Genomic DNA, 57,671 nt, shown 5'->3' with positions numbered 1-57,671 from the left:
GTGCTCAGACCAGACCCAGGCGCTGGGAGGGTTGAGCATGCTGCGGTTCGTGCCTCGGCGGCTGGTGGTTGCCTTCCGATTCCACACCATGTAACCGGTGTACTTCGGGTTGAGCAGGATCTCCCGGATCCCGGACCGAGACCAAGAATTACGTCCCCGGAAGTTCGGGTTCAGCGACTCAGGCGGTGGATAGCGCTCATGGTCCGCGTTGAGCCGGTCGGCGATGTCGCCATACCCCAGCCGTTCCATCACCCGCCATACGAAGATCTGCGTGACGGCAGGGCCACGCAGCGGGTCGGGCACCAACCTGGTCTTGCTCTTGCCGTCCGCCGCCTTGGCCGGGACCGGATGTGGGACCTTCTCCGCCTGGTAGCCGTACGGAGGGCGCCCGATGTTCCAGCCCTGTTGTGTATGGGTGCGGAGGCCGTCCCAGGACGCCTCCATCATCTGGACGGCGTACCACTCGGCGATGCCCTGCTTGACCCGGCGGGTGAGGATGGCCGTGGCGCGTTTGCCGTTGAGCGTGATCGGCTCGTCGGCCGCGAAGAGAGCGACCCCGAGTTGTTCGAGCTCATGCTCGATCTTCGTCCCATAGAACGTACGGCGAGAGATCCGGTCGATGGACTCGCAAATGACCGCGTCGAACCGGCGGTTCGGCCGGGCGGCTTCGGCCAGCAGGTCCTGAATCCCGCCATCCCGAGGAATGGGAATTGTGAAGCGCTCGTGGGCGGTGCTGTGGCCGCGGTCTTCCAGGTTCTTGCGGCCCGACTCGATGTCGTAGAAGTGAGCGACGATCAGGGCGCCGGGCGGCAGTGCCGCCCGGCTGTTGCTGAGCTGACGAGGCAGAGAGAGCGTCGGGTCCTGTAGATCCTCGGTCGAGGTTCGTCCGCACCAAGCGACACGTAGCCCGTCGAAGGGGTCCTCGCGTGCCTTGCTCTCCCATCCGCCCACCAGCCTTACCCCCTTGCATCCTCAGCGGTCATCCAGAGCAGGATCTTGTAGATGGCACGCGCCTGGGTGGCCCGCAGTCCTCTGCCCTGCTCCCCGGAAAGCGTGACGACCTGGTATTCGATCGTCAGCGGCTGCGGCTCTGCCGTCCCTGACCGTGCAGATGAACCCTCGGCTGCCGGACGAGGCTCTTCATCCACAGTAATCAGAGGACCGGCTGCCCGACTCGCCCTTCCGGGCCCTGCAGAGTACGCCGCTGAGGCTGGTTCGGGAGGCTCTGAGCAGGCCCTTTGTGGCTGCCCGGTCACCCTCTCCTCCTGCCGGGAGTGCCTTCGTCTTGAGTGACGAGGAGCCGGGTTCGGGCGAGTTCGCAGTAGTCGGCATTGAGCTCGATGCCGACGAACCTCCGCCCGATCTGCCGCGCGGCGATGCCGGTGGTGCCGCTGCCGGTGAACGGGTCCAGGACGGTGCCGCCGGGGCGGCAGCCGGCGGCAATCGCCGTCAGCGGGATGTCGATCGGGAATGCCGCGAAGTGCGCCGCCCGTAGCGGCCGGGTGGGGATCGACCAGACGTCCCCGGGGTTCCTGCCGTTGGGGTGCGCGGCGGCATGCCGCTCACCCGTGGGCCGCATCGCCGTCCCGTGCCGCGGGCCGGCCGAGTCCTCCCCGTACTTGCCGCTCGGAGGCCAGGCCGTCGTGATGCTGTTCGGCTTGTTGCCCCGGGCTCGTGCCCGCCTGGAAATCGGACGGTCGCCGGTGTAGGGCTGACGGACCGGGTCGAGGTCGAACCAGTACCGCTGCTGTTTGACGAGCAGGAAGATCAGTTCGTACCGGTTGGACATCCGGTCGCGGACGGACTGCGGCATCGCGTTCGGCTTGCTCCACACGATGGCGTTGCGAAGAATCCAGCCGTCCTCCTGGAGGGCGAAGGCGACCCGCCACGGCATGCCGAGCAGGTTCTTCGGCGGTACGGCCAGCCGCGCCTTGGGCCGCACCTCCGGCTGGCGCGGGTTGTAGTCCCTGCCCCGCGCCCAGCCGTCGGAGTTGGCCGCATAGCAGTCCCCGAGGTTCAGCCAGCAGGTGCCGTCGTCGGCGAGCACCCGGCGGGCCTCGGCGAAGGTGGCCCGTAGGTTCTCCACGTACGCCTCCGGCGTGGGCTCCTGCCCGTACTGGCCCTCGCAGTAGTTCCGGAGGCCCCAGTACGGCGGACTGGTGACGATGCAGTCCACCGAGCCCTCATCCATCTCGGCCAGCACCGCACGCGCGTCCCCGTGGTAGATCGCCGCGTGCTCGTCGCTCCAATACGGCTCACGCAGTTTCCTCATGCGCGACCTCCGGCGACCCGGATCTCCCACAGGACGCGGGCGCCCTCGTCGGTACGGCTGGTGTCCCATCCGACTGGGCTGGGGACCAGCCGGAAGCCGGCCGCGCACAGGCTGGTGCCGGGCTCGCCGATACGGGTGTAGGCGATCAGGCGCCGGTAGCCCTCAGTCTGGGCGGCCCGCCAGGCGGCACCCAGCAGGGCCGAGCAGGCGTTGGGCGTGCCGTCAGTGGACAGGCAGACGACCTCGGCCGTGCTGCCGTCGTCGAAGGCCCGGAAGGCGAGCGTGTCGACAAAAGCGACGCCGACCAGGGTTGTGTCGCTGGTCTGGACACCGATGACGAACTCCGCCGCGGCCGGTGGGGCGAGGTAGCGGTGCGTCCAGGCGGTGAATGCCCTTGCAGTTTGAATCGCGACCGGCGAAATCAGCAGGCGCGGCTTTTCCGTTGTGGCTAGGCCGCCGCTGCCGGCGTTCTTCTGGATGCCATTCCTTCTCTCCATTGATTTGTCGGGACACGTTTTCCGGATGCGGGCCGCCGAGGCCGCGAGCACGGCTCCGTGGCGTGTGACCAGGCAATCAGCAGGCTCAGAGTCTGCTCAGAAGCCGGGTGGCCGAGCTCAGAAGGTCGCGCTCAGAAGCCGCTGAGCTACTCAGAATGCCGAGGCTCTGAGAAATTCCTGAGCGACTACCCAGCTTTTCTCTGAGCCGTTTCTGAGGCGGTGCGTACACCGGTTGCGAGACCACGAACTCCTTCTCGACCCGGAGCACGACATGAGCGCGCATCGCCTCACCGAATCACCATTGGACACCGCGGAGACCTCGTTCCGGTTGCTGACGACCGGCCCGGGCGCCTTGTCTCTGGACTGCACGGCACTCGCCCCCGGTCTGCCCCGGGGAGCGGTCTGTCTTCGGGAGCTGCGCGTACTGCTCACCAGCCGGACCGTCACTGACGAAGCGCGGGATGCCGTCTGGCGGGAGTTGGTCGCACGCGCCCAACAGGCCAGCTCGACCTGGACGGTCGCGGCCGTCGGCATGGCCATGCCGGCCCTGCACACGATCGCGATAGCGCTGACCCGCGACCTGGTCCGCGGGGACCCCGTGGACGTCGACATCGCGATCATGGCGGGCTTCCTGCGGGCCCTGCACCGTGTGGACACCGGCCTGCCCCACATCCGTGCTCGGCTGTGCGAGGCGGCCCGCTTCGCGGGTGAGCGCACCCGCCGTCACATCGAGGCCACGGCCGAGCGCCGCTGTGCGGCCGGCGAGCCGATGCCTCCCCCGCGACCCTGGTACCACCCCGATCTGGTGCTGATCGACGCAGTGGCCCAAGGCGTACTCAGCGAGCTCGACGCCGAGTTGATCAGCCTGACGCGACTTGAGGACGTGCCGCTGCGGGACCGCGGCCAGGTGAGCGGGCAGCAGAACCGCCGGGAGCTGCCACTGATCAACGTCGTGCGGCGGGAGGAATCCGAACCCGCCACCTTTCCCCTGGCCGCTTCTCCGATCCCGGGAGAAGCGCACTCGGCTTCCGCGCGGAGCCAGGGAACTCCGGATGCGCAAACAGCAACCGACCCGAAGGGAGGCAGGGACACAACCCCTGGCTCCGCGCGGTTCTCTCCCAACCACCCCTCTGTCGTGGCCCGCTGTCACCGCGCCGCCCGGCAGCGGCATCCGGTACGGCATGCCAGCGGCAGCCGTCCCTGCCGCAGGAGACCGTCCTCGCGGGGAATCGCCGTCTGGGGCCTGGCCACTGCGGCAATCGCCATCCTCGTTATTGCCGCAGTGGCAACCTCCGCCTTCGCTGCTTCCCCGGTGGCCGCGGCTCCGTCGGATCTCAACGCGGTCTTCACGAACCTGCGGAACTGGCTGATCGGCTTGCTGGCGACGCTGGCCACGCTGATGCTGACCATCGGCGGGCTTCGCTACCTCGTCGCCGGCGGCGATCCCGGCGAGGTCCAGAAGGCCAAGGCGGCGTTGAAGGCGGCAGCCTTCGGCTACGCGCTGGCCGTGCTGGCTCCGCTCTTCGTGAGCATCCTCAAGCGCGTCGTCGGGTGAGAGCGATGGCCTCCTCGCCCCGGCCTCGGGTCACCGGCTCAGCCAACGTCAGTCGGCTCGACGCCTCGTTCCGCGGTGCCGCGATTTCCCGGCCCGCTGCCGGTGCGGCAGTCGTTCGCCTCTCATTGCCACGTACGGCCGTGCTACTGGTGATCACGGTGGCCGTCGTCACGGTGTCGATTGCCGCCATGACGGCAACCGCGAGCGCCACTCCAGTGCCGGCTCCTTCGCCCTCACCGTCACTGCCCGGACCAGTCGACATCCCGGTGGACAGTCCCGGGTTCGGGTTCGGCATCGGCGACTGGATCAACGGCCAGATCAATTCCTGGTTCGCCAACCTGGTCGCGCTGGCGACTAAACCGCTGCTGGACGTGCTGGCCGCGACACTGCTGGCGACCCCGGACGTGTCCGGCAACGGCAGAGTCTTCGATCTGTGGAAAGCGACCGCGGCCATCGCGAACACCGGATTCGTCCTGCTGGCCACGATCGGTGCGATCACCGCGATGGGTCATGAGACGGTCCAGACCCGATACGCGGTCAAAGAGGTCCTGCCGCGCCTGTTCGTCGCGGTCCTGGCCGTCAACGTCAGCTTCGGCATCTGCGGCAAGGCCATCGAACTCGCCAACGCCCTGTCACACGCGCTGCTCGGCCAGGACTTCGATGAGAGGCGCGCGGCGGCGACCCTGCGCCTCCTGGTTGTCGTCCCCGGCCAGCAGGAGATCTTCTACATTATGCTCGCGCTGGTCGCGGTCATCTTGCTGATCCTGTTGCTGATCGCGTTCGTCATGCGGGCCGCGCTGATAGTGCTGCTGGTGGTCGCCGCGCCGCTCGCGCTGGCCTGCCTGGCGCTGCCGTACACCGACGGGCTGGCCCGGTTCTGGTGGCGGGCCTTCACCGGGCTGTTGATCGTGCAGGTCGCCCAGTCACTCACGCTGGTCATGGCGGTACGGATCTTCTTCAACCAGGACGGCCGTCTCCTGCTCGGGCTCATGCCGACCGGGCAGCTCGTCAACCTCGTCCTCGTCCTGTGCCTGCTGATCATCCTGGTACGCATCCCGGGCTGGGTGTCTCGCCGCGTGTTCGCCCAGACCGCCGGCCGTGGCTCAACGGTCACGCGGATCGTCAAGTACGCCTTGGCCTACAAGCTCACCTCTCCGGTCATGAACGCTCTACACCTCGGCAGAGGTGCACGCGGCGGCAGGGGTTCAGGCAGGGCCAAGGGCGCGACCTTCGCCATGACGAGCAGGGCGCTGCCCGCGCTCGCCGCAGGTCCCGCCGGTACGGCTGCCGCCACCACAGCGACCGCCACCTCCGCGGCCAGGGGCGGCACCGGCCAGGCCCACCACGCGCCAGGGGCAGCGCGCCGTCCCGGCAATCCTGGCAACTTGCAGCCCGGTCCGGTCAAGCATGCCTCGTCCGGTCCGCCTGGTCAGGGCAAGTACCGGACGCCGCTGCGGCCATCGGTCCCGACTCCCCCCACCACGCCGGTGTACGGCTACCCGCGCGACGCCTACTACGCCAACGGCCCGGCAGGGCTGGTGCAGATGTACTGGCTCCGCGCCCAATCCACTCCTTCGACCTCTGGACGGCCAGTCCAGGCGCCCGGTGCGTCGGCTCCCGGCGGATTCGACCGCCCCCAGAACCCTGGCCGTCGTGGGCCGCAGCGGCATGGCCGCCCGTCCGGCGGTGGTGACAACCGATGAGCTGGGTGCAGCCGGTACGCATCCCCGCCGATGTGGACCAGGAGGACCGCATCGTCGGCGGCTTCACCGCCCGTCAGGTGGCCATCCTCGGCGGCACCCCGGGCCTGCTGTACGCCGCCTACATGCTCGTTGGAGAGCACGTGCCGCTGGTGGCGTATGGCGTCGGGGCCCTGCCGATCGCGCTGACCGGCATCCTGCTGGCGATCGGACGGCGTGATGGTGTGAGTCTCGACCGGTACGTACTGTCCGCGCTCCGCCACCAGCGTTCCGCGAGGGCTTTGGTCTCCGAATCAGCGAGCATTCCTCCGGCTCCCGCCTGGATAGCCGCCAAGTCTGTTCCCCGACCGGCGCCGCTGCGCCTTCCCGCGCGAGGAGTGGCCGATGACGGGCTCATCGATCTCGGGCCGGACGGGGTCGCTGCCGTGGCGGAGGTGTCAACGGTCAGTTTCGCCCTTCGGACGCCGGACGAGCAGGACGCCCTCGCCTCGGGTTTCGGCCGCTGGCTCAACTCACTGTCCGGCCCGGTCCAGATCCTCATCCGTGCCGCGCCGGTGGACCTCAGCGAGACGATCAACAACTTGATGGACAACGCTCGTGCGCTTCCTCACCCCGCGCTGTCGGCCGCCGCGCACGAGCACGCGGCCTTCCTCACCGGCCTTTCGGTCAGGCACGACCTGCTGCGCCGTCAAGTCCTGCTGGTCGTCCGGGAGCCCTGCGCCGAGGCGGGTGGCCGGGACGCGGCATCGGCCCGGGCGCTGCGCCGCCTGGAGGAGGCCGCCCGATTGCTGTCGGGCTACGGACTCACCGTCCGCCCGCTGGACGCACCGGCCATACGGGCGCTGCTCGCCTCCTGCTTCGACCCCGCCTGCCCGCCGCTACCCGCCGACCAACTCGCGACCTCAGGCGAGGTCATCACAACAGGAGAACACCGGTGAAGCTCTTCCCACGCAGGCGCACGGCCCTCGCCACCGGGTTCGGTCCAGACGCGATCCAGGTCCGGCCGCGGGACCTTCGAGTGAGTGGCAGCCTGTGCGCCACCCTGGCCATCAGCGGATACCCGCGCGAGGTCACACCTGGCTGGCTGGAGCCGCTGCTGACTTATCCCGGCCGCCTGGACGTGTCGCTTCATGTCGATCCGGTCCCGTCCCAGGTCGCCGCCGATCGGCTGCGCAAGCAGCTCGCGCGTCTGGAATCCGGGCTGCGCAGCGACCAGCAGCACGGCCGGCTTCTGGATCCCGGAGCGGAGGTCGCGGCAGAAGACGCCCAGGATCTCGCCTCCCGCATCGCGCGCGGTCAGGCCAAGTTGTTCCGCGTCTCGATCTACCTCACCGTCCACGCCGCCACCCAGGATGAGTTGGACGAGGGGTGCGCCCAGGTGCGAGCACTGGCCGCGTCGCTGTTGCTGGATGCCCGGCAGATCGCCTTCCGACAGCTTCAGGGCTGGGTGTCCTCGCTGCCGCTGGCCTTCGACAACCTGGCCATCAGCCGTACGTTCGACACCCCGGCGCTCGCGGCGGCGTTCCCGTTCACCAGCCCGGATCTGACCACCGAACTGGGGCCGACCGCGGTCTTGTACGGCGCCAACGCCGCCAGCCCGTCCCTGGTTGCCTGGGACCGATTCGCTCAGCCCAACCACAACTCGGCCATCATCGCCAGCAGCGGGGCCGGGAAGTCCTACCTGGCCAAGCTGGAAGCCCTGCGATCCCTTTACGCCGGGGTCGAGGTCGCGGTCATCGACCCCGAAGACGAATACGCCCGCCTGTGCACGGCCCTCGGTGGCGCCTACCTCCACTTGGGCGCGCCGAACGTCCGGCTCAACCCGTTCGACCTGCCCCTTGAGGGGCGACGGGACGGGGACCCGCTGACCCGGCGGTCGCTTTTCCTGCACACGCTGGTCGCGGTCATGCTCGGCGGGCCGCTGGACCACGCCGGTAAGGCGGCACTCGATCGGGCGATCCTCGCCACCTACAAGCAGGCCGGGATCACCTTCGACCAGCGCACATGGAAGAAGCGCCCGCCCCTCATGAGCGATCTGGCAAACGCGCTTACCAGAGACGACGACCCCAAGGCCGCCGAGATAGCGGCAGGTCTCGCGCCGTACGTGACCGGCAGCCACCGCCAGCTCTTCGACGGACACACCACCACCCAGCCCGACTCCCACCTGGTCGTCTTCTCCCTCCGGGACCTGCCCGAGGAGCTCAAGGCCGTCGGCACCCTGCTCACCTTGGACGCCGTTTGGCGAAGGGTCTCCGACCCGCGCAACCGTCGCCCGCGCCTCGTCGTGGTCGACGAGGCATGGCTGCTCATGAAGGACCCCGAGGGCGCCAAGTTCCTGCTTCGGATGGCGAAGGCGGCCCGCAAACACTGGGCCGGGCTGTCGGTGGTCACCCAGGACGCTGCCGACCTGCTCGGCTCCGACATCGGACAGGCGATCATCGCCAACTCCGCCACCCAGATTCTGCTTCGGCAGGCTCCCCAGGCCATCGACGCGGTCAGCGACGCCTTCGGCCTGTCCGACGGCGAACGCCACCTCCTGCTCTCCGCCGAGCGCGGCTTCGGCCTGCTGGCAGCGAACTCCGGCGCGTCCCGCGTGGCCTTCCAGGTCCTGGCCAGCGAGCAGGAACACCGCCTGGTCACCTCCTCCCCTCAGGAACTCGCCGAGTACGCGGAGGACGACCTGTGAAGACGATGATTCAGGGTCCGCTGTACGATCCCGAAGCCTTCATCGACTGGCTGCTGGCCTGGGTAAACGGCCGCGTCTGGCAGCTCGCTCTCGCGCTCTCGGTCGCCGCGATCACCCTCGAACTGTCCCACGTCCTGGTCGTACGGCTCCGCCACCGCGCCGCGACGAACGGGGCACGATGCGTGGAGGTCTTCGCCCCGCCTACGGCAGACATGGCGGGTGCCGAGGCACTGTGGGGCAACCTACTCGGACTCCTGTGCCCGGCCTGGAAGCGCATCCTGTTCGGCCAGCCGCATCTGGCATTCGAGTACGTCTTCGGCACCGGCGGAGTCCAGATCCGCATGTGGGTCCCCGGCACAGTCCCTCAGCACCTGGTGGACCACGCCATCGAAGCCGCGTGGCCGTCCGCCCGGACCACCGTCGTGGAGGCCGCTCCGCCGATACCGCTCAGCGGGCAGGCCACCGGCGGACACTTGGTGATCGCACGCAGTGAGCGGCTGCCGCTCCGGCACGACCATGACCACGACCCTCTCCGCGCCCTCCTCGGAGCCGCGGTGGGCATGCCTGGCTGGCAGCACGCCGCCGTACAGATCCTCGCCAGGCCCGCCACCGGTCGCCGTCTTTCCGGCGGTGCCGGCGGCACCCCCGTCTTTCTACTGCGAGCCGGACTCGACCTCTTTGTGCCGGGCCCAGCTCGCGCTCACCACCAGCCGAACCATAGGTTGCAGGATCACGCTGCCCGTCTGGAGCAGTACGCCGAGGCCCGCGCCATGAGGGACAAGTCCCTACAACCTCGATACGAGGTCACCGTCCGCTACGCCGTCCAAGGCGACGAAGGCAAGGACCGGGCAGCGTGCAAGGCGCGCCGCAAGATCATCCGAGGTCGCGCGCATGCGATCGCTTCGGCGTTCGCCCTGTTCTCCGGGCACAACTACCTGGAGCGGCGCCGTCTGCCGCTCCCCGCTCGCCACCTCGCCTTCCGCCGATTCGGGCGCGGCTACCTCCTGTCGGTCTCCGAGTTGGCCGCACTCGCGCATCTACCGATGGACCCCGCCGTACCCGGGCTTCAACGAGCCGGAGCGAACACGGTGGCTCCCTCGCCGCAGGTCGCCCAGAACGGGAAGGTGCTCGGCCTGGCCGACGCCGGTCACGAGCGGCCGGTCGCGCTGCGTGTGATCGATTCCTGCCACCACGTGCACGTCCTCGGCCCGAACGGCACCGGCAAGAGCACGCTGCTGGCTCAGATGATCCTCTCCGACATCCAGGCCGGGCGCGGCGTCGCCGTCGTGGACGCCAAGGGCGACCTGGTCGCCGACCTGCTCGGTCTCGTTCCCGAAGAAGCAGGCGAGCGCATCGCTCTGATCGACCCGGACGACCGCCATCCCCCGCCGGCGCTCAACGTGCTGAGCGGCCCGGACCTGGAAACCCTCGTAGACAACCTCGTGGGCATCTTCCACAAGATTTACGCCGACTCCTGGGGCCCACGCAGCGACGACATCCTGCGCGGCTGCGCCCTCACCCTCTCCCGCAACGGCGGAACTCTCGCCGATATCCCGGCGCTGCTCAGCGATCCCCTCTACCGCAAGCAGCTCACCGAACGCCTCAACGATCCCTTCCTGCTGGGATTCTGGAACTGGTACGAGCACCTGTCCGAGCAGGCCCAGGCACACGTCACCGCGCCCATCATGAACAAGCTGCGGGCGTTCCTGCTTCGCCCGTTCGTCCGGGACATCCTCGGCTCGGCCCGGTCCACCTTCGACGTCGGCGACGTCCTGGACGGCAAGATCCTGCTCGCGCGGCTGCCCAAAGGCGTGCTCGGCGACGACACCGCCCGCCTGCTCGGCTCGCTTCTGTTGGCCCAGGTCTGGCAGGCCGCCTCCCACCGCGCCCGGCTCGGCCGCAGCCGCGCGCCGTCCGCGCTGTACGTGGACGAGACGCAGAACTTCCTGAACCTCCCGCACGCCCTGTCGGACATGCTCGCCGAGGCTCGCGCCTACCGGCTGTCCATGGTGCTCGCCCACCAGCACTTGGCGCAGCTTCCTCGCGATCTGTGCCAGGCGGTCAGCTCCGACGCGCGCAACAAGATCTACTTTTCGCTCTCGCCAGAGGACGCCCGTGAGGTTGAGCACCACTTCAGCCCGTACCTGACCCGGCATGACCTCGCCAATCTCGGCGCCTTCCAGGCTGCCGCCCGCCTGGTCGTCCGCTCTGCCGAGACCCCGCCCTTCACCTTGCGCACGCGGCCACTGCCCGCCCCCGACCCCGACCTGGCGCGACGCGTCCGCGCCGCCGCCGCCAAAGCCCACGGCCGGACCCCCGCCCAGCCCGAAGTCCTACCGCGCGACGACCCACGACAGCAGCCCAGAAACGGAGAAAACACATGAACGAGCACTACACGCCCGGCGTCCTGGCCTCGCTCGCCACCCAGCTGACCAGCCGCGACCGCCACCTGCTGCGCCTGGTCTGGACCCACAAGGTCCTGACCGGCCACCAGATCACCCACATCGCCTTCGACAACCCGATTACTGCACGGCACCGCCTGGTCAGGCTGCATCGCATCGGCGTCCTGGACCGCTTTCGGCCCAAGCCACCCGTCGGTTCAGCGCCCTGGCACTACGTGCTCGGCGAATCCGGCGCCGCCGTACTCGCCGCTGAGGACGGCGTCGACCTGAGCGAGTTCGGCTACCGCCGCGACCGCGCCCTTGCCGTGGCCTACAGCCAGCGTCTCGCCCACAGCGTCGGCGTCAACGACGTCTTCGCCCGCCTGTACGGCACCGCTCGTCAGGCGAACGGGTGCCGCCTGGACATCTGGTGGCCAGAGGCGCGCTGTGCCGCCCAGTGGGGCAAGCACGTCCGCCCCGACGCCTACGGCAGGTGGACCGAGAACGGCCGCACCGTCGATTTCTTCCTCGAGTACGACACCGGCACCGAGACCCTCGACCGGGTGCCGGCCAAGCTGCACGGTTACGCCGCACTGACGGCGGCCACCGGAATCACCACCCCTGTCCTGATCCTCACCGCCTCCAGACGAAGGGAGAGCAGCCTTCACGGCCGGCTCCAGCTCCGTGCGGCTCAAACCGGGGTGCCGTGCGCAACGGCCGTCGCCGGAGCTGACCCTCAGGGCCCCGTCTGGCTGCCCCATAACCGCCGAGAAGCACGCCTGCGCCTGGCCGAACTCGCCGCTCACTGGCCTCAGCCCGCAGCGGAGCGCCTTTGATCGAAGAAGCCACGTTGGCGAAGATCCTCGCCGCAGGCGCGGGCCTCGTGGCAGGAGTCGTCCTCCTCATAGGACTGGCAGGAGGCGCGAGGTACGCGGCCATCTCGGCCAGCGCGGTCTGTGACTACCCCAGCCCCTCAGCGCCCGAGCTGAGATCGACGCAGCCCCGAGAAACACCGCCCACGGCCGCCGCCGGACTGTGCGCGGAACTATCGCCCGGAGAGATCCCGGCAGAGGCACTGGCTGGAGCGGAGCGTGGGATGATCGCCGTTCAGGCGGCGTTGCGCATGCGCGGCACCCCGTACTCGTGGGGAGGCGGCGGGCCGGCCGGACCGAGCTTCGGCATCGGTCGCGGCGCCGGAACGCGAGGATTCGACTGCTCCGGCCTGGCCGAATACGCCTGGGCCAGGGCCGGGGCGCGGGTCGGTGGCGACACCTCCGCGCAGTGGAATGCGGGGATCCACGTGCCCAGAAGTCAGATCCGACCAGGAGATCTGATCTTCTTCGCCTCCAACCCGGCTGACCCCGCGACGATCCACCATGTCGGCATCGCGATCGACGCCACTCGCATGGTCCACGCGCCCTTCACCGGGAGCATGGTACGCATCGACACCTGGGCAGGCGTACCAAGCCGGGAGCGAGAATTCGCTGGAGCTGTCAGGCCCGCGTGACCTGAGTTTTCGCAGGTATGACCGCTTCTTCCGACTCGGGCAGTATGCCGCTTTGCAACAGCAGACTTCCGTTCAGCTGCAGTATGAATGGCATCAGCGGTTGTCTCTGAAACAGTGTGCGTGCGCACTGGCTCCTCCGGAGGTGTCAATCGTGGCGTCCGCCTGGGCGCTTTCGTCTACCCTGTCGCAAGAGCGTGTCTGTGAGGAGGAATTGGGCTGGTGAAGACGTTCGAAAGTGGCGACATTCCGCTGGCGGACCTACTCAAGCAAGCACACCAGGGTGTACTACAGTTACCTGATTTCCAGCGTGGGTGGGTCTGGGACGACGACCACATCGTGAGTCTGCTGGCCTCGGTCTCTCGCTCGTTCCCGATCGGCGCCGTGATGACGCTGGAGACCGGGAACGCTGACGTGCGATTCCAGCCCCGGCTACTCGAGGGAGTCCCGAGTTCGGCGTCGACCAGGGTCCCGCAATATCTGCTGCTCGACGGGCAGCAGCGTACGACCTCGCTCTACCTGGCGCTCCGTTCCGGGGCGCCGGTCCCGACCCAGGATGCCCGGAAGAACGACATCGAGCGTTGGTACTTCGCCGACATCGACGCGTGCATCGACCCGGATGCAGACCGGAATGACGCCATTCTGTCACTACCGGTAGACAAGCGACGGGTGAATGCCCGCGGTGACGTCGTGCTCGACGCCTCCACGACCGAGGCGCAGGTGCGGGCCGGCAAGGCCGGCCTTTTTCCGCTCAGCATCGTGCTCAACCCGGCTGCCACCTCCGATTGGCAGCTTGCCTACCTGGAGGCGGGACCACCGCGGGAGCAGATGAGAATCTGGAAGAGGTTCCAAGAGACGCTGACCCTGCCGTTCCTCCAGTACAGCATTCCGCGGATCGCGCTCAATCGGGAGACGACCAAGGAGGCCGTCTGCCAGGTCTTCGAGAAGGTGAACACCGGCGGCGTCGAACTGACGGTCTTTGAGCTGCTGACGGCGACGTACGCCGCGGAAAACTTCCGGTTGCGCGACGACTGGAAGAGTCGGCAGGCGACCTGGGCGGACGAGCCGCTGCTCGCGGACCTGGACGCCACGACCTTCTTGCAGATCGTCACGCTGCTCTGGACTCGTGGTCGCTGGGAGGAGCGCACCCGGCAACGTGCTCGTGGTGACCGCGTCCCGGCGGTGTCGGCCAAGCGCCGCGACATGCTGGCGCTTCCGCTGAACGAGTACCGGCGCTGGGCCGGTGCCGTCACCGAGGCGCTGCAGGGGGCGGTGCGATTCCTCCACGGTGAGCGCATCTTCCACGCCCGTGATCTCCCGTACAGCACTCAGCTCGTTCCCTTGACGGCGATCCTCACGTTGCTTGGCGAGGCCGCGTTCACACCGAAGCCGACCGCGAAGTTACGTCAATGGTACTGGTGTGGGGTGTTCGGTGAGCTGTACGGCGGCACCACTGACACCCGCTTCGCTAACGACCTGCAGGACGTGCTCGCGTGGATTCGAGAAGACGGCGAGGAACCGCGCACGGTACGCGAGTCGCAGTTCCAGGCTGAGCGACTGCTGAGGTTGCGCACCCGCAACAGTGCCGCCTACAAGGGGCTCTACGCACTCGTGATGAAGCGGGGCGGTCGCGACTTCCGTACCGGCGAGACGATCGACGCGAAGGCGTACGCAGCCGACTCGATCGACATCCGCCACATCTTCCCGCAGAAGTGGTGCGCAGCGAACGGCGTTGAAAGCGCGTATGCCAACTGCATCGTCAACAAGACCGCCATCGACGGGAAGACCTGGGGATACATGGGTGCGAGCGCGCCGAGCAAGTATCTGGCCGCGATCGAGACCGGTGTGCCGGTGGACCCGCAGGACCTGGATGCGATCCTCACCAGCCACGACATCGACCCGCTCGCACTTCGTCAGGACGACTTCGGCGCCGTCTTCGACGCGCGCTACGAACGGCTGATCCGCCAGATCGAGGATGCGACCGGCCGGCCGGTGAACCGTAGCGACGGTCAGGGCAGCCCGTTCGCCGGGCAACGCGGCGGGGCCGCGCTGGCACACGGGATCCAGTCGCTGATCAAGGCGGGCGAGAGCAAGGTCGTCGAGTTCAAGTCGACCGGCCGCAAGAACCTGGAGACCGGGCAGAAGGACTGGGCGATGGAGTGGGCGGTGATCAAGACGATCGCCGGCTTCATGAACGGTCACGGGGGGACTCTGCTCGTCGGTGTTCAGGACGACGGGTCGGTGCTGGGTCTAGAAGAGGATTTAACCGTCTTCTCCAAGAAAAACACCGACGGCTGGGAGCAGTGGCTGACCCAGCTGCTGATTCAGACCTTCGGGAAGGCCGTGACGGCCAACGTGACTGTCGCGTTCGGCACCATCGACGAACGCACGGTTGCCCGGATCGACGTCGCGCCTGCCTCAGGGCCGGTGTATACAACCAGGACGAAGACCGGGGTGAAAGGAGCAGCGTTCCTTGTCCGGCTCAACAATACGACGCACGAGCTCGACGGGCCCGAGGCATCCAAGTATCAGCATGACCGGTGGTTCAAATAGTTGTGAACCAGGTCATCCCGGACATGAAGCACGAGAACCATACGTGACTTCCACGGCGACCGCGGGGTATCGAGCTAATCCCAGTGATGACACGCGGTAGGCCGTAGGATCGCGATGACCGATCTCAATCTGCCTTTGATCACAGAGTTGAAGTTGGTCGGAGGGCCGGTTCTTCGCGAGCCGGCCCTCACTCCTCTCCCAGACATCGCTGCAACAGCAGGAAGCCAGGCATCTCGTTCCTCGGCCGGATCCCGACTTCGAAGATCTCTGGCTCCTCGAAAACGGGCTCTCCGCTGGGGCGACGCGCGTAGGCGACTCGCCCGTAGTCGACGCCGTCACCCCGGTCGAAGCTCATCCATGTGATGGCTTCTTGCTCACCTTCCCGCAGAGGGTGATTGGAGACAGCTCGCACTGCGATGGTGCTCGGCGGCTTGAACACCCACACTTGCGGAACCGCCAGCACCCATCGAGCCGCGTCGATCTCAGCCACCTTCTCAGCTGCCCTGGCCTCGAACGCCACCGCAGTCGAGCTGTCGCGCAGGTAGTCGTAATCGCTCAGAATCAGCTTCCGCCCACCCTCGAGCGCGATGATCGCCGGGCACTCGCGAGCCACGATGTTCTTCTCCAGACGCTCCACCACGTCGAACAGTAGATGCGCGGTCGCCTCGTTCATGTCGCCTCTGGCCCCCTCGCTCGCGGCGTTTACAGTGCACCAGGGTTTCAGAAACGGTCGTACGAGGGGCAGATCCCGGAGAAGCTCTATCGTCGCGGCGGCACCTCAGACGGCTGGTGGCCCCCAGTGCGACGAAGACACGGGCGCCAATCTGTCCCGCCGTGATGGCAGATCTGCGAGACGGCTCGAACCACGTGCCCTGCGGGTGCGAAGTGCTCGCTGCTCCGTCTCCCGTAGCCGCTTGTCACGCGAGCGTGGAATGCGGCGCACGCTTCGGCCGACGCTCCGACGATCTTTGCTGAGTGCGGGCAGCCATTGCGTACGGGACCGCTTGGAGAACACGTAACCTCCTTCCGTTGGGTACGGCTCCCCGCCCGTTGCGAGACAGGGAGCCGTGCGGGCGTGGTGTCAGACAGCCATGGCGAGCGGCTTATCGAGCACGGCGGCCAGTGCGCGCAGGGTGCCGCGGTCGAGCTCGTCGATGCCGCCCGTCACCGCACGGAGCATGTTTCGCTCAGCTCGCTCGGCGCCGCGTACGTTCTGCTCGTGGTGCGTGAAAGTATTCACCGCCTGGACCACGCCCCAGGCCGTACCACGCCACGGAGCCACTCGGAGGTCGTGGTTCCAGAGCTTGGCCAGGGCGTCTCGCTTACTTTCCGCCATGGTGCGGCTGCGGCCTCGCTCTCGCGGCATCGGTGCGTGGGCGTCCAGGAACGCCTGCCACTGCCGCTCGGTGACCTCAACGCTGCACAGTTCGCGTACCGCCGTTGAGAATTCGTCGGCCAGTGCGTACACGATGTGCAGCGCCTCGCGGGCCTCGGCGAGCCGGAACTTCGAATGCCGGGAGTGCTTGATCTTCACCTGCTGCCCACGCTCGGCAAGGCCGGCGGCCATCGTGTTGTCACAGACGATGTTGGTCACCGCTCGCTTGAACGTCGTGGCCAGCGAGCCGTCAAAGGACGTCGCCCCGAACAGGTGGGGCCGGAACTCGACGCCTTCCGGCGTGATGACGTTCTCGGGCACCTCGACCGACACCCAGGCGACCGCTCCGCCCTTGAGCAGCCCGGCGGAGCCGATCGACAGGTCGGCGTCGAGGAGCCGGGAAATAGTGTTGATGAGCCACTCCACGTAGGGGTGCGGTTCGTAGCCGTCGGAGAAGATGCCCATCACGTGGCCGTTGTCGCTGCGCAGGATGGCCTGCCTTCCGGGCACCTGGGCGAGCCCGCCTCGCGGGTCCTCCACGTAGACCGGGCTGCTCAGCGCCTCCCAGCCGAACAGCCGCCGCTTAACGTCGTCCACAGGGATCGGGCCTGGATAGTGGTTCGGCTCCTCGCCCTGCATGCTCGCCCGGTAGTGCCAGGCCGTACCACGCTTCTCGGTGAAGCCGATCAAGGTGTTGGCGTTCAACCACTCCAGAGACTCCTTGGACATGTTCCTTCTCCCCCTCGATGGAAATGAGAAAGGCACCGGCCGTAGCCGGTGCCCTCAATACTGTCGATACTTTTGGTAAGTCGACTTTCCTGATTCGCCCGCCTCTCCAGCGTGAGCGCCGAAGCTCGGGCGAGGTCACGTGGAGCGGTGCTGTACGGCGTAGGCGATGCGTTCGGTCAGTTCACGATCGGCCGCGCGAATCTCAATCGCGCTCGTGGTGTCGCCGTACACGGTGAACGAGCCGGAAGCGCCGTCCAGCCGCCACCGGACGACGGTCTCTCGCTCGTTCTCGGTGAGCGAGGCTTCCGGCAGCAGCTCGACCAGGGTTTCGGCGATCTCGGCCCGCGTGCCGTTCTCGGCCGCCCTCTTTGCCATCCGCTCGCGGCAGGCCAGCAGGTCTCGCCGGTAGTCGGGCAGTAGGCGGCGCTCGATCCTCTTCGCGACGAAGTTCGCCCCTCGCGCCGCCGTCACCGTGATCTCATGCCGCCGCAGGCCGGGAAGCGTTCCTCTGCTGCCGCCGGGGTAGACACCGAGCACCCTGATCCGCCCCCGCTGATTCCAGATCGGATGCACGACGAGCCGGGCGCCGGCTGGTCCCGTCAGGTAGGCCGGATGACCGGGCCGCACCAGAGGGCTGAAGCCGTCCAGATGCTCAGCGACCTCGATCACCAGTTCCTCGAGCTCCCATTCGTTCACTCACGGACTCCTTTCGCATTATTGATTGACGGGTTCAAAGCAGGCCCGCCCAGAGCGCAGACTGAGTCAATCTAGCGTCATCACTTCGACCGAATAGACGCTCATTGCTGGCATATAAATACGGGGGCCGTTGCGGCCCGAACGTCCGCCCCCAAGGCCCTGACGCGCTGCAACCTGATTTGGTGCAGGCCTAAGAGGTTTAGCGGATTTCCCGAATCGGGACAGTGCCCGCCGATCGGCAAGCGGCTTTATGGCTGCTCTTCGTTGCGCATGTGTTCTTGGTCGGCGCGGAATCGGTAGATGTCCCGGCCGGGCTTGGCGCACTCCTGGCAGCGACAGCCGTATCTGTGGATGTCGCTGATGTGGAAGAGCTGGATGCGGTCCTGCCACGGTGTGGGATAAAGCGACTCGTCCAGTTCCACGTAGGCGCGTCCCCGCTGCTCGTTGACCTTGGTCACTGTGCTCGGGTAGTAAAAGGGAGACTGGTAGGACTCCGTCCACCATGGCCGCACCGGGATGTGGAAGAAGGGGCGGACCAGGACGCGGTCACCGGGCTCCATCGCCGTCTGCCCCCTTCCACAATTCAAGGGCGCTCGCCGCGTCGTCGAGCTGTGGGCGGTCGGCGCCGCGTAGGTCTGCCAGTGTCCAGGCCACGCGCAGCAGCCGGGCAAGCCCGTCGGCCGTCACGAGCCCGGTGTTGGCCTCCGATCGGAGTAGCTCGGCGGCCTCCAGGGCCACGGGAAAGCGCGTGCGCAGGTCTGACGCGGGTACCTCGGCGTTGGTCCGCCATGGTGTGTCGGCCAGCCGGTGAGCCGCCCGCACCCTTGCTGCCAGCACCCGCGCGGCCACCATCGCACTCGGCTCACCCGTCCGCGCCCCACGATCCCCCCACTCGACAGGTGCACGTACGGCGACACGCGACAGGAGCAGCGCCAGGCGTGCCCGGTAGCGGCGCCGGGCCTCCGGTGTGCAGGCACACTCCTCCCAACTTTCCGGACACGAGCATGGGCGGGCGTCGAGAACCAGGGTGAACCGCGCCGGGTAGCGGACGCTCCGGCCCAGGCCCGCAAGGTGGACCTGTCCGCTGTCCAGTGGCCGGCACTGGCCGTCCAGGACCGGACGGGCGAACTCCGGCGCGTCGGCCAGGTGCAGCACGCCGCGGTGGGCGAGTGAGACCGCACCGGGGCGGTTGCCCGCCACGCTGCCGAAGATGGCCGCAGGAGTCTCCGAACGGTGCGGCGCGGACAGCGGAGGCGTGATCCTCGGTGCCCTGTTGGATTGTCCGGCCAGCGAGTAGATCTCGGCGACCTGGCGGGCGGCCTCGTCGGTCAGCGGCGGCAGGATGCCCGGTAGGCGTTCGGCGAGCATCGTGGCCGGGCCGTCGCCGGACAGGAACAGGTGGTGCCCGCCCGCCGCGCAGACCTCCAGCGCGCGGCGGGCAGCCGGGTTGCCGGGCACGTCGGCCAGGTCTACGGCGAGTGACGATGACGGCGCAGGCTCCGGCTCCTGGCCGTGATGATCGCGGAGGGTCCCGTGGCGGAGTTGGTCGACCACGTCGGCCAGCCGGGTTACGGGCATCACCACGGCGCCGGGCACCTGCGCCGCCTCCCGCGCGCATTCGGCGGGGACGACGACTCTGCTGATTCCGGCCCGGACAGCGGCAGCCACCATCGGCAGGACGCCCCTGACGGGGCGTATCCCGCCGTCCAGCGCCAGTTCGCCAAGGAACACCCGCCCGGCGATCCGTTCCGGCGGGATGACACCGGCGGCGGCCAGCAGCGCCACGGCCAGCGCGAGATCAGCCGCCGCGTCGTAGACCGGCGGGATCACCGGTGTCACGCTCACCGTGATCCGCGCGTCCGGCCAGGCTGTTCCGCTGTTGAGGATCGCGGCCCGGATCCTGGCGCGGGCAGGCCAGACCGACGTCTCCGGCAGGCCGACCAGATGCAACTCCGCGTCACCTGGTGCGGCATCGGCCTCGACGCCCACCACATGAGCGGTGATGCCGATCAGGGCGACGGATCGAGTGGAGGCGTAGCCCATGCCTCACCACCCCACCGGCAGCACCGGGCGGGTCCCGTCCGGGAACTGCGCGGCCTTATCCGCGATCTCGTCGGCCATGCCCGCACAGTCCATCCCGGCGGCCGCCTCCGGGGGCAGCCCGCAGTCCAGAGCCGTGCGGATCAGGCCCGCCAGGCTGTAGCGGGGATCGACCGACAGCGCCCGCTCCAGGGCGACGCGCGCCAAGGGTCCGTCTCCGGTGCGCAGTGCGAGGAACGCCAGCAGCGTGGCCGGAGGGGCGGCGAAGTCGGGTTCGACTCGCCGGGTGAGTTGGGTCCACAGCCTGATGTGCGTGTCGTCGTCGTATCGGCCAATGAAGGTCATCGCCGCGTCGCGTACAAAGATCGCGGTGAGCCGCACGCCGAGCCAGGCGACCTCGTCGGCGGACAGGTCCTGCCCGGCCTGGGTGCGGTCCATTGCGGCGGCGATCCGGTCGAGGCCCTCGTAGTACCAGTCGTGATCACCCCCAGCGGCCAGCAGGCTGCGCGCCTGAGCGCAGGCCTCCCGCGTCGCGGCCTGCACCTGTTCCCGGTCCTGCCCGTCCACTGGGGTGAGCGTGTCCGCGAACGCCGCGCGGTCAGGCTGGGCGACGTACCCGGCGAACACCGCCGCCGCGGCGGCCGGGTTGGTCCCCGCGTCGTACCGCACGCCATTCGGTGAACAGCAGTCGGGATCGGGGCACATGTACGACCAATAACGGCCATCCTCAACCCGCAGCGCGTCGATCGTGTCGATCCCCGAATCCGACAGACAGCCGCGTACGGCGTCCATCACGGGTGTGACGTGCCACCCGGGCCCGTACCCGATCAGCGCCACCCGCTCGGCGCCGTTGCGGGTGAGCAACCCGGCGAAGCGCCGGGCCAGGTCGGGCGTGTCCTCCGAGCGGTCCGGCAGGTCAAACCGCATGCTGAACCGCAGCCCCCGGGCCGTGCTGTCAGGGGCGGTGCTGGGTTCGAACGCCATCGCGACGATACTGCGCTCCGGGTGGAATCCCAGCATGTAGGGCACGATCGCGATGAGGTCCGCCGGACGGCTCAGTCGTACCGTGTGATCCAGGCGAGAGGTCATGAGTGTTCTCCTGAGCATGAAGAAGCCCCCGGCGCGATCAGCCGAGGGCGATGGAATGAAGAGAGACAGAATCAGCAGCGTTCGACGCGTACGCCGCCGCGCGGTCCAAGGAAGATCCGCTGATCGGGGTAGTCGAGCCCGTCGGCGGAGCCGTACAGCGTGATCTCGCAGTCGTCACCCACGCACGGGGTGAGGACGTCGGCGGCCTCGCGGTGCGTGAACGCGAAGTGCGAGCGCTGCCAATAGCCGTACCGGTGCCGATCGGCCAGCTTGCGCCGGGCATCGGCCAGGGAAGAGAACTCCTCCAGGTCATCCGGCTGTGGTGGGCCGTAGCCGCTGCCGCCGGACCAGAGTCCGAACCAACGTCCCACGCTCATCCCCCACAGCGGGATGGGCAGCCGGGCGAGGCGTGGTCTCCGCCGCAGTAGCCGCACCACTCGTCCATCGCGTAGATCGACAGCTCTTCGGCGTACCGGTCGCGCCACTCCAGCTGAGCCCCGGTGTAGGAGTCGAAATAGTCGGCGTCGGTGTCGCCCGGCCGCAGAGTGAGGTAGTGCAGGACCGTCCGGGCCGCGCTGATCAGCTCATCGGGCGTCAGAACCGCTCCGACACCCGAGCAGATGTCGGACGCGGAGAAGATCGTGCGGCGGCGCCGAGACAGCCGGTATCGCCAGCGGATCCGGCCCTCATCGGTCCGCCCGGCGGCCTCCACTTCCAACAGGTGATCGGTGTCGATCTGCCACGCGGGCACCAGCCGGGAGCTGATGATCCATCCGGGTGGCAGGGTCAGGGCATGCGTCATCGCCATGGCGACTCCATAGGTTCAGGTAGGTGGAATGGCGGCCGTCAGTACCGGCGACGGCGGGCCAGGTGATGCGGTCGTACGGTCGAGCTGACCGCGTGGATCTCGCAGTCCCGGAAATCCAGGGCATCGACGAAGCAGCGTGAGCAGCGGATCAATCGCACACGCGCCCCCGATGCCCGGTTGGTGTGCGTGGCGTCGATCCACAGATGGGTCTTGGCCAGGCAGCCGTAACAGGTGATCACCTTGACCGAATTGGGCATCGGCGTGAGCGCCACCGTCACCACGTACTCACGCGCGCCGCCGGGATCAGCGGCGGAAACCAGAGTCGCAGTGTCCGGGCGAACCTCACCCAACGCGGCCACGCGCATCACGCGGCCCCCGCCGCAGACCGTCAGGTCTCCCACAGCCCAGCCTGGCGGGCCGGCAGACCTCACCTCCATACGATTGCCCCCCTTGTCGACGCCTGTCCGGCGGCCCTTCGTACGGTCCGGCGCATGCGGGAATCAGGACGCGCTTTCACGTATGGCGGATTCCGGCGTGTCCGGCGCTCTCGCGTCGCGAATTGCGCTCACTTAAATACGGTGGCCGGAACGGCCCGACCGTCCGCACGCGGCAACATTTCCGCAGCATTGCCGCGCACGCCGCACCGACGGCCGACCGTTCCGGCCTCCTTGCCGTCCTGTGGCACGGCTACGTGAACCACAGAACAACATGTGAGAACGAACATCGCATCGAACACGTCAGACGCGCACCGGCGGATTCCGTTCTCACTTAAATACGGTGACCGGAAGGGCCCGACCGTCCGCACCCGGTGACGTTTTACCAACGTCAACGCGCACTATACGAACGGTCAGGAGTTCCAGTCTGTTGCCGCTCTTCCAGCTCAGCAACCAAGCCGCAGAACAGCACCGTAAGAGCGAACACCGCACCGGACGCGGCAGACGCGCACAGGCGGATTTCGCTCTCACTTGAATACGGGACGTACAACAGCCCAAGCGTCCGTACTTGCCCGGCTACTTTGTGGCTCTGAAACGGGGTGCGGCGCATCCTGAGGGCATGAGAAAGGGCCTCAGAACGCTCTCTGAGGCCCTCTCAACGGGTTGCGTCAGTCCTCTACGCCATTGGTTCCGCCGTGCACCATCGCGCTCCTGACGTCGTCAAGACGCTCCGACAGTTCCCGCCACTCCGCCCGTGCGGCATCACGCACCCGGATCACGTTCCGGCGAGAGCCGTACGCGCCCCCGTAGCGCTTCTGAGCTACCTTGTTCAGGACCCCCGCACGGCCCAGGTCATTGGCCTGACCCGCTACCTCCATCACATCCGTGATGGTTGGGAAGTCCTGACCGTCTCCGAACGCCTGACGGAAGATGACGGCACTGTTCTGCGCAGTGCAGAAAGCTACGGCCGCCCGTGAGACGTTCTCGGCGTGTGGCAATCCACGCATGAGCTGAGCGCCGGGCGTGGCGTCGACATCGCTCGGAGGAACATCGATGCGGTATCCGTTCCGCGCGGCGGCATCGCGAACCGCCCACCTCTGCAGCGTGGTCCGCGTGATTGTCATCTCGCCGCCATCGCGCCGGACGTAGACCCACGCGGGGGACTCTGCCGTGCCTTCAGGAGCGGTACGGCAGGAAGCAATTATGTCTCGGATGCGCTGGGCGAAGAGAAGAACGGCATCCTGTGTGACGTCATCCGACACATCATCGGTACCGTACGGCGCGTGTCCCTGCTTGACTATTGTGGCGCTTCCGTCCATGCGCTTACGGGATCGCGTCGCGTCGACCGTTCGGCAATAGCCGCGTGCCAGCCGCCGGATTTCCGCCCAGTCTTCCGGCATCACCCTTGCCATGTCTTCCGGTGTAAGCGTCTCCCCGGGGACGTTGGCGGGAACGCACTTTCCGGGAGCCCCCTTGGACATCTTCCGTCTCCGATCTCTTCGTGAGGAGCACGCTTTTCGCACTCCTACTGCCTTTGATCGGTTCAATTCAACCCCAGAATGGCGCTCAGCTCAACGACATTCGGCGTTTCTTTACTGTATTTGGTTAATGACGGGCCGACCGAACGAAGAATGTCCAGTTGGCGAGGAGTTTCCATTCCAGAGGAGAAGTCCGGGAATCGGCGACAGAACCGGCCGCAGATAAGATTCTAGCCAAATCAAGGCGGGATTAGATTGAGTCCCAGAAACAGAAGAAATTGAAGGATGTACACTTCGGCAATCCTGGGATTCAACAGGAAAAACATAATTCATCTATCGACTCGCCGGCCCTCTGATAGCTGACGGTTGCCAGTCAGTCGGGTCGCCGAATGGCTAGGGGTTTACCTCCCTGACCTGGGATTTCGTCACCCTGCCGTCAGCCACTCTCAATCGGCTGCCCATTGGCCTGTCATCGGTCATCTGAACGGTCACGACTTGAGTCGGCGCAGAGCGCTGTCGGTTTAGAATGGCAAGCGCCTCACGAAAAGCATCGGCCCTGACCTCGCGAGGAACAGGAAACTGATGCATGAGCCACGCCACATCCGCATCCGTCATAGCCAGCACACAGGCCCTGCGGGTCATACAGGCCGCAGACCTCAGGTCCAGGCCATGACCAGTTGGGTGTGCCGCTTGGGGAAGATTCGGCCTACCTCCGGTTTCGGCACTGCGGTCTCGGCAGGATAGAGGCTGAAAGTCGGCTCGTGGTGGTGGCGCCACTCGCGATCCCAGACCTTGATTTGCTCACGGAGCTGCTGGGCGAGTTCGGCGCCGCGGCAGCCATGTCCGTATACCCCAAGCTCATAGCCCGCGGCCACGGTCTCATCGGGGCGATGAACGTTGCGAATGGTGAGGTAGGCGAAGCTATCGCGAGTAATGAGAGCTGGGCAGTACCAGCGTACGGCGGTCTGGACGAGATCGCGGTCACGTTCTGGGTCCTGCCAGATCATGCCGAACCTGTCCTCGACCGTGGCCAGCCACAAGTTGAGAGTGTCGAACGGCTCCCCTCTGCCGACCTCGACACCGGTCCACAACTCGGTGCGAGGTTCGACCAGCGCCCAGCCGAGCGCGTCGACGTCGAGGCCGGGGCCGCCTTCGATCGTCAGCTTGACGGCTCCATCGGCGAGGACGGCTTCTTGGTCCTTGTACGCCCCGGCCCCTTGCATGGGGATGAACCCGCACACGGTGGGGTCCAGGCCTCGGAGCCGGTCGCCGTCGTGGACGAAGGTGATGGACCTTGTGATGGTGGCGAAGCGTAGGGGGACCACCATTCGGCCTTCCGGGGCGAGGAGCCGCCCCCAGGGGCAGTCCCAGGCGCCGGCGGTCACGAGGATGGCGTCGAACGGGCCGTACTCGTTGGCAGCGTGCTCGGCGTCGCCGAGAACGACCTTGACCTGTGGATATCCGGTGTCGGCCAGGAAGCGGGCCGCCCGCTCGGTGACCCAGGGATCGATGTCCACAGTGACCACGAAGCCGTCGGGGCCAACAATTTCGGCGATGAGCGCGGCGTTGTAGCCGCCGGAGCCGATCTCCAGGACTCGCGTGCCGCGGGTCAGCCGGGCGGCTTCCAGCATCTCGGCTTGCAGCCAGGGCGCGCTGATGGAACTGGTCGCCTTGCCGTCAGGGTCGCGTTTGGTGACGACGACATCCCAGACGGAGTAGGCGGCGTCGAGCGGTGCTTCCGGCGCGAACCTTTCCCGCGGGACCTTCTCAAAGGCCGCGGCGACCTCGAGGGAGCGGATCGATCCGTGCTCCCTGAGTGCGGTGACCAGGTCGGCACGCAGGCGATCGGCGGACTTCGGTGAACGAGCGTCGGCGGACACTCGCCCGACGTTAGCGAAAGACCCCTGTATCCAGCTTGTCTCCCAGAGATGGCCACGAAATGGCGACGGTTCGGCGTATCGCTGCCATGCACGGCGCGTCACGGTAGAGCCCGGGCCGACATCGGTCCAGACGAAGGGCGTCTCGACCGCGAGGAGACGAGGGTGTCCCCGACGACCGCCGCGTTGGTCCACGACTACGTTCTGGGAGAACTGGTTGACCATTTCGACTTCGACCTCAGTGGCATCGCCGCTCCCCAGTCAGTCGCCCGACAGCAGGCACGGACTGCACTGTCTGGCCGTGCCAGTAGGGAGCAGATCGACGACGCGGTGCTCGTGGCCGACGAATTGGTCGGCAACGCCCTACAGCACGGTTACGGAGTCGTCTCCATGACCTTGGACGTCTACGAGAAAGGCGTCACGGTAGGCGTCCTCGACCGCGGAACTGACATCAGTGCAATCCCGACGGCTCCATCGGTGGACCAAGTTGGCAATGTCGAAAACGAGGGCGGTCGCGGCCTGTTCCTGGTCGCGCAGTTCGCGACTGCCTGGATGGTCCAGGCGGTTCAAGGGGGAAAAGCCGTCGTGGCCGTTTTCGACCTGACCGGCAGTGCCCTGTGACGCAGGCGTCCTACCGGCCGCCGCGATACCTGCCGCGGCGTGACCACACGTCCCTTGTGTGTCCGCCGCGCAGCCGCCGAGCAGCGCTTGGCGCGACAGCCGTCCGCAACTGCGGAAACGATCACGCTTTCGTGACGGACTACGCCGCGCGGTGGAGCGTCCCGAACATCTCAGGCCTTACATCACGTGGCTTGATGCGAGCAGGAGAACCATGAGCGAGCAAAGCACCGCTGCCATCTCGATACGGGAAACCGGCCTGATCGTCGCGGAACTGTTCGGCCCCACCTTCCAGGGCGAAGGGCCCAGCCTCGGCACGCGGGCGGCCTTCCTCCGCCTTTCTCGGTGCAACCTGACCTGTAGCGGGCGGATGCCGTGCGACACCCCCTACACCTGGGACAACGTCCGATACGACCTGCGCAACGAGTCGTCGCGGCGCAGCGTCATGGAGGTGGGAGACGAACTGCTGCTTCTGGATACGCCACTCGTGGTGATCACCGGCGGGGAACCACTGATCCAGCAGAGGAAGCTCGTCCCGTTGGTGCGCCGCCTGGTCGACGCCGGCCGCCGAGTGGAGTTCGAGACGAATGGCACATTCGCGCCGCTCTCCGGACTCCTCATCGACGGTGTCCGCTTCAATGTCTCGCCCAAGCTGTCCAACGCCGGCGTGCCACAGAGAATGCGCATCGTCCCCGAGGCGTTGACCGCCCTGGCCGAAAGCGGTCGCTCGACGTTCAAGTTCGTCGCTACCGACAGGTCGAACCTGGACGAGATCGAGGATCTGGTGCAGCGCTACGGGCTGACTCCGGTGTACGTGATGCCGGAAGGCACGACTCCCGACGCGGTCATCTCTCGGGCCCGCGAGCTGGCCGACGACGTAATCGCCCGCGGCTGGTCGATGACCCAACGCCTTCACGTACTGCTGTGGGGTGACAAGCGAGGCCGCTGACCTTGTGGATGAACCTTCTTCGACAGAATCGCAGGTCAGGTGCGCTCTCACGTCATTTCCCGAGAACCCACAACCAGCAGTCACCTGGCTTGCGGTCCCCAGCCGCTCATATCGCCGAAACTCACGTTCAGGGGGAGTCCATGGACTTCAGCTCGGTATCGCTCCCGCCGGGCAAGCACACCATCGGCAAGTTGTTCGACTTCGAGGCCGGGCACCGGCTCCCCAGCCTCGCGCCGGAGCACAAGTGCTCGCGGCAGCACGGGCACAGTTACGAGGTCGAGTTGATCCTCACTGCGGCGGCCCTGGAAGGCCCAGGCTTCGTCACCGACTTCGGGGACCTCGCGCCGTTCAGAAGGTTCCTGGATACCGAGCTTGACCACCACAACCTGCACGAGATCATGCCCGTCGAGCCGACTTCTGAGCGTCTGGCTCAGTTCTTGGCCGGCTGGTTCATCCAGAACGTCGAGCCGGGCATCCCCGGCCGACTTGTCGCCGTCCAGGTCCGGGAGACGGAGCACAGCTGGGCTCGCTTCGACGTGGAGGAGCGATGAGCGCCCACCCCATGTTCAATTCCCCCACCATTGCAACCGAGGCGACGTCCATGACGAACGCCGTCTACGGTTCCACGCCCGGTCAGAGTGCGGCCGTGCCAGCACAGCCTGGCCCTGCAGCGCCGAGACCGGTCGATACCAAGCGCGTCACCGAGCTGATCGGCCAACTGCTGGCCGCGCTCGGCGAGGACCCCGAGCGGGAGGGCCTGGTCGACACGCCGGCCCGGGTCGCGTCCTGGTGGAGCTCATTCTTGACGCCCGAGCCCTGTGCCATGGTCACGTCCTTCACGGAGACCCGCCTCAGCGCTCAGCTCGTCGTGGTTGGCGGCATGAGCGTGTGGTCCCTGTGCGAGCATCACCTACTGCCCATGAACCTGGAAGTCGCAATCGGTTACCTGCCGGACGGTGAGGTGATCGGGCTGTCGAAGTTCGGGCGGATCGCTCAGCGGTACGCCGGACGGCTTCAGGTGCAGGAGCGGTTCACCCGGCAGGTCGCCGAGGAGATCGCCGGCGTGGTCGGCGGCAAGGATGTGGCGGTCGCCGTCCGCGGCACCCACTTGTGCATGAGTATGCGGGGGGTGCGGATGGAAGCCGCCCGCACCACCACCCTGCAGGTCGGCGGCCTCTTCAAGCACGATCCGGTCCTCTCCCAGCAATTCCTCACCATCGCCGCGGGGCAGCGGGGAGCGGTGTGATGGCCAAGACCATCGACTTTTCGGTGATCGCGCCGCCCGAATACTTGGAGATGTTCGTCGCCCAGGAGCCGGCCCGCGTGCACCACGTGGCCGCCCAGCGCCTCTTGTCCGACTCCACCTATCGGGCGTTCTTCCGTCGGGAGGCCGAACGTGGCGCGGAGATCACCGTCGACAATGGCGTCTTCGATCTCGGCCACGCTCTGCCGGCCGCCGATCTGGTTGCGGCTGCTTGCGCGGTCGGCGCCCGCGAGATCATCCTTCCGGACGTCATGCGGGACGGAGCCGCGACTATCAAGGCCAGTGACGAGGCCGCTCGTGAGATCCACGATATGAGCGATGAGTTCCGCCTGTGCGCAGTACTGCACGCGGCGGACGACGAAGAGTGGCTGCGCTGCTACGACCACTTCGTCTCCAGCGACTACGTTGGCGCGATCGCACTGCCCGCTTCCCGGCATCCCGCTCCCGAGGAGCAGTTGTGCCGTACGCGGTGGACAGCCACCCGCTACCTGGAGGACCGTGGCATGCTCGACGAGCGGATCGTCTACCGGCTGCTGGGCCTCGGCCGAACCGGACATCTGGAGCTGGTCGAACAGCGCGAGCATGAGTGGATTGCCTCCGTCGACGGCGCCGCCCCAGTCGTGCTCGGCGCGCTGGGCATCGCGATGCTCCTCGACGGGCCGTATGAGAAGCCCAAGACTCCGCGCATCGAACACCTCGGTCCGATCCCGGAGGAGCGGTTCGACCTGATCCGGCGGAACATCGCCGTCGTCCGATCGGCAGCGGGCAGCAGTGTGCGGATCCCGGAGGCTCGCTCATGAGCCTCGCGCCCGACCAGATGCTCGCCGGCAGCACCAGTGCGGTTCTGCCCGCGGCGCCGATCGATGTGGACGGGCACACGATGAGCCCGGGCCGCCTGCTGCGCTACCTGCAGATCAAGGTCCACCACCTCGTTCAGGAACAGTCCTGGGACAACATCCGGGTCATTGGCGGATATGACCGCCGAGCGGAGATCTCCCGGTACGAGAAGGACGGCAAGCTCTTCAACTGGGAGCGCCCCACGGCAGAGGCCCACGGCCGAGACCTGCTGGTCAAGGCGTTCCCCGGCACCGACTACGTCCACCACTACGGGCTGATCATTGCGACGTACCTCGCGATGACCGGTCGTCCCACTGACAACGTCACATACCAACTGCCCGACCCAGCTCTGTGCCGTGCGGCCGTCGAGCAGCTCAACCTCGGGCTCGACGGCGACCTGGTCATCGTCGGTTGGGCGCTGGAGCATCTGGCACCTGCCGACGCGGTATGGACGCACGGGCCGGGCTATGCCTGGCACCGGGCCACGATGCACGGCCGTCGTGTGGTCTACCTCGGCTTCCGGCACAGTATCTGGGGCGACGTTGCCGGCCGCGTGGTCCACCGACTGGCCGAGCTCGGGGCCAGCGACCTTGTCTACGTGGGCAAGGTCGGCGCTCTGGCACCCCAGATCGAGCCCAACACGATGCTCGCGACCGGCAATGCCAGCCTCGTCGACGGTGAGCTCGTCACGTGGAACGACTTCTTCGGCGACTTCGCCGTCGCCCAGCCCGGTGTGCACACGGGCCTCCACGTGACTTCCCCATCGATCCTGCTGGAGAACCGCGACTGGCTGGCCAGGCACGCCGAGCACGCCTTCGTGGATCCCGAGATCGGCTCGATGGGGGCGGCTGCGCGCAACGCGGGGATTGGCTTCGGCTACCTCCACGTCATCTCCAACAACCTCGCCCGCCACTACCCCGCGGACCTGTCGAATGAGCGTCACGGTGACGTCGTCCGGCGGCGCGCCCTCTTGGTCGGCCGCATCCGCGACATCCTCACGAACCGGCTGGCAGCCCGCCTCATCTGAAACGGAGGGATACGACCATGACGGTCGCAGCATACTCCGCCGCCCGCGGGCGGCAGATCACGGTTACCGGCATCGACGGGGCGGGCAAGTCCACTCTCGCCGCTCGCCTGCACCTTGCCCTGCTCGACACCGGCCACCCGGCCATCCTCGTCGGCAAGCACACCACCGACGTCCTCATGGACCCTGATCTGTCCGCCTATCTGGACCGGCTCAACGAACTCGTCTACCGCCGCGACGTGCGGGTCGCCCAAGCCTGCGGCGACCACTACTGGCTGCTGGCGCTGGCTGCCTGGTATTCCCTCCAGGACAAGCTGGTTATCCAGCCCGCGCTGGCCGCCGGTACCCACGTCATTCTCGACAACGCGCACCACAAGATCCTCGCCCGCTACGCGGTCAACCCGGCCGTCTCCACGCACCTCGCCGAGCAGGTCTTCGCCCACCTCACCGAACCCGACCTTGTGATCTTTCTGCGCCTCGGCGCCCGCGAAGCTCTGCGGCGCAAGGGCGAGTTCACCTCTCTGGAGACCGGCCACTCCGGCAGCGGCGACGGGGACTTCATCCGCTACCAGGACACCGTCCTGGCCCAACTGAACGAACAGGAACAACGCGGCAACTGGCTGTCCCTGGACGTCACCGACATGGACCGCGACGCCGTGTTCAAGACCGTAGCCGACGCCCTTGCCGGCCGCCTCGAGCTCACCATCTGAACCACCCTCACCCCACGACGAGGAAACACATCGTGCCAGTGCCTCTGTTCGAAGCCGCCGAGTATGTGTGCCACGGCGTCACCTGGGCGACCGGCGGTCCCCGGCTGCTGCTCGCTCCGCTCCCCGGTGGGCCGCTGCCGTACGCCGAGTTCATGGGCCAGCGCCTCGGCTTCCGGGTGACCGACGCCGGCCGTTGGTGCACGGGTCGGTACCAGTTCGCTGACTCCGTCCGTGTGGAGGCCCTTGCCTGCCCCGACCGCGCGCCCGCGGAGCAGAGCGGGCAGTGCGCCCGGTGCGCTCGGCAGGACGATTTCCGCTTCGCCCACCAGTTCCATCAGGGCGGCCACGCCCCCCAGGCGCTCGTCCGCTACATGGCCCAGCCGCATTGGCTGTACCTGGCGACCTTCGCCGACGGAGCGACCAAGGTCGGCACCGCCGCCCAGCCACGCAAGCGCTCCCGCCTCGACGAACAGGGCGCACTTTTCGCTACCTACGTGACCAAGAGCCCCGACGGCCGCGCCGTTCGCTATCTCGAAGACGCGCTCGCCCGCCGCCTGCAACTGCCGCAGACCGTACGGGCCGCGGCCAAGCTCCAGGCCCTGACCGGCCTGGTCGACCTGGCTGCCGCCCGCACTGCCCATGAGGAGCATGTCGCGCGCGCCGCCGACGCGCTCACTGATATGAACGCTCCGCTGGTGCTGGAGGCATGGACCCCGTCAGCCGAAGGGGACCTCCTTCGCACGGGCAGGAGTAAGCGGGCGCTCTATCCGTACGACCTACGGAAAGGTGAGCACGGCTTCGCCACCGTCTCCTGCATCGGTTCACAGATCCTCGCCGTCCTCGACCGAGACGAGGAGATGCACTACGTCCTCGACCTCGGCGCGCTCACCGGCCGCCGCATCGTCCTCGGCCCGTTCTCCTCCCCGAGTGCCGCGGTCCAGGCTTTCCTGTTCTGAACCTCAGCCCTGCGACCGAGCGCGACTCTTCTCCCCAAAGCGAGGTACAGCATGGCACCCCAGGACGCCCTTCTCGGCTGGGACGAAGACACCACCGCGGAGGCGTACGCCGCCTTCACCCGCGACTTCCCCATGTACGGCGCTACCAGCCGCGACCTGGCCCGGCGCGCAGGCCTCTCCGTCAGCCGCCTGGTGGTCGACCTGTGCGGCGGAGCCGGCGCCACTGCCGAGGCGGTCCTCGCCCTGGTCCCAGCCGAGGCCCGGGTCATCTCCCTGGACAACGCCGCCGCCATGCAGCGAGTTGGTCGACGTACCGTGACCGACCCGCGCCTGTCATGGGCCACCGCCCAGGCCGAGGAGCTTGCTGAGCACGTCCCCCGCATGGTCGACGCCGTGGTGTGTAACTCGGCGATCTGGAAGACCGACGTCCCGGCCGTGTTCACCGCGGTTCGGAGCGTTCTGCGGCCCGGCGGCCGGTTCGTGTTCAACGTCGGCGGTGGCTTCGCGGGAGTCGCCCACCCGGACGAGAAGACCGCGCACACTGGCCCCTCGCTCACCACACTGATCCACCAGATCGCCGTCCGCGAGTACGGCCACACGCCGCCCCCAGCCATGGAGGCACAACCCAAGCTGTCACTGGAGGCCGCCACCGAGCACCTAGCCGCCGCAGGGCTGACCGTCCTGGACACCGAGGTCACCGCTCAGCACAGCACCATGGCGGAGAAGAAGGCATGGCTCTCGATCCCGATCTTCGCCCGGCCCGTCGGCGACTTCACCCACGAGCAGCGCCTGGAGATCCTGGACAAGGCGTATGCCCTGACCACCTCCGAAGCTCCGATCGTGACGAGTTGGCTCGTCGTCGTCGCCCAACGGCCTGGGGAGAAGCCATGACCGCACTGGCTTTCCCCGACACACTTTGCGACCGCACAAGCGTCGGGGTGCTCATCTCCTCGCCGGCCGGACTCCTGATGTTCGAACGGGGGACGCCACCCCCCGGTATCGCCCCCGTTGCCGGTCACATCGACCAGCACGGCAGCCCCGAGCAGGCCGCGATCGCGGAGGTCGCCGAAGAAGTAGGCATGGCAGTCACCCACCTCGACCTGCTGCTGACCGCATGGCGGCTCAACCGGTGCCGTCGCTCGATCAGCGGCGAAGTCGGCCACCGCTGGTGGATCTACCAGGCTCAGACAACCGGTCCACTCCGCCCGTCCCCTCGAGAGGTACGCGCTCCCCGATGGATACACCCTGATCAGCTCCAGCGGCACGCGCAACGCACCGCTGCCTACGCCACTGGGCATATCAGCGAACCGGAGTTCAGGGAGCAACCTGGGCTGACTCCGGTATGGGCCCGCTTCCTGCACGACCTTCGGCTTCTGACGCTGCCATACGACGTCCTCGCCCAGATCGACAAGATCATCTGATGGGTGGTCCGCGACGGGGCTCAGCCCACCTCGCCCAGGTGCTCGGCCGCCAGGCTGCGCACGTGCGTCTGGATACGGTCGCGATCCTCGGGGAAGACGCTCTCCCACTCGTCGCCGAGTTGGAACCACTTCGGCGGCTGGCCGCTCTGTCCGTGGAGCGGGACATCACGGTCGATGATCGCGGCATACGACAGGCCCAGCGTCGGCGACCAGTCCGCACGGTAGGAACGTACGGATACCGCCGCCGGAACTGGCAGCAGCTCAGCCCGCAGACCGGTCTCCTCAGCGAGCTCGCGGGACGCGGCGGCTCGTGGTGTCTCACCTGGCTCGACCTTGCCTCCGGGCGGCACCCAACCGCGCCAGCGATGCCTCACAAGCAGGACGTGCTTGCAGGTGGGGTCGGTCACCCAGACCTCCGCCGCCAGCGGCTCCATTGGCCTTTGACGGGCCCGATCCAGCCAGGCCCGAGCGTCGTCGAACTCCAGTACAGCGAGACGAGCATCAGCGATCGCCGCGTCCAAGGTCACTTGTCCAGGCACACCGTGAGTCACCCGCCACACCCTATGCCGCCACCCGGCTCGGTCCGTGGATGCGGCCGGATGACCCTCCGGGCGCGCACCGTGTAGGCGGCGAGCGGAAACCAGAGCGACGACATGGAGAGGCACGCTGACGTGCCCGCTCCTGGAGGAGGTACCAGCCATGGACAATGACGCGCAGCCGCGAGGCACCTGGGTCGTCCTGGGAGGAGTCCATCTGCTGAATGGGATCGCGCCCCGCCGCCCGGACGAACCGATCGTCCTGGTCCGGGTGCCTTCGCAGGAGGTCTGCGTCCCGAGCATCACGGTAGTCGTGAGGTGGGACGCGCTCGGTATGTGCCAGGTCACCGCCCTGACCGCAGAAAGCACCCCGCTCGGAGGCGGCCTGATCGAGGGCAGTGCCCTGCTGCCCGACGCCATGGCCGGCGCGGCCCTGCGCGAGATGATCGGCGAGGCCTCCGCTCCTGGTCTGGTACCGCTGTGCTACCTGGCCGAACACCCTGACGGATACCACGCGTACGCGCAGATCCGGTTCCACCCCGAGGACGCCTGCTTCGTCCGCGTCACTCCCGAGCCGGTTGGCGGAGGCTCGGTGGAAGCGCTGCGCTGGCTGGACCCGATGCTGGCCGCACACAGGACGTCGGCGCTCCGGCTCAACAACCACCTGAGGTACTTCCACACCCACTTCGCGGGCACAGAACTGGAGTACAAGTACAACCTGGCGCCGGGCACGGACATCTGGGCGGCCTCGATGGAGCTGCTCAAGGCCCTCCGTTACGGCGAGCTGCCCAACTGCCGGCCGGAGTACCGCGACGAATTCCAGATCTACTCCTTCGAGAACCATCTTTTCGAGGTCACAGCCCCCGACGCGGAACGCGGCTACGCGTCTTTCATCCCCACCGTCGACGGGAAGCACGTGCTGAAGCGCAAGTGGTATGCGGAGGACGCCTTCGCACGCCGCGAGCAGCTCTACACCGACATCGAGGTCGCTCCAGACGGCTTCGGAAAGTACCTACGCTCAGGGCTGGGCCTCCAGGTGCGGGCCATGCCGCCCTTCCGGCGCGTCCGCTACGACGCCCAGTGCGAGTCGATGCGCACCGGCCACGTCTATGGCAGCTTCTTCGATCACTGCTCCCTTATGGCGGCACCCGAGGTGGTCCTGTCGCAGTGTGAGCTGGAGTACCGGCGCTCGCGGAGCCTTCTGGAGCATGACGAAGATGAGGTACTGCGGGAGATGGAACGCATCGACTACTGGCTCTCGGACCACCTTGCGACAAGCGGCTTGGCAGAGCAGCGCACCTTCTACTCCAAGCTCAGCTTCTTACGCGACACCGTCGCCGCCCGACCTGCGCTGGCCCCTAAATCGACAACGACCCGCTGAGCCGCCTGCAAATTGCCCCGTTGAGGGAAGTGCGAGTACACGGGCGACGGGCACCACGGCTGACTGCCGCGCCACAAACGCATCCACCCCCGTGCACACTGGCCAGCTCAGGAAATCGCGCCTTGAATCAGCTACAAAGTGACGTAGGTGCGATTGAGTCGGAGCTCTACGTAGCGCTCTTTCAGGAGAGGTGCGAAGTCACTAGGCTTGCGTAGATTGGATAGGTCATTGCCGGTCACGACCAGGATTCTAATGCCATTGTTCAGCCAGCTATGAATCGCGTTATGTGCACTTTCGAGGCCTTCCCCAGATAGGCCCTTGCGGGCCACGAGGAGGCCGTCCGCCCCGCCCGTTGCCTGGATCTTTCCGGCAAAATCTCGGATCTGACTGGCCGAAGCCCTACCTTCTTCATTCTTGCACTCGATCGGGACGAGTGGATCGATGAAAGGTATGGTGGGTCGCCTGTCATGGGATATCCACAAATCGACTTCCGCACTCTTAGGCATGTCCAGTTTGTTGCGGTCAACGACCGTAAATCCAGGCGCCGCATTGATCACTAGCTCCATGACCTGCTGCAGACGCATGCCCTTGCCGGTAGTGTGGGACGCTTGATCCAGCTGGCTAAGGGCAAGCTGTAGACGCGCCGCAAAGGTCATGCTCATGGCTGGCTGAGCACCAGCCTGTCGCGGGTCTCCACCATAAGTTTGCGGAATTGACGCTTGCTATAGTGAGCCAGTTGATGGATCCCGATACTGACGACGATGGCATCGTTGCCGATCTCCCATTCCGGCCCGCCATCATCGTGGATAAAGATGCCGAAAAGCAGGTGCAGGTCGAACATGCTTTCCTGCAGATCAGCTATCTGTCTTTCATCGCGGCCGTACTTCACAAGGACGGGGTTGAAGTTCGGGGAGCCGAGCGCGTCAACCCAGATAGCCGCGTCCCAGGGCCTGTCCGGCGGAGCCAGTACTGCCCTGCTGGAGGAATCGCCGGGAGCCTCTAGGGCCCGATTCCCGAGATCCTGAACAAGCCAGACTCCGAATTTCTGCTCTAGAAATGAACCGGAATCCTCCCTTGCTTGGACTACGAGTTGGCGGTGGCTCGTGCCGGAGTAGCCGACGAGCGCATCCGCGGGCTCCAATCTCTCTAGGGCATTTCCAGGGTGGATTCGAGTGGGCTTTAACTGTCTTATATCTGAGCCGTAGACGGATTCTTTGGCTCGTTCGGCCCGAACTTGGGCTGCGACCGCCCTCTCGAAGTCTCTCTCATAGTCGCTGACCAGGAGTTGAACCGTCACACGAAGTCGCTTACCTATGACCCCAGGGTCACCGTCAGTGAAGACCACGGGAAGGTTATGTAGAGCTGCGGGCCATTCTGCCGTGGTCGCTCGATCGGCGGCCAGAAGAAGCACCGGCCTCGGACTGAGGGATACCTCCACGATTGCCGATATGACCTCGGGAGGAGGTCGCTGGCCCATGATTGAGACAATGATCAACTTGTGGTCAGCGAGCAGCTCCAGTAAGGGGCGTGTGCGTGCTGTTTCACTACCGACGTACTCGACCGTGAACGGTATGTCGACATATGCAAGCAAGTGGCGCAGAAGCTGCACATCCTCGGGCCCCTCTACTAGCAGGCACGCACCAGGCGACTTAGGGTGATCGACCTCTCCCACGCCGCCATTATGCCCGCTATGCGGAGGATGTTGGGCATTCGCGACCTCAACCTAGGAAGGGGGAGCACCGGCAAAATAGGGCCGTAGACATGAATAGCCCGCTACCTGGGTCTTTGCGGCTGCTGTCCGAAAGTGAGCAGCGGGACGTCGAACAGGCTCGGTTGCCGAGGCCGGGTCAGGCAGGGATCCGTGATCTCCACGATGACGAGCTCGATGATGAACTGCACCTGAGCAGCGAGCAAGTGGCTGGTTCGTCCGTCGGCGGACTCGGCTTTCAGCCCGGCGGAGACATGGATGTGCGGCGCCAGGCAGTCCCTGTCGGTATCCCAGGCCAGCGTTCCGCCACCGAGCACCTCGAGCGTCTTCACTTCGACGTGATCCCACAGTGGGGCATCGGGACGCTCCAAAGGGCCGCAGGTGCCGACCAGCTTGGCGGAGCTGAACCCCCCGATGAAGGTGGGGATGTAGCCGGCGCGGATCTCGTGGTCGGCGCAGAGCTTCTCCAGTGAGGCGAAGAAGTTTTCTCCGTGGTCGATGGCAAAGATGAACTCCCGGCCCCGGCTGAACTGGGCGGCGTGCATGCGGATCTCCTGCTCGTAAGTGTGATCAGCAGCGTTCGGCGAACGCGGTCTCGACCGTCGCGCGGTCGGCTCCTGCCCGCAACTGGGCCAGGAGCAGCAGCCGCGCCTTGTACGGATCCAGCTGGCCGGCGCTGATCAGCCCCCGGGCCAGCAGGTCGCTCTCGGAGCCGGGGAAGGCGTAGGTGGTGGAGAGGACGCTGCCTGCACCGGTCCGGGAGGCGAGCACCACCGGAATGCGATCGGCCAGCCGCTGGAGGGGCCCGATCCAGTTCTGCGGCACGTGCCCGGCACCGAATGCCGCGATGACCGCACCATCCGCGCGGCCCGCGAGGCCGTCGAGCACCGAGCTGTCGCCCCCCAGGGTCGTGTGTACGACCTCGACGGTGGCAGGCCGTACCGGCGGTGGCACTGCGCGGTGACGTTCGGGTGTGAAGTGCAGCCGCGGAACCCCTTCGATCACGTGTCCTATGGGACCGGCGCCCGGTGAGGCGAAGGCGGCGATGCTGGTGGAGTGGACCTTCCGTACGTGGCGTGCCGCGTGAATCTCATCGGCGAACACTACGAGCGCTCCCGTGCCGCGGGCATCGGTGCTGGCGGCGGTGCGCACCGCCGCCAACAGGTTCGCCGGCCCATCGGCTCCCGGCATGGCGGCGTTGCGCATTGCCCCGGTCAGTACGAGGGGCGCGTCGGCGTCGTAAAGAAGGTCCAGCAGGAAGGCGGTCTCTTCCAGGGTGTCGGTTCCCTGTGTGACGACGAAGCCGTCCGAGCCGGTGGCCGCAGCTTTTCGAAGTCGCTCGGCAAGCTCGGCGATGTCGTCCACTGTGAGTGACGCACCCGGGACCCGGCGGAAGTCCTCGACGCTGATCGCGGCCCCTTCACCCAGACCGGGCACCGCGGCGACGAGGTCGGCTCCGGTCAGGCGTGGTGTCACCCCGCCGGTCTCACCGGAGGTTTTGGTCATCGCGATGGTGCCGCCGAGGGTGACCACCAGGATGCGGCTCTTGTCTGGCACAGGGTGCCTTTCTGTGGGAGGGGCCGACTGCTGGACAGGGTCAGCCTTGCGGGCCTAACGATCGGGGGCAAGGCTTCCAAGAAAGCGCAGCACCTCATCAAGGGCGTCGATGCTGATCAGTCTGCTGCGCGGCCTCACCACGTTGGCAAAGCCGCAATCACCCAGGTCATTGCACCGATTGGTGACCCATTTCCAGTCCAGGTCGAGATAACCGGCCAGGGCGCGCAACCTCGTCTCGGGGTCGGGGCCCTGCAGGATGGTCTGCTCGGCGGCGTCCCTGGCGGCCTCGTGGTAGCTACGCAGGTCAGCCCGTGCAGTGGTGATGTCCGCCACCCAAAGTGCTTCGGTTCGCACCCAGTTCGCCACGATCGCGCGCTCGCCGGGCACCAGCGCGAACCCGTCAACGGCGGAGTACTCGGGGTGCGTCGTGACCTGGACGCAGATGCCGTACATCTCCATCAGCGCGATAGCCAGAAACAGCAGCACGCGCTCGTAGCGGTCGGTGCGGGCGATTTCGTTCTCCGGGATGCAGAACGTCCGCGCCAGTGGGCTGGCCGCGCCACCGAACCGGTGCCGAAGGCCTTGCAGGTACGCGATCTTATGCCGAAAGAACAGCCAGGCAGCCGCCTCCTCACCCGTCTGCTCTCTGGTCCAGAACATCGGCGGTTCCGGCGCTTCATCGAGATGACGTTGGATGTGCTGCGCGCAGAACGAGGAGCCGAGCCATCTCGCCCCGACCGACGTGAGTAAAGGCAGGGTCATTCGGCTGGGCGCCGAGCGTGGAAGCTGCAGATAGGTCTTGAGCACCTGCTGCTCTTCATCCAGAACCTGGTCGTCTGCAAGGAGCCCGTCGTCGAGCTGCACCAAGGACCACAGAATGCCGTACGTCAGGTCGTCCAGCTCGTGGGCAGCGGGGACCGCAAGTCCTTCGTCCTGTGGGGTGAAGGCGGCCAGGTTCTTGCGGGCGTTCACGGAGTCGATCACGTAGAGACGCAGGTCGTCGTCTTGCTCCTCCACCCCGACGACCAGGCCACGCCGAGCCTGCCGGAGGAACCTCGCAAGGGCTCCAGGGTCCGGAGGATAAAGAGTGACCTCGTCATCGCGCCGTGCCGCCGGAAGGAAGTGGACAGCGGAGGTGGTGCCGTCCAGGACCTTACGGCCCGCCAGTTCCCAAGAGTCCGCGACATCATCTGCTGCGGACAGGAACAGCCGCGACGTGGGCCATCGCTGGCCGATTTCGATGGACGCCCGTAGGCCGCCGCGGTCGTGGACCGTTTTTCGGGCTTCGAGGACATCAGGCGCCGGCGCGAACAGCTCCGTCCGGGGAAAACCCAGGAGACGCTCCAGCACCCGCGCCGCGTCCTTCTGCGGGCGCCCGTACCAGTCGCCGGTGAACCAACGGTCGAAGGTGCGCCGAGCCACCGTGACGCTTGCAAGCCGAGGATCACGAGTCTCCTTGGCGAGCGCCCGTGCCGCCTCCTCGAAGTGGTCGCAGAACACCACCCAGTTGTCCCAGTGGCGCTCCTGGACCAGGAGGCGGAACAACGTGGGGCGGGGCATCGCGTCAGTCCTCCCGAGTCGAACGTCGGACAGGTGTCCAGCGGCGCAAGAGCGGCAGGTGCCAGATGAAGCAACGGGCTCCCCGCCCGCTGTGCCCCCGGGCCAGGATCCTCCCTCCATCCGGGGTTAGCAACATGGTCGAGCAAATTGCTCGATAGATGGTTGTATCGACTCATGGAGAGCCGTCACACTGGCCCCCGTGCCGGAAATGAAGCAACCGCCATGGTCGCTGCTCGTCAGTGAGGTCGGGCTTCGCTTCGAAGAATTGCGCGAGCGCCGCAACATGACGCAAGGCGATGTCGCCGAGCACCCAGTGCTACGCGAACGCGGCATAAGGATCGACAAGAGCGGACTGAGCAGGCTGGAGCGAGGTCGACGACGCCGGGTCTCGCGCGAGCTGGCCGAGGCCCTGTTGGACTGCTATCAGGCCGACGCCACCGAACGCTCCGAGATCCTGCAGCTTGTAAACGCGGATACGATGCCGACCGGCCGACCACGGCCTGCGCTGTGGCGGCGCAACGAGGCGCTGCTTGGCCCCATGCAGTTCGAAGGTTTTCTGAAGATGGAGCGTCGGGCCGCCGCACTCTTCAACTACGAGAGGACTCTCATTCCGGGGCTCCTCCAGACTCCGGACTACGCCCGGATGGTGATCGCTGGTATGCGTCCCGAACTGAGGCCCGCGGAGGTCAGAGCCCTCGTAGACGTTCGCATGGACCGGCAGCAGCAGATGTCGGACGGCGCACTCAAGGACTTCCGCGCTCTCATCGACGAGGGCGCGCTCCGCCCCATCGTCGGAGATCAGGCGGTGACTCAGACACAGCTGGAGCGACTGCTCGCCGAATCCGAGCGACCCCGAAACGCAATCCGGGTCCTGCCGGACTCGACCGGATGCCACCCCGGGATGGCGGGCCCCTTCGTGCTCATGCACTTCCCCGAAGCCGCCCGTGCCGTCAGGTGGGTGGAGACCATGGCCAGTTCGGTGTACTTCGACGACGAGGCGGACGTCGGGCGCTATACCCAGGTCTTCACCGATTTGTGGGAGCGGGCGCTCAGCCCCGACGATACACGTGCACTTCTCAAGGAAAAGATCAAGGAGCTACAGCAGTGACACCGCGCAAGCCGCACCCGTCTTCGTTCGACCTAACCAACGTCGAGTGGACGGTCTCCCGGCACAGCGGAGGTGGCGGAAACTGCGTGCGCGTTGCCGTCGTAGACCGCTACGTCCTGCTCGGCGACTCCCAGAATCCCGATCGTCAGCCCCATGTGTTCACGCCCGCCGAAGCCAAGGCGTGGCTGTTGGGGGCGAAAGAGGGAAACTTCGACTTCCTTCTCGATCTCTAGAGAGTCGTGCCGACGAGGTCGGTCATCGCGCACGGCATCCGGTGCATAAGTAACGATCACGCCGGAACCCCTTTCCGGCCCTCATCCAGAATTGGCCTCGCAGTCATAACCGGTGCTCCCGCCGTGATATCTGAATCTCAAGGACGCCGCAGGCTCGCACGAGCGTACGTGATGTTGTCACCTTCCCATCACTGTTCCGTCTGTCGAGAAGGTGACATGGTCGGATTTGCCGATCTTGGCATGACGAGCACGACGTTCATCGCGGCAGCGACTGATCATCGGAGGCGGCGTGCACAACCTCGAGGCACTTGGCAGGCACAAGACCGTCCTCGGAATGATTCATCTGCAGCCTCTGCCGGGGACACCGTTTCATCGCGGGGGCAGCTTCGAGCAGATACTCGACGACGCTGTCGCTTCGGCTCGTGCGCTGGACGAGGGCGGTGCGGACGGGTGTCTGATCCAGACTGTGGACCGTGTCTACAGCACCGGCGAGCAGTCCGATCCGGCGCGGATCGCGGCGATGAGCGTCATCACTCGCGCCGTCGCGCAGGTCACCCGTCCTGAGTTCCATGTCGGGGTGCAGCTCATGCGCAACGCGGTGCAGGCGTCGCTGGCTGTGGCGAAGGTAGCCGGCGGCTCCTTCGTACGCGCGGGCGCCTTGGTGGGCGCAACTTTAACGACGCACGGCATGGTCGAGGCCGATCCCCTGTCGGTGATGGAGTACCGCAAGAAGATTGACGCCTGGAACGTCGACATCATCGCCGAGGTGGAGTCGATGCACTACAGCTGGTTCGGCGGCGGCAAGACCGTCGGGCAGGTGGCGAAAGCTGCCCGGCAGGTCGGCGCGGACGCCGTCTCCCTGTGTCATGAGGATGAGGCGACCGCGCTGGAGATGATCGCCGCGGTCCGCGCCGCGACACCGGATCTGCCGATCATCCTGGCCGGCCACACCAACCATGACAACGCCGCTCGGCTGCTGAGCGCGGCGGACGGCGCCTTCGTCGGGACCTGCCTGGAGCGCGGCGGCTGGGGCGGGCTCATCGATGTCGGGAAGGTCAAAGCGTACGTAGAGATCGTGCGCGGGCTGCAGCCGTGAGGGCGGTGGCGCAGGCTGTGCCCCGCGATTGACGAGACGGAAGGCGGACCACCGTGCATCACCCCTATGCGCTGGAGGAGATGCTGGCTCAAGGCGACGCTCTGGCCGCAGACCTCCGCACTCTGATCGGCCCCACCGCCGAGCAGGTGGAGATGCTGCTGGCCGACCCCCGTTGGGTGACGGTGTCCCGCATCTACCTCACAGGGGACGGCGACTCCTTCCACGCCTCGCTCGCCTCGGAGTTGGCCTTCGAGTCGCTGACCGATGTCCCCTGTGACCCGTTGAGCGCGCTTCGGCTGCTTCGGTACGGCGCGGCTTGGGACCGTCCTCCTGCCCTTCCCAGAGGGACGGTCGTGATCGCCACATCGGCCTCGGGCCGTACTGAACGGGTCCTGCAAACACTGGAGCGGGTCCGCGAGCACGGAGCACTGACCCTGGCTATCACCACCACCCCCGGCAGCGCGATTACTCGTGCCGCCGATCATGCGCTCGTGCTGCCGCTGACCGGCGCCGAGCCGTCACCAGGGATTCGGACCTACCAGGCGAGCCTGCTGGGGATGGCCCTGACCGCGATCGGCCTGGGCCACCGTCGGGACCGGCACTCGGCGGCGAAAGCCGAGCAGTTGCGCAACGAGTTGCTCGCCGCAGCCGGCTCCATTGAAGCCACTGCGGCGGTGGCAAGGGAGCGATGCGAACAGCTCGCAGTGCGGATCGCCCACGCTCCTGTCATGATCATGCTCGGCAGCGGTCCTGGGTACGGCACCGCACAGTACGCCGCGGCGAAGGTCGTCGAGGCGGCCGGAGCGTTCGCCGCCGGTCAGGATCTGGAGGAATGGGAACACGTCGAGGCCCTGGCCCGCCCACGGGACATGCCCACCTTCGTGATCGCGCCTCCGGGCCGCAGCCACGACCGCGCACACGTGGTTCTCGACAGAGCCCGCTCCTTTGGCAGGACCGTCATCGCCGTAGCCGACACCGCCGATGACGAGCTGGCCAAGGCGGCTGACGAGGTACTGCCGGTACACGGCGAGGTACGCGAGGAATTCTCCCCGCTGCTGTACCACGTCTTCGCGGGATACCTTGCCTGCTTCGTGGCCAGGCGGCTGGGACGACTGCCCTTCGAGACCAATCGCCAGGCGTGATTTCGCGAGTTCGCCAACTGTGGCGGTTAGCCTCGGGCTTTCACGGCGAATTTGAGCGGGCTTGATCGTTTACATGAGAAAAGTGCCTTGAACGCGGAGGATCGGGCTTGTCGAAGGTCCTGTCCGCACCAGTTCAGAAGGCACTTTCCGAGTGAAGACTACCGCGCCCCGGCGCAAGATTATGGTGTCCGCTGACGGCTCAGGACTCGTCTCGCGGGCCGATGGGCTGTTACTGAAGGAGACGTTGCGGATCACCGGGCTGGATGCGGCGCTGTTAGCGCAGTTGGAGCGGTGGCGTCCGTCCCGGGCCGTGCACGATCCCGGCAAGATCATCACCGATCTGGCCCTCACCCTGGCACTGGGCGTAAACTGCCTGGCCGACATCGCGATGCTCCGCGCCCAGCCGGAGCTGTTTGGCCCGACAGCCTCCGATCCGACCGTGTCCCGGCTGATCGACCGCCTGGCCGCCGACCCCGGCCGCGCGCTGAAGGCGATCCGCGTGGCCTCGTGCCGCCGCCCGGCAGCGGGCCTGGAAGCTGGCCGGCACCCACGCCCCCGGCGCCGACGGGGAGCTGATTGCCATCGACATCGACGCGACCATCGTCATCGCCCACTCCGACAAGCAACAGGCCGCGCCGACCTGGAAGAAGACTTTCGGGTTCCACCCGATGACGGTCTTCGCCGACCACAGCCTCGCAGGGGGCGGGGAACCGCTGGCCCTGCTGCTGCGGCCCGGCAACGCCGGGTCCAACACCGCCACCGACCACATCACCGCAACCCGCATGGCCTTGGCTCAGCTGCCTTTGCACCGCCGGCGTCAGGTGCTGATCCGCACTGACTCCGGCGGCGGCACCCGCGAGTTCCTGTCCTGGCTGTCCCGGCCCGGGCGGCGGCTGTCGTACTCGATCGGATTCACCCTCACCGAGGAGATCCAGGCCGCGATCGGAGCTCTGCCCGCCCAGGCGTGGACGCCCGCCTACGACGCCGAGGGCCAGGTACGCCCGGGTGCGTGGGTCGCCGAGCTGACCGGCATGGTGAAGCTGGACGGCTGGCCGAAGGGGATGCGCCTGCTCGTACGCAAAGAGCGCCCGCACCCGGGTGCGCAGTTGCGCTTCACTGACATCGACGGGCACCGCTTCACGTGCTTCGTCACCGACACCAAGCGGGGTCAGCTCGCCGACCTGGAGCTACGCCACCGCCGCCGCGCCCGCTGCGAAGACCGCATCCGCGCCGCCAAGGACACCGGATTGCGCAACCTGCCGCTGCACGACTTCACCCAGAACCAGATCTGGACGGAGATCGTCGCCCTGGCCTGCGAACTCATCGCCTGGATGCAGATGCTCGCCCTCGACGGACCGGCCCGCCGGTATGAGCCCAAACGGCTGCGGCTGCGGCTGCGCCTGTTCGCCGTCGCCGCCCGCCTGGTCCGCGGCGGACGACGACTACGGCTGCGCCTGGCCGCGTCCTGGCCCTGGGCCGGCTAGCTGGTCACCGCCATCACCCGGCTGCAAGCGCTCCCGACACCGACCTGACTAGCACCAACCCGCTCCGACAACCAGGAAGAACACCCCGCGGGCCCGTGGAACCCCGCCCCACCCGGCGCGACAGCCGGGCCACCAGGCTGACCACGGCCGCGATTTCACACTCCAGCCGAACCACTCAGCCACCGGATGGGCGCGAAAGATCGAGGCTAGATTTCCAGCCCCTCCTTTCCCTCATAGCGGAGGAGTGGGTTCAGGAACTCTGCGGACCTCTAGATACAGTCAATTCACGACTAAGACTCGAACCGAGGTGATCGACTATCCCAGCACCGGGCTCTCCCGGATATGGAAGAGATGAAAGAAACGAGGCAGATATCACACCTTGAGTATATTCATCGAGGATACCAAAGGAGTCCTCTAGAAATTCTAGCGCCGCTCGCCAGTCTAGACGAGTCGAGCGCTCTCCTTGATAAGCCGAGACGATAGCCTGCATAAAATCCCAGAACAGAATATGCGGAAGCATCTCTCCATTGTCCCGAAGATGCTCGGCGCGCACTTCACCCAACTCGGGGACTCTTGAGACTAGCTCGTCGACGAGCCATTCCGCTGAGCGAGTCATCCCGTACCGTCCATATATCGACCCCTGAGAGCGTCCTGCAACGAAGCCCGCAACGTTCTAGCAACAAGCATGTCATGCTCACTGGCCCCCGGGTTCCTGTCCATCCAGTTTTCCAAGGCCCGGATCGCTTCCCTTGCCTTCTGAATGTGGCCACGCCCCTGGACCAAGGCCCCACCTCGAAGCTCATGTTGCGCAGCGCTCATAGTAGTTCCGTCGCCAATTAGATTGGGATTTCCAGTTCCCTTGTAGAGGTAGTTGACAAGGTTCTGGAGTTTTCTATCCGACACCTTGGGTGTCGGCAGGACACCACACGCCCCATTTGAATTATGCACCAAGATGGGAGTGACACCTGCGAGCACATAGTACGTGTGGAGGTCAACGACAGTCAGGTCGTATACAACGGGATGTCCTCGACCTGGGCTTACGCTGATGACGCGCAGGGTTCGCCCGTCCGGCAATCGGAGGCGGTCGGCGCTGGTCAGTTCGTCGGCGCGGACCCAGGCGTGGTGGGCCGAGTCCCAGAACAGATGATGTTCGGTGGCGGTGATGGTGCTGGCGGCGCGTCCGTGATTGCCGTCGGTGTCGACGGTTATCTGGACCAAATTGACGTAGTTGTTGCCGGAGAAAGCGGCGGCGACCGTCTTAGCCGTGGTCTTCCCGGTAGCGGGGTCTGTCGCGAGAACACTATCTCCGGCCTTGATGCTCTCGATGGGTCTACTGCTGCCGTCAGCGAGCATGACCTCGGTCCCAGCGACGAAGCTGTTAAGCTTACACGTCTTCTTCACTAACTGGTAGGCGTCTTCGGCCTTCTTCAGCGCAGATTTTGCGTTCAGCCAGCTCTTGACAGCCTCAATGCCTCGCTTTACAAGACCCGCAAGTCTTTCACCCAGCTCATAGGCTTTCTTCCATTTCCAGGGAAGGCCGTACTTGGTGGCAATTTTTCCTGCTATGCCGCCAGCCAGACTGGACAGGATGTTGAGGGCGGTGTTGGAGCATGCGGAGATGTCGCCCTTTAGGACGCAATTAATTCCGTCTGTGATCCCGAGTTCATCGGCGGCAATCTTAGCCAGTTCCTTGATGATGCCGACGATGCTATCCCAGGCGTCGCCTTCCGCTTTCGCTGCTTTGTTTTTCTCCAGCTCTGCACATTTGACGGCGCCGTACTGCTTGATGCATTTTTGTGCATCGCACTGGGCTGCTGTCGTGCAGCTGTCGAAGGAGGCTCCTCCAGCGCCAATGCTCAGTCCGGTGGGATCCGACAGGCCGATCGGGTTATTGCCCGCGTAACTATAGGGGTTGGCCCATTGTGCCTTGCGGAAATCGAGGAGAGGGTCGGTGGACGTGAACTTAGCGATAGTGGGGTCGTAGTAGCGGGCAGATAGGTAGTCCAATCCAGTGGATTCGTCTTCGACCTTGCCGAGGAAGCCGTGGTCGGTGAAGGGCAGGTCGTCGGCGCCGCGGCGCTGCCCGAAGGGCAGGTAGCGCTCGCGGGACACCTTGCCGGTGGTGTCGTTCACGGCGAGCTGGGTGGAGCCGTGCAGGCCGGACATGAGCCAGGTGACGCCGTCGCCACCGGTGCGCATGGCGACGGTGGCGCCGTCGGGGGTGGTGTAGTAGCGCTTGCCGGTGATGGCGCTGCCGTTGATCTCGATCTCCATGGAGCCGAGGTACAAGGTGGCCTTACCGCCGGGGTCACGGCGGATGAGGCGCTCCCCGTCGGCGTCGTACACCATGGTGGTGTCCTGGCCGTCGATGGTGGCCTTCTCCAACTGACCGAGCTCGTTCCAGGAGAAGGCGCCGGCCTTACCGCCGACGGTGCGGGAGGTGAGCTGGCCCGCGTTGTCGTAGGCGTAGGTGTCGGTGCCGCCGGGCCTGGCGATGGAGGTGACCGCGTTCGGCCGGACCGCATCGGTCCCGGACTGGGGATAGTCGTAGATTGCGGCCTGACCGTTGGAGGTCAGGCTGGTGAGGTTACCCACACCGTCGTAGGCGAAGGACTGGGCGTAGGGGTCGATGCCCTGGTTGTCGGCGGCGGCCGTACTGGTGCCGCAGGCGGACGCGGTCGTGGTCCACGCCTGGGACAGGCGGTGAAGGCCGTCGTAGGTGAAGCACTCGTACTGGCCGGCGCTGCCGCCGCTGGCCGCAGCAGCGTCGAGGATCTTGGTGATCTCACCGGAGAGGTCGTAGTCGTACCGGTCGTCCTGCGCCGTCACGGGACCGCTGGTGTCGGCCTTGGTCGTCGTGGTGACGTTCTTGACCCACCCGGTGGCCGGGTCCCACTCCAGGTGCCGCTTGATCTTCCCGCCCGTCCCGTAAGCGCGATCGGTCAAGCGTGCGGTGCCGGAGTAGGTGGTGGAGTCGACGTAGGTGAACCCACCGCCCAAGCCGCTGGTCATCCGGGAGAAGAGGTCCAGGTCGGTATAGGTGGAGGTGAGAGTCTCAGCAGGGAGGCCGCCGCCGGCGGGCATGGTGTAGGTGGCCACCTCCCCGGTGGTGGTGTAGGTGGTGGCGAAGGTGTAGGTGCCGGCCAGCAGCCCTTCGGAGGAGGGGATGGTCAGCGTGGAGCCGGTGGGGCGGCCCATCTCGTCGTAGCCGGTGATCGTGTCCACGTAGGCGTTGCCGCCGGCGTACCGGGTCGCCGACGTCAGCTTCCCCTTACCGTTAGTGGCCGTGTCATAGACCCATTCGGCCAGCTTGGCCCCGCTGTCGCGCTCCCCTGCCCATTGGGCAGTCTGCCGGCCGATGTCGTCGTAGGAGTAGGAGACCTTCTGGCCCTTGCCATTGGTCGACCACAGCAGGTTGCCGGCATCGTCGTAGGCCTGCTGGGAATCACCCGCGTCGGGGTCGTGCACCCCGATGCGACGGCCGAGCAGGTTATAGGTGAAGGTGCGGACGTTGCCGTTGGCGTCGGTCTGCCTGACCATCTGTCCTTCGCGGTCGTACTCGAAGGTGGTGTCGTAGTGGTTCGGCACGCTGACAGTGACCGACTGCCAGGCCGTCCAGTCCGAGGCGATGCCGTTCTTAACGGCGCGAGCGTGCCAGCGAACCTTCCATCCATTACTGAGAGTGCCGGCAGGGACGGTGACGGTGGCGTCGTTGCCGGAGGTCACCCCGTTGACCGAAGTGGTCCAGATCTGGCCGGTGCCATGAGCGGTGTCGGCGGGGTCGTGTTCGACTTCGAACTCGGCGCCGAGCTGCCCGCCCTGCGCCGAGCTGACGGTGGCCAGCAGGGCGGGAGTCAACGTGGTCGTCGTGCCGTTACTGCCGGGGCGGGTACGGGGGTTGTCGACGACCGGGATGAGCGAGCCGTCGGTCACGGTCAGCTGCTGCCAGTCCGACCAGGCAGAGGTACCGCCGCTGGTGACGACGCGGGCGCGCCAGCGCACCACCCACCCGTCGGACAGCTTGCCGTCGGGGACGGTCACGGACGCCTGCGTGCCGGAGATTACGTCGTCGACCGCGGTGGTCCAGATCTGGCCCGTGCCCTGGTCCTCGGGGGCGGCGGGGTCGTGCTCCAGCTCGAACTCGGCCCGTACCTTCCCGCCTGCGGGGTCGGTGACCTGGGCGAGCAGTTGCGGGGTCAGCGACGAGCTGATCGTCTTGCCGTCCACGACCTCGGACGGGGTGACCTGCAGGGTGCCCAGCACGGGGTCGGGCTGGTCGACGCGGACGGTCTGCCAGTCCGACCACGTGGAGGCGGCCTCGCCGGCGACGGCGCGGGCGCGCCAGCGCACCAGCCACCCCTCACTCAGCGTGTCAGCGGGGACGGTGACCGTCGCCTGGGTGCCGGCGGGAACGTCGTCAACGCCGGTGGTCCAGATCTGGCCGGTGCCGTGCTCGGTGTCGGCGGGGTCGTGCTCCAGCTCGAACTCCGCCCGCATCGTGCCGCCGGCGGGGTTGGTGACCTGGGCGAGCAGTTGTGGAGTCAGCGACGAGGTCACGGTGGTGCCGTCGATGACCTGGGAGGGAGCGACCTGTAGCGCCGTCACCGCCGGCTCAGATGGGACATTGCCGATGTCGACGGTGGCGGTCTGCCAGTCTGACCAGGCGGAGGTCACCTGGGTGGCGGTGTTGAGCGCGCGGACACGCCAGCGGATTCCCCACGCGTTGTTCAGTTTCCCGGCGGGGACGGTAACCGACGCCTGGGTGCCGGAGGCGATGTTGTCGACCGCGGTGGCCCAGATCTGGCCGGTGCCGTGCTGGGTGTCGGCGGGGTCGTGTTCGAGTTCGAACTCCGCGCGCAGCGGCTGCCCGTAGGCGTCGGTGACGGTGGCCAGCAGCTGCGGCGTTAGCGACGACACCACTGTGTGCCCGTCGGTCGTCTGGGCGGGGGTGATCTGCAGCTGGGAGATGGCGGCGGCGGGGACCTTCACCGTCAGCGCCTGCCAGCCCGACCATGCGGAGGTGTTGGAGCCGGCGGCGACCGCGCGGGCGCGCCAGCGGACCTTCCACCCGTCGCCAAGCTTGCCTGCGGGGACGCTGAGGGTGGCCTGGGTGCCGGAGGCGACATTGTCGACCACCGGGTCCTGCGCCGCGCTGATGGTGGCAGCCTGCCAGGCCGACCAGGCCGAGGAGGTAGAGGTGCCGGTGTTGGTGGCGCGGGCCCGCCAGCGGATGTGCCACCCGGCGGTCAGCTTCCCGGCCGGGACCACTGCGGGGGCGTCATTGCCGGAGGTGACGCCTGCGGAGCTGCCCGCCCAGATCTGACCGGTACCTTCGCCGGTGTAGGCCGGGTCGTGTTCGATCTCGTAGTCGGCCCGCAGATTCCCCCCGGCGGAGTCGGAGACGGTGGCGTGCAGGGTCGGCGTCAGCGACGACACCGCGCCCCCGGCCGACGGGGTGATCGACAGGTTGCCGACCGTGGGGGAAGACGGCAGCGTGTAGGTGACGGTCAGCTCCGGTGCCTGAGCCTCGCCAGGGTAAGTGATGGCACCTTCGGAGGAGTCGTAGACGCGCCAGTCCTCATCCGCGCTCTCGTCCGCAGCTCGCATCTGCAGGCCGTATCGGAGCTGACCGGCGGCCCAGTCCTGGGCGATGCCGGTGACATCCCACGCCACGGTGATGCCGCCCATGCCGTTGTCGGGACAATTTCTATAGTCGTACGCGTCCTGGCGGGCTACCGCGTCCTCGCTGGTTGCATACGGCTGGCTGTTCCAGGTGACGGTGTAGGGGTCCCAGGCGGAGGTCACCCTCCTGACCTGAATGCCAGAGCCGAACGGCACGCACTGAGGGGCGCCATAGTTGTTCAGCGACAGTTGTGCCTGCGCCACCGTCGCGCCGGTGAGGAATGAGGTGTCAAAGTTGAGGTAGCCGCGGGTGACGTCGCCGCCGTCAACGCCGATATCGAGGTAAGTGTCATCCGCGTGGGTGTCGCCGACGCTGTCCCAGTTAGCGACGTAGGTGTCGGCCTGCGGTGAGAAATCCACTGTCGGGTCGACGGTCACCGGGTAGGTGAGCGTGGGGTCGGCCAGGAACGCCGCGTCCGGGGTCAGCTCCAGCACCTGGTGATCACCTTCACCGGTGAGGCGGGTGGCGATACGGCCCATACGACGGTGCCGGCCCGTGGCCCCCTTGGTTCTGGCGTCCGCCTTCGCATTCGCGTTGGTCCCGGCCTGGGCGCCCCCCGCCTTCCTCTCTCCACGGTCGGACACGGGGTACATGACCGGCTGGGCCACCGGGGCGACCAGCTTGCCCGCGCTGTCGGTCAGCGTGAGCCGGCCCTGGCCGTCCTGCTGCAGCTTCCATCCGGTGGTCTTCACGTTGATGCGGTAGTTGAGCTGGGCCGTGGGGCGCTCACGCAACTCGATGTCGTGGCGGACACCGCCGGGTAGCACCGTCACCACCAGATCGGCGCCCGGACCGGCCGCATCGGCATAACGGGCCTTGTTCCGCTCGACCGTCGGCTTGGGCAACGGGGTCGGCCAGCTCAGCTCAATGGAGTTGCCCGCCTGGTCGGCCACAGTGGCGAACGGCCCGTCACCACCATTCGACACCTTCACCACGGGTCCGGCCTTCGGCACCAGGACGCCGTCCTTATCCACCAAGCTGGTGTCGATCGGCACCCACGCACCGTCCCGCTTGACCCTGGCCGGACGGGTGCTGACCGTCGTGGTGAACGTCTTGCCATCCGGGTTGGCCACCGTCGAACTCGTCGCCGAGGTCAACCCCGCCACCTCGACCGGCTTACCCGACCGCTTCGCCTCAACCGACGCGCTACCACGCGCGTCCTGCACCTGCGATGCCGGCGCATCCGCGGTCGGTGCTTTCGAGGCTGGTGCGTTCGCGGCGGGGGCGGCACCAGCCGCCGCGGACTTGGCCGTCCCTGTCTGCGTGTTGCCGATGGTCCAGATGCTGCCGGTGCCGTGGGCGGTGTCGGCCGGGTCGTGCTCCAGCTCGAACTCCACTCGCGACGCCCCCGCGTCGGGTGTGGTTACCCGGGCGGCCAGCGCGGGAGTGAGGGTGGAGGTAACAGTCTCCCCCGACAGCACCTGCGACGGAGTGACCTGGAACTGGTCCACCAGCGGGTCCGGCACGTTCACGGTCGTGGTTTGCCAGGCCGACCAGGCCGAAGAGACGGAGGCGCCGGTGTTGGTGGCCCGGGCCCGCCACCGGATGTGCCACCCGTCGGTGAGTTTCCCGGCCGGGACGGTGGCGGGGGCATCGTTGCCGGAGGTGACGGTGGCCGAGCTGCCCGCCCAGATCTGACCGGTGCCTTCCGCGGTGTAGGCGGGGTCGTGCTCGATTTCGTAGTCGGCCCGCAGGTTTCCCCCGGCGGGGTCGGAGACGGTTGCGTGCAGGGTCGGTGTCAGCGACGACACCGCGGACCCGGTGACCGGGGTGATCGACAGCTTGGAGGCCGCGGGGGCCGAGGGCAGGGTGTAGGTGACACTCAACGTGGGAGGGTCGCCGTAGCCGGCCTCGGACGATGCGAACCCGACCTCATAGTCGGCGGCGTTGCTCTCATCAGTTCCGCGCAGTTCGATGCCGTAGTTCGCGGTCCCCGACGCCCACGCCTGCGCCATCGAGGTGACCTTCCATGACATGGACCGGTCGCCGGAACAGCCACCGGTCTCCGACGCCGTGGCCTGGCCGCTGGTGGTCGTGGTGGGCTTGTTCGTCCACAGGACGGTGCTGGGGTTCCAGCTGGAGGTCACCCGCGCCGCGACGATGCCACCGGTGGGGCATTCGAAGGAATCGACCCACATCTGATAGGCGCTGAGCGTGGCGCTTGACACGGTCGCGCCCGCCAAGGAGCTGGTGTCGAACTTCAGATAGGAACGCGCGACTTCGACACCGACGAAGTTGAAGACCGCACCGGCGGCGAGCTCGGAGTCTCCCGCGTGAGTACTGCTCTCGCCCTTGATGACGTAGGTGTCGCTGCTCAGCGGAAGCGTGGTCGTGGGATCGATCGTCACCGGATAGGTGGTGGCCGGGTCAGCCAGGAAACCGGGGTCGGGCTGAAGCACCAGCACTTGGTGGCCCTGCTCCTGCACGACACTGGTGGTGATCTTCCCACGCTTTCGCGGGCGCCGCTTACCCTTCGCGTCCGCGCCGGCATCGGGCGTGGATGACGCCCACATGACCGGCGTGGGGGCCGCCGCGACGACCGTGCCACCCTTGTCGCTCAGGGTCAGGCCACCAGTCTCAGCGGTCTTCAGGGTCAAGCCGGATGTCTCGACAGGCAGCCGGTATTCCACCGGACCGGACGGCCTGCGCCGCAGCACGACATCGTGCCGGAACCCAGTCGCCAGCGCGGTCACCACGAGATCGGCCCCCGGCCCTGCCGCATCGGCGTAGGTCGCCGTGTTCCCCTTCACCTGGGGGCGGGGCAGCGCGCTCGGCCACGACAAGGCGAAGACCGTGCCGTCCTGCCGTGTCATCTTGGCGAACACGCCCGTCCCTCCGGTGGAGAACTCCACCTGAGCGGCCGCGGCCTTCGGCCGCAGGAGCCCGTCCTCGACGAGCGAGGTGTCGATCGGCACCCAGGACTGCCCCTGCTTCACCCGGGAGGGGCCGGCGGTGAACTCGGCGGTAAAGGTCTTTCCATCCGGGTTGGCATACACCACCGAGGAATCGGTCGTCGCCGCCTCGACCTGCACCCGCTTGCCCTGCTTGACCGCGGCCTTGAGCGCCGCATCGGCAGCCGCCCCGACCTCAGGCTGCGCGACACCCGCCCCGGAAGAGGCAGCGGACGAAGACGGCTGTGCGGGCGCGGCCTGCGACGTGGCCGAGGCAGTCGCGGCAGAGGAGTTGGACGAAGAACCCGGCGGCACCGGCCCTGCCACAGCTGCCGCCTGCTGACCGCTGCCCCCGCCGCTCAGCCATTCTTCGATCTTGGTGACCTGGTCGGCGGCGTCGGTGTAGTACACGGTCTTGCCGCCCACCGGCGGAATCACCTCGTACTTGTCCGCGCCCAGGTAGTTGGTGGTCGTACGGCGGAACTCTTTCTCGCCGCTCGTGTCGGCCGTCATGTCCACCTGGGCGGTGATTCGGCCGAGCCGGTCGTACTCCTGCTTGGACCATTGCGGAACCTTGCTCCATGCGGGGTTCAGCAGGCCCGATCCGGGTGCGTTCACGTTGTACACCGGAGCGGAGGTCCGCTCGGTCAGGCCGCGCTCGTTGTAGGTGGTGACCTGAACGATGCGGCCGCCTGTCGGCGAGGCGGTTTGCACCTCACGCTCGCGGCCGAAGCCGTCGCTGTAGGTGTAGGTGGAGGTGTACGTGGGGGTTCTGGTGCCGGCGCCGGACTGCAGGTGGGAGACCATGGTCCGGGATGGCTGGCTGGCGGTGACGGTGTAGGCGACCTTCGCCGCGGGGGGATTGTCGCTGAGGTCGGTGTCATCGCGAGCGGGCTTGGGCGCGTCGGGGGTCCACAGCTGCAGCGTGCGGCCTAGGACGTCGTAGTCGATGTTGACGTTGTTGTTGTTGGCATCGCGCATGCCGACCGGCTGACCGTTGTATCGGGAGGACCAGGTGGTCACCGTGTGCTCGAGCGGGTTCTTGACCGTCACGCCGTCATTCGGCCAGCCCACGGCGGGGTTGTAAGTGGTGGTGGTCGTCTTCTGGCGTGGGTCGGTCGTCGTGAGCGGCCGGCCATAGTTGTCGAAGGTCGACTTGGACGTGGCGTAGTCGGTGTTGGTGCGGTATGCGCGGGTCTCGGTCACATTCCCATGGGTGGGGACGTTCGCGGACGGATCGCTCGCTCCGTCGTAAAGGTAGACCGTACGGCTCAGCAGTTCACCGGTGGTGCAGTCGTCACCGGCATGCTTCTCCTCCGAGGCGTGGTAGTTGAGCATCCACGCTGTGGTGTTCCGGGCATAGGTGATTTTGGTGCAGGTGTTGTCAGACGCGGTGCTGGTGTCGCCGTAGTCGTTGACCGTGTCCGGCAACCCGTCGGAGTTGTAGGTGGTCTTGGTGTCGGTGTAGCGCCACCCGGTGGTGGCCTTCTCACGGGTCACCTTCCGCGTCTGGTCCACACGGAAGGGGTCACGCGTGCCCGGGCCGGTGCCGGTGCCGGTGACCTTGTACTCATACCGCGTGGAGGAGTTCTCCCCGTTGCTGTCGCGGGCCTGTTCCTGCAGGGTGCGCCCGTTCAGCTCGATGCGATCCGGGTAGCTGTTGCCGTCGAAGTCGGTGACGGATCGTCCGGACATGCCGCGGAAGAACTTCGCCGAGGTCGTGCTGACCCCTGATGAGCCGGAGCCGCCGCCGACGGTGGTGGTCACCTGACCGTAACCGCGCCACTCGGTGTAGTCATCGCGCATGAACGGATCGCGCACGGCCAAGGGGTTATCCGGGATCGCCCAGCCCGGATCGTCTTCGTAGGAGTAGCTGGTCACCTTGCTGGGTGAGCCGCCCACCATGTCGATGTCGGTGACCGACTTCACCAGCCACTTGGCGTAGACCTCGCCGTAGTAGTACTTCGTGTCGTTGACGTAGTCGTAGCGGGTGGTGATGAAGTAGCAGTCGTAGCCGGAGTCGTCCCAGATGTCGGTCGGGGGATACTGCGCCATTTCCGGGCAGGGGTTCTCCTGGCCGTACTCCACCTCGCTGCGGCCGCCCAGCCCGTTGTTCACCCCGTTGATGCGGGGGAACTGCACCGGGTCCAGCTCGATGCTGACGGCATTGTTCCGGAAGGTCGCCTCGAACGTGGTCGGCGGTAGGGCGATCTGCGTTCCGTTGCCGCCGGCCAGGCCGACCTGCTGAATGGAGTCCAGCCACAAGATGGGGTACTGGTCCCCGTTCCAGCCACCGCCGTCCAGCCACTGGTAGGACAGGTCCCACCGGGTGACGTCCTCCCAGTTGGAGGTACCCGGGATCACGGTCTGGGTGGTGATCGAAGTCAGCTTCCGGCTGGTGTAGAACCGCGGCCCCGTGCCGAACCAACAGTCCGAATAGTCGCCGTCCTCACAGAATTCCGGCTCGTCGGTGACGCCGCTGGAGGCCCGATCGGAGGTGGTGAATATGATCCGCGCGGTCGGGCTCGGGTCGACGTTGATGTTGCCGCCGTAGCTCACCGCGGACACGTTGACGGCCCTGTCGTACTGCGCGCATGGATTGTTGAAGTCGCCCAGCGCCACCGTGCAGTATTCGTCATCCTCCTTGTCGTAGGAGTAGTCGAACACGTTGCCGTTCGGGTCGACCTCCTGGTCCAGCATCCAGCGCCAGGGCTTTTCACAGAGCTGCTCAACCTCGGACTCGCCGCTGCCGGGCTCGGGGTAGTACTGATGACACGGCTCGCCGTCGTCGTCGCCGATGAACGCCATCGCCAGCGAGGAGTCGGTGTTGTAGCCGAACCGGTAGACCGTGCCGTCCTGGGTGGTGATCCGCCACCACGACTGCGAGGACATCGGCTCGATCTTCCAGCCGTAGTCCTCGACGGTGCGCCACTTACCGGAGGTGTCCTTGACGATGTCGGTGGAGTGGCCGTCCAGCGACAAGGTCAGCTTGGAGGAGGTCGGATCCCCGTACGGCGACTCCCAGCACTTGTCCGGCCAGCCCACCTGGGCGGTGTTGTAGCCCATCCGGCCCGACTTCGCATACCCCGAACAGGACACGAACGACCGCTCGATGAATCCGGTGTTCAAGTCCCAGCCCATCCCGACCAGGCCGGACTGGTTGTTGGTCTGCGAGGTCAGCGAATCCACCGCCGCCGAGGAGTACTGCAACGCCAGCTTCGGGGCGTCGCCGGACGGGGCGGGCGGGGCGGTGATCGGGTAACTGTAGGTGAACGCCCCACCCGACTGGCCCGCCTGCCACGTCCCCGACGGCTTCAACGGCGACGCCGAGAAATCACCCACCAGCGACCCCTCCGCCGTCGCCGCAGCAGAGGCCGCCACCGCGTAGACGAACCCATCGGTGGAGTCCGCAGCGGTGTCACCGGCGGCAGCGGCCCCGGCCGAGGCGTTCGCCGCAGGCGTGGCCTGCGCCCCACCGGCTGCGGCGCTGCCGGGGCCGGTGGGGGCGCCGCCTGCTGCCGGGGCGACCTCGACCTCGGCCGTTAGATGACTGGTCTTCACGTCGTTGACCACGGGCAGCACCCGCTGCTGTGCCGACCGCTGCTTTGCGCACTCGGCCGTCAGCGGCTGGGCCAGCACACACGCCGGCAGCCGCACCAGTGTCAACCGGGAGGCGAACCCGCCCCCGCCCGCACCGCGGAAGGAGGAGTAGTCCACTGTGACCTTGGCCGCCGCCGGGCTCGTGCCGCCGTCGGCCCGAGTCAGCTGCAGCACCATGCCGACACCGCCGACCTTTCGGGCCACGGTGTTGTCGAACGTCTGCACCGTCACCGACGCCG

At 66.9% G+C, this 57,671-nt stretch carries 43 protein-coding genes and 2 pseudogenes (1 of these 45 only partly in view); 24 read left to right on the top strand and 21 right to left on the bottom strand.

Going from position 1 to position 57,671, the window contains the following annotated elements:
* Positions 1–6: 6 nt before the first annotated feature.
* The 3 genes and pseudogenes from ABZ860_RS27890 to ABZ860_RS27880 all read right to left on the bottom strand — a co-directional run.
* A pseudogene (locus ABZ860_RS27890) lies at positions 7–951 on the bottom strand (recombinase family protein); the annotation flags it as partial.
* 301 nt (positions 952–1,252) lie between these two features.
* On the bottom strand, positions 1,253–2,272 hold the full coding sequence (locus tag ABZ860_RS27885) for a site-specific DNA-methyltransferase (protein WP_357225473.1): 1,020 nt from the start codon (positions 2,270–2,272) through the stop codon (positions 1,253–1,255).
* Positions 2,269–2,820, bottom strand: coding sequence for an XF1762 family protein (locus ABZ860_RS27880; protein ID WP_357225472.1), 552 nt, complete (start codon positions 2,818–2,820; stop codon positions 2,269–2,271). Before ABZ860_RS27880 ends, ABZ860_RS27885 begins: the two co-directional genes overlap by 4 nt.
* A gap of 220 nt (positions 2,821–3,040) precedes the next feature.
* Between ABZ860_RS27880 and ABZ860_RS27875 the strand changes: the two genes are divergently transcribed.
* The 8 genes from ABZ860_RS27875 to ABZ860_RS27840 all read left to right on the top strand — a co-directional run bounded on the left by ABZ860_RS27875 (position 3,041) and on the right by ABZ860_RS27840 (position 15,148).
* A complete protein-coding gene (locus ABZ860_RS27875) occupies positions 3,041–4,324 on the top strand; it encodes a hypothetical protein (protein WP_357225470.1) in 1,284 nt (427 codons plus the stop codon).
* Between the two features lie 140 nt (positions 4,325–4,464).
* Positions 4,465–6,027, top strand: coding sequence for a conjugal transfer protein TrbL family protein (locus ABZ860_RS27870; protein ID WP_357225468.1), 1,563 nt, complete (start codon positions 4,465–4,467; stop codon positions 6,025–6,027).
* Entirely contained in the window at positions 6,024–6,962 is a 939-nt protein-coding gene (locus ABZ860_RS27865; RefSeq protein WP_357225466.1) for a PrgI family protein, read from the top strand. The genes ABZ860_RS27870 and ABZ860_RS27865 overlap by 4 nt, the downstream gene beginning before the upstream one ends.
* Positions 6,963–7,042: 80 nt before the next feature.
* The gene (locus tag ABZ860_RS27860; RefSeq protein WP_357225464.1) at positions 7,043–8,710 is read left to right on the top strand and encodes a DUF87 domain-containing protein; all 1,668 of its coding nucleotides are present in this window, start codon (positions 7,043–7,045) and stop codon (positions 8,708–8,710) included.
* 5 nt (positions 8,711–8,715) lie between these two features.
* Positions 8,716–11,094: a type IV secretion system DNA-binding domain-containing protein gene (locus tag ABZ860_RS27855; protein WP_357225616.1), complete on the top strand. Its 2,379-nt coding sequence runs from the start codon at positions 8,716–8,718 to the stop codon at positions 11,092–11,094.
* Positions 11,091–11,927: a replication-relaxation family protein gene (locus ABZ860_RS27850; RefSeq protein ID WP_357225462.1), complete on the top strand. Its 837-nt coding sequence runs from the start codon at positions 11,091–11,093 to the stop codon at positions 11,925–11,927. The genes ABZ860_RS27855 and ABZ860_RS27850 overlap by 4 nt, the downstream gene beginning before the upstream one ends.
* A 260-nt stretch (positions 11,928–12,187) precedes the next feature.
* Positions 12,188–12,598, top strand: coding sequence for an NlpC/P60 family protein (locus tag ABZ860_RS27845; protein WP_357225459.1), 411 nt, complete (start codon positions 12,188–12,190; stop codon positions 12,596–12,598).
* Positions 12,599–12,817: 219 nt separating this feature from the next.
* The gene (locus tag ABZ860_RS27840; protein ID WP_357225457.1) at positions 12,818–15,148 is read left to right on the top strand and encodes a DUF262 domain-containing protein; all 2,331 of its coding nucleotides are present in this window, start codon (positions 12,818–12,820) and stop codon (positions 15,146–15,148) included.
* Between the two features lie 187 nt (positions 15,149–15,335).
* Here the strand turns inward: ABZ860_RS27840 and ABZ860_RS27835 are convergent, their stop codons facing one another.
* The 11 genes from ABZ860_RS27835 to fxlM all read right to left on the bottom strand — a co-directional run bounded on the left by ABZ860_RS27835 (position 15,336) and on the right by fxlM (position 25,677).
* The gene (locus ABZ860_RS27835; RefSeq protein ID WP_357225455.1) at positions 15,336–15,821 is read right to left on the bottom strand and encodes a hypothetical protein; all 486 of its coding nucleotides are present in this window, start codon (positions 15,819–15,821) and stop codon (positions 15,336–15,338) included.
* 408 nt (positions 15,822–16,229) lie between these two features.
* On the bottom strand, positions 16,230–17,252 hold the full coding sequence (locus ABZ860_RS27830) for a DUF932 domain-containing protein (protein ID WP_357225454.1): 1,023 nt from the start codon (positions 17,250–17,252) through the stop codon (positions 16,230–16,232).
* A 135-nt stretch (positions 17,253–17,387) separates the two neighbouring features.
* Positions 17,388–17,948: a hypothetical protein gene (locus tag ABZ860_RS27825; protein WP_357225451.1), complete on the bottom strand. Its 561-nt coding sequence runs from the start codon at positions 17,946–17,948 to the stop codon at positions 17,388–17,390.
* 248 nt (positions 17,949–18,196) lie between these two features.
* Positions 18,197–18,508 carry a hypothetical protein gene (locus ABZ860_RS27820; protein WP_357225450.1) on the bottom strand — a complete coding sequence of 104 codons (312 nt, stop codon included), beginning with the start codon at positions 18,506–18,508 and terminating at the stop codon, positions 18,197–18,199.
* Positions 18,495–19,991 (bottom strand): ATP-binding protein, encoded by a 1,497-nt coding sequence (locus ABZ860_RS27815; protein WP_357225448.1) that lies wholly within the window; start codon positions 19,989–19,991, stop codon positions 18,495–18,497. Before ABZ860_RS27815 ends, ABZ860_RS27820 begins: the two co-directional genes overlap by 14 nt.
* A 3-nt stretch (positions 19,992–19,994) precedes the next feature.
* Positions 19,995–21,077, bottom strand: a complete 1,083-nt coding sequence (locus ABZ860_RS27810) for a DUF4192 domain-containing protein (protein WP_357225447.1) — start codon at positions 21,075–21,077, stop codon at positions 19,995–19,997.
* A gap of 71 nt (positions 21,078–21,148) precedes the next feature.
* Complete coding sequence (locus ABZ860_RS27805; protein WP_357225444.1) at positions 21,149–21,454, bottom strand: hypothetical protein; 306 nt, start codon at positions 21,452–21,454, stop codon at positions 21,149–21,151.
* Positions 21,451–21,885: a hypothetical protein gene (locus tag ABZ860_RS27800; RefSeq protein WP_357225443.1), complete on the bottom strand. Its 435-nt coding sequence runs from the start codon at positions 21,883–21,885 to the stop codon at positions 21,451–21,453. Before ABZ860_RS27800 ends, ABZ860_RS27805 begins: the two co-directional genes overlap by 4 nt.
* Before the next feature lie 38 nt (positions 21,886–21,923).
* Positions 21,924–22,286, bottom strand: coding sequence for a hypothetical protein (locus ABZ860_RS27795; protein WP_357225440.1), 363 nt, complete (start codon positions 22,284–22,286; stop codon positions 21,924–21,926).
* A gap of 701 nt (positions 22,287–22,987) precedes the next feature.
* Entirely contained in the window at positions 22,988–23,731 is a 744-nt protein-coding gene (locus tag ABZ860_RS27790; RefSeq protein WP_357225439.1) for a hypothetical protein, read from the bottom strand.
* Between the two features lie 722 nt (positions 23,732–24,453).
* On the bottom strand, positions 24,454–25,677 hold the full coding sequence (fxlM, locus tag ABZ860_RS27785; protein ID WP_357225436.1) for a methyltransferase, FxLD system: 1,224 nt from the start codon (positions 25,675–25,677) through the stop codon (positions 24,454–24,456).
* Positions 25,678–25,839: 162 nt separating this feature from the next.
* Between fxlM and ABZ860_RS27780 the strand changes: the two genes are divergently transcribed.
* The 10 genes from ABZ860_RS27780 to ABZ860_RS27735 all read left to right on the top strand — a co-directional run bounded on the left by ABZ860_RS27780 (position 25,840) and on the right by ABZ860_RS27735 (position 33,453).
* Positions 25,840–26,295: an ATP-binding protein gene (locus tag ABZ860_RS27780; RefSeq protein WP_357225434.1), complete on the top strand. Its 456-nt coding sequence runs from the start codon at positions 25,840–25,842 to the stop codon at positions 26,293–26,295.
* Positions 26,296–26,506: 211 nt separating this feature from the next.
* Positions 26,507–27,241 carry a 7-carboxy-7-deazaguanine synthase QueE gene (locus ABZ860_RS27775; protein WP_357225432.1) on the top strand — a complete coding sequence of 245 codons (735 nt, stop codon included), beginning with the start codon at positions 26,507–26,509 and terminating at the stop codon, positions 27,239–27,241.
* 140 nt (positions 27,242–27,381) lie between these two features.
* Positions 27,382–27,792 (top strand): 6-carboxytetrahydropterin synthase, encoded by a 411-nt coding sequence (locus ABZ860_RS27770; protein WP_357225429.1) that lies wholly within the window; start codon positions 27,382–27,384, stop codon positions 27,790–27,792.
* Positions 27,789–28,487 (top strand): GTP cyclohydrolase I, encoded by a 699-nt coding sequence (gene folE / locus ABZ860_RS27765; protein ID WP_357225428.1) that lies wholly within the window; start codon positions 27,789–27,791, stop codon positions 28,485–28,487. The genes ABZ860_RS27770 and folE overlap by 4 nt, the downstream gene beginning before the upstream one ends.
* Positions 28,487–29,305, top strand: coding sequence for a hypothetical protein (locus ABZ860_RS27760; protein ID WP_357225426.1), 819 nt, complete (start codon positions 28,487–28,489; stop codon positions 29,303–29,305). The genes folE and ABZ860_RS27760 overlap by 1 nt, the downstream gene beginning before the upstream one ends.
* Positions 29,302–30,369 carry a hypothetical protein gene (locus tag ABZ860_RS27755; RefSeq protein WP_357225425.1) on the top strand — a complete coding sequence of 356 codons (1,068 nt, stop codon included), beginning with the start codon at positions 29,302–29,304 and terminating at the stop codon, positions 30,367–30,369. Before ABZ860_RS27760 ends, ABZ860_RS27755 begins: the two co-directional genes overlap by 4 nt.
* A 17-nt stretch (positions 30,370–30,386) precedes the next feature.
* Positions 30,387–31,076, top strand: a complete 690-nt coding sequence (locus tag ABZ860_RS27750; protein WP_357225424.1) for a hypothetical protein — start codon at positions 30,387–30,389, stop codon at positions 31,074–31,076.
* A gap of 32 nt (positions 31,077–31,108) precedes the next feature.
* Positions 31,109–32,032 (top strand): DUF2797 domain-containing protein, encoded by a 924-nt coding sequence (locus ABZ860_RS27745; RefSeq protein ID WP_357225421.1) that lies wholly within the window; start codon positions 31,109–31,111, stop codon positions 32,030–32,032.
* A gap of 51 nt (positions 32,033–32,083) precedes the next feature.
* Positions 32,084–32,923 (top strand): class I SAM-dependent methyltransferase, encoded by an 840-nt coding sequence (locus tag ABZ860_RS27740; RefSeq protein WP_357225420.1) that lies wholly within the window; start codon positions 32,084–32,086, stop codon positions 32,921–32,923.
* Entirely contained in the window at positions 32,920–33,453 is a 534-nt protein-coding gene (locus ABZ860_RS27735) for an NUDIX hydrolase (RefSeq protein WP_357225417.1), read from the top strand. The genes ABZ860_RS27740 and ABZ860_RS27735 overlap by 4 nt, the downstream gene beginning before the upstream one ends.
* A 20-nt stretch (positions 33,454–33,473) precedes the next feature.
* Here the strand turns inward: ABZ860_RS27735 and ABZ860_RS27730 are convergent, their stop codons facing one another.
* Positions 33,474–33,980 carry an NUDIX hydrolase gene (locus ABZ860_RS27730; RefSeq protein WP_307800810.1) on the bottom strand — a complete coding sequence of 169 codons (507 nt, stop codon included), beginning with the start codon at positions 33,978–33,980 and terminating at the stop codon, positions 33,474–33,476.
* Between the two features lie 172 nt (positions 33,981–34,152).
* Between ABZ860_RS27730 and ABZ860_RS27725 the strand changes: the two genes are divergently transcribed.
* Positions 34,153–35,370: a hypothetical protein gene (locus ABZ860_RS27725; RefSeq protein ID WP_357225415.1), complete on the top strand. Its 1,218-nt coding sequence runs from the start codon at positions 34,153–34,155 to the stop codon at positions 35,368–35,370.
* Positions 35,371–35,501: 131 nt separating this feature from the next.
* Here ABZ860_RS27725 and ABZ860_RS27720 read toward each other — a convergent pair whose 3' ends face one another.
* The 5 genes from ABZ860_RS27720 to ABZ860_RS27700 form a co-directional block, all read right to left on the bottom strand.
* Entirely contained in the window at positions 35,502–36,032 is a 531-nt protein-coding gene (locus ABZ860_RS27720; protein WP_357225413.1) for a hypothetical protein, read from the bottom strand.
* A complete protein-coding gene (locus ABZ860_RS27715) occupies positions 36,029–37,042 on the bottom strand; it encodes a hypothetical protein (protein WP_357225411.1) in 1,014 nt (337 codons plus the stop codon). Before ABZ860_RS27715 ends, ABZ860_RS27720 begins: the two co-directional genes overlap by 4 nt.
* Positions 37,043–37,143: 101 nt before the next feature.
* Entirely contained in the window at positions 37,144–37,623 is a 480-nt protein-coding gene (locus ABZ860_RS27710) for a PPC domain-containing DNA-binding protein (protein ID WP_357225409.1), read from the bottom strand.
* A gap of 25 nt (positions 37,624–37,648) precedes the next feature.
* Positions 37,649–38,635, bottom strand: a complete 987-nt coding sequence (locus ABZ860_RS27705; RefSeq protein WP_357225406.1) for an asparaginase — start codon at positions 38,633–38,635, stop codon at positions 37,649–37,651.
* 54 nt (positions 38,636–38,689) lie between these two features.
* Complete coding sequence (locus ABZ860_RS27700; protein WP_357225405.1) at positions 38,690–40,195, bottom strand: hypothetical protein; 1,506 nt, start codon at positions 40,193–40,195, stop codon at positions 38,690–38,692.
* 208 nt (positions 40,196–40,403) lie between these two features.
* On the opposite strand from ABZ860_RS27700, the gene ABZ860_RS27695 reads away from it, so the two are divergent.
* The 5 genes and pseudogenes from ABZ860_RS27695 (at position 40,404) to ABZ860_RS27675 (ending at position 45,258) form a co-directional block, all read left to right on the top strand.
* A complete protein-coding gene (locus tag ABZ860_RS27695; protein WP_357225615.1) occupies positions 40,404–41,303 on the top strand; it encodes a DUF5753 domain-containing protein in 900 nt (299 codons plus the stop codon).
* On the top strand, positions 41,300–41,536 hold the full coding sequence (locus ABZ860_RS27690; RefSeq protein ID WP_357225402.1) for a DUF397 domain-containing protein: 237 nt from the start codon (positions 41,300–41,302) through the stop codon (positions 41,534–41,536). Before ABZ860_RS27695 ends, ABZ860_RS27690 begins: the two co-directional genes overlap by 4 nt.
* 289 nt (positions 41,537–41,825) lie before the next feature.
* On the top strand, positions 41,826–42,632 hold the full coding sequence (locus ABZ860_RS27685; protein ID WP_357225400.1) for a BtpA/SgcQ family protein: 807 nt from the start codon (positions 41,826–41,828) through the stop codon (positions 42,630–42,632).
* A 53-nt stretch (positions 42,633–42,685) separates the two neighbouring features.
* Positions 42,686–43,774, top strand: coding sequence for an SIS domain-containing protein (locus tag ABZ860_RS27680; RefSeq protein ID WP_357225398.1), 1,089 nt, complete (start codon positions 42,686–42,688; stop codon positions 43,772–43,774).
* 181 nt (positions 43,775–43,955) lie between these two features.
* Positions 43,956–45,258 (top strand): annotated as a pseudogene (locus ABZ860_RS27675) (IS1380 family transposase).
* A gap of 612 nt (positions 45,259–45,870) precedes the next feature.
* On the opposite strand, the gene ABZ860_RS27670 reads toward ABZ860_RS27675, so the two are convergent.
* Positions 45,871–57,671: the 3' portion of a DNRLRE domain-containing protein gene (locus ABZ860_RS27670; RefSeq protein ID WP_357225395.1), read on the bottom strand. It continues 493 nt past the right edge of the window; only the last 11,801 of its 12,294 coding nucleotides appear in the window; its start codon lies beyond the right edge, outside the window — the gene reads right to left on this strand; its stop codon occupies positions 45,871–45,873.

Origin of the sequence: Microbispora sp. NPDC046973 (assembly GCF_040644495.1) — a bacterium.
Lineage (GTDB): Bacteria > Actinomycetota > Actinomycetes > Streptosporangiales > Streptosporangiaceae > Microbispora.
Note: the sequence above shows the minus strand (reverse complement) of the source record. Positions and strands in the feature narration are given on the sequence as shown.

Bases quoted from the DNA above. Each gene is read 5' to 3' on its own strand.
- ABZ860_RS27885 (WP_357225473.1), bottom strand. From the start codon at position 2,272: ATGAGGAAACTGCGTGAGCCGTATTGGAGCGACGAGCACGCGGCGATC.
- ABZ860_RS27875 (WP_357225470.1), top strand. From the start codon at position 3,041: ATGAGCGCGCATCGCCTCACCGAATCACCATTGGACACCGCGGAGACC.
- ABZ860_RS27865 (WP_357225466.1), top strand. From the start codon at position 6,024: ATGAGCTGGGTGCAGCCGGTACGCATCCCCGCCGATGTGGACCAGGAG.
- ABZ860_RS27855 (WP_357225616.1), top strand. From the start codon at position 8,716: ATGATTCAGGGTCCGCTGTACGATCCCGAAGCCTTCATCGACTGGCTG.
- ABZ860_RS27850 (WP_357225462.1), top strand. From the start codon at position 11,091: ATGAACGAGCACTACACGCCCGGCGTCCTGGCCTCGCTCGCCACCCAG.
- ABZ860_RS27845 (WP_357225459.1), top strand. From the start codon at position 12,188: ATGATCGCCGTTCAGGCGGCGTTGCGCATGCGCGGCACCCCGTACTCG.
- ABZ860_RS27835 (WP_357225455.1), bottom strand. From the start codon at position 15,821: ATGAACGAGGCGACCGCGCATCTACTGTTCGACGTGGTGGAGCGTCTG.
- ABZ860_RS27830 (WP_357225454.1), bottom strand. From the start codon at position 17,252: ATGTCCAAGGAGTCTCTGGAGTGGTTGAACGCCAACACCTTGATCGGC.
- ABZ860_RS27820 (WP_357225450.1), bottom strand. From the start codon at position 18,508: ATGGAGCCCGGTGACCGCGTCCTGGTCCGCCCCTTCTTCCACATCCCG.
- ABZ860_RS27815 (WP_357225448.1), bottom strand. From the start codon at position 19,991: ATGGGCTACGCCTCCACTCGATCCGTCGCCCTGATCGGCATCACCGCT.
- ABZ860_RS27810 (WP_357225447.1), bottom strand. From the start codon at position 21,077: ATGACCTCTCGCCTGGATCACACGGTACGACTGAGCCGTCCGGCGGAC.
- ABZ860_RS27805 (WP_357225444.1), bottom strand. From the start codon at position 21,454: ATGAGCGTGGGACGTTGGTTCGGACTCTGGTCCGGCGGCAGCGGCTAC.
- ABZ860_RS27800 (WP_357225443.1), bottom strand. From the start codon at position 21,885: ATGGCGATGACGCATGCCCTGACCCTGCCACCCGGATGGATCATCAGC.
- ABZ860_RS27790 (WP_357225439.1), bottom strand. From the start codon at position 23,731: ATGGCAAGGGTGATGCCGGAAGACTGGGCGGAAATCCGGCGGCTGGCA.
- ABZ860_RS27775 (WP_357225432.1), top strand. From the start codon at position 26,507: ATGAGCGAGCAAAGCACCGCTGCCATCTCGATACGGGAAACCGGCCTG.
- ABZ860_RS27770 (WP_357225429.1), top strand. From the start codon at position 27,382: ATGGACTTCAGCTCGGTATCGCTCCCGCCGGGCAAGCACACCATCGGC.
- folE (WP_357225428.1), top strand. From the start codon at position 27,789: ATGAGCGCCCACCCCATGTTCAATTCCCCCACCATTGCAACCGAGGCG.
- ABZ860_RS27760 (WP_357225426.1), top strand. From the start codon at position 28,487: ATGGCCAAGACCATCGACTTTTCGGTGATCGCGCCGCCCGAATACTTG.
- ABZ860_RS27755 (WP_357225425.1), top strand. From the start codon at position 29,302: ATGAGCCTCGCGCCCGACCAGATGCTCGCCGGCAGCACCAGTGCGGTT.
- ABZ860_RS27750 (WP_357225424.1), top strand. From the start codon at position 30,387: ATGACGGTCGCAGCATACTCCGCCGCCCGCGGGCGGCAGATCACGGTT.
- ABZ860_RS27740 (WP_357225420.1), top strand. From the start codon at position 32,084: ATGGCACCCCAGGACGCCCTTCTCGGCTGGGACGAAGACACCACCGCG.
- ABZ860_RS27735 (WP_357225417.1), top strand. From the start codon at position 32,920: ATGACCGCACTGGCTTTCCCCGACACACTTTGCGACCGCACAAGCGTC.
- ABZ860_RS27725 (WP_357225415.1), top strand. From the start codon at position 34,153: ATGGACAATGACGCGCAGCCGCGAGGCACCTGGGTCGTCCTGGGAGGA.
- ABZ860_RS27720 (WP_357225413.1), bottom strand. From the start codon at position 36,032: ATGAGCATGACCTTTGCGGCGCGTCTACAGCTTGCCCTTAGCCAGCTG.
- ABZ860_RS27710 (WP_357225409.1), bottom strand. From the start codon at position 37,623: ATGCACGCCGCCCAGTTCAGCCGGGGCCGGGAGTTCATCTTTGCCATC.
- ABZ860_RS27700 (WP_357225405.1), bottom strand. From the start codon at position 40,195: ATGCCCCGCCCCACGTTGTTCCGCCTCCTGGTCCAGGAGCGCCACTGG.
- ABZ860_RS27695 (WP_357225615.1), top strand. From the start codon at position 40,404: ATGAAGCAACCGCCATGGTCGCTGCTCGTCAGTGAGGTCGGGCTTCGC.